The sequence below is a fragment of the Vreelandella halophila genome, from assembly GCF_019903425.1.
GTDB lineage: Bacteria > Pseudomonadota > Gammaproteobacteria > Pseudomonadales > Oleiphilaceae > Halospina > Halospina halophila.
Window position 1 is genome coordinate 329,118 of record NZ_JACHUZ010000011.1, and the last position, 56,277, is coordinate 385,394.

56 protein-coding genes and 1 tRNA gene (2 of these 57 running past the window's edge) are annotated in these 56,277 nt (G+C 60.2%); 41 read left to right on the forward strand and 16 right to left on the reverse strand.

Annotated features, from left to right (window positions below; translation table 11 throughout):
- Positions 1 to 391 carry the 5' end (the start) of a methyltransferase domain-containing protein gene (locus tag H4I92_RS01800; protein ID WP_077528936.1) on the reverse strand. The gene continues 656 nt to the left of window position 1, outside the view, so only the first 391 of its 1,047 coding nucleotides appear in the window; its start codon is at positions 389 to 391; its stop codon lies beyond the left edge, outside the window.
- A 119-nt stretch (positions 392 to 510) separates the two neighbouring features.
- Here H4I92_RS01800 and H4I92_RS01805 point away from each other — a divergent pair, with 119 nt between their 5' ends.
- A complete protein-coding gene (locus tag H4I92_RS01805; RefSeq protein WP_077529085.1) occupies positions 511 to 1,104 on the forward strand; it encodes a class I SAM-dependent methyltransferase in 594 nt (197 codons plus the stop codon).
- Here H4I92_RS01805 and fdxA read toward each other — a convergent pair.
- Together fdxA and mutS are read right to left on the reverse strand one after the other, a co-directional pair.
- Entirely contained in the window at positions 1,101 to 1,433 is a 333-nt protein-coding gene (gene fdxA / locus H4I92_RS01810) for a ferredoxin FdxA (protein ID WP_077528937.1), read from the reverse strand. The two genes, H4I92_RS01805 and fdxA, sit on opposite strands and share 4 nt — an antisense overlap.
- 68 nt (positions 1,434 to 1,501) lie before the next feature.
- On the reverse strand, positions 1,502 to 4,096 hold the full coding sequence (gene mutS / locus H4I92_RS01815) for a DNA mismatch repair protein MutS (RefSeq protein ID WP_077528938.1): 2,595 nt from the start codon (positions 4,094 to 4,096) through the stop codon (positions 1,502 to 1,504).
- A 78-nt stretch (positions 4,097 to 4,174) separates the two neighbouring features.
- Here mutS and H4I92_RS01820 point away from each other — a divergent pair, with 78 nt between their 5' ends.
- The 4 genes from H4I92_RS01820 to H4I92_RS01835 all read left to right on the forward strand — a co-directional run bounded on the left by H4I92_RS01820 (position 4,175) and on the right by H4I92_RS01835 (position 6,854).
- A complete protein-coding gene (locus H4I92_RS01820) occupies positions 4,175 to 4,681 on the forward strand; it encodes a CinA family protein (RefSeq protein WP_077528939.1) in 507 nt (168 codons plus the stop codon).
- Between the two features lie 104 nt (positions 4,682 to 4,785).
- The gene (gene recA, locus H4I92_RS01825; protein WP_077528940.1) at positions 4,786 to 5,856 is read left to right on the forward strand and encodes a recombinase RecA; all 1,071 of its coding nucleotides are present in this window, start codon (positions 4,786 to 4,788) and stop codon (positions 5,854 to 5,856) included.
- A gap of 3 nt (positions 5,857 to 5,859) precedes the next feature.
- The gene (locus H4I92_RS01830; RefSeq protein ID WP_077528941.1) at positions 5,860 to 6,120 is read left to right on the forward strand and encodes a YheU family protein; all 261 of its coding nucleotides are present in this window, start codon (positions 5,860 to 5,862) and stop codon (positions 6,118 to 6,120) included.
- A complete protein-coding gene (locus tag H4I92_RS01835; protein WP_077528942.1) occupies positions 6,117 to 6,854 on the forward strand; it encodes a hypothetical protein in 738 nt (245 codons plus the stop codon). Before H4I92_RS01830 ends, H4I92_RS01835 begins: the two co-directional genes overlap by 4 nt.
- A 9-nt stretch (positions 6,855 to 6,863) precedes the next feature.
- Here H4I92_RS01835 and H4I92_RS01840 read toward each other — a convergent pair whose 3' ends face one another.
- Positions 6,864 to 7,382, reverse strand: a complete 519-nt coding sequence (locus H4I92_RS01840) for a PilZ domain-containing protein (protein ID WP_218668105.1) — start codon at positions 7,380 to 7,382, stop codon at positions 6,864 to 6,866.
- A gap of 233 nt (positions 7,383 to 7,615) precedes the next feature.
- On the opposite strand from H4I92_RS01840, the gene H4I92_RS01845 reads away from it, so the two are divergent.
- A complete protein-coding gene (locus H4I92_RS01845; RefSeq protein WP_077528943.1) occupies positions 7,616 to 9,994 on the forward strand; it encodes a Lon protease family protein in 2,379 nt (792 codons plus the stop codon).
- Here H4I92_RS01845 and H4I92_RS01850 read toward each other — a convergent pair.
- Positions 9,960 to 10,538 (reverse strand): alpha-ketoglutarate-dependent dioxygenase AlkB family protein, encoded by a 579-nt coding sequence (locus H4I92_RS01850; RefSeq protein WP_245800828.1) that lies wholly within the window; start codon positions 10,536 to 10,538, stop codon positions 9,960 to 9,962. The genes H4I92_RS01845 and H4I92_RS01850 overlap by 35 nt on opposite strands.
- Before the next feature lie 84 nt (positions 10,539 to 10,622).
- Here H4I92_RS01850 and H4I92_RS01855 point away from each other — a divergent pair, with 84 nt between their 5' ends.
- Genes H4I92_RS01855 through H4I92_RS01865 form a run of 3 tightly spaced genes read left to right on the forward strand, consistent with a single transcriptional unit; the run spans position 10,623 to position 13,666 of the window.
- Entirely contained in the window at positions 10,623 to 11,468 is an 846-nt protein-coding gene (locus tag H4I92_RS01855) for a M23 family metallopeptidase (protein WP_245800829.1), read from the forward strand.
- Between the two features lie 12 nt (positions 11,469 to 11,480).
- Entirely contained in the window at positions 11,481 to 12,104 is a 624-nt protein-coding gene (gene fixJ / locus H4I92_RS01860) for a response regulator FixJ (RefSeq protein WP_077528945.1), read from the forward strand.
- Positions 12,101 to 13,666 carry an ATP-binding response regulator gene (locus H4I92_RS01865; protein WP_077528946.1) on the forward strand — a complete coding sequence of 522 codons (1,566 nt, stop codon included), beginning with the start codon at positions 12,101 to 12,103 and terminating at the stop codon, positions 13,664 to 13,666. The genes fixJ and H4I92_RS01865 overlap by 4 nt, the downstream gene beginning before the upstream one ends.
- Positions 13,667 to 13,671: 5 nt before the next feature.
- Here H4I92_RS01865 and H4I92_RS16775 read toward each other — a convergent pair whose 3' ends face one another.
- Entirely contained in the window at positions 13,672 to 14,550 is an 879-nt protein-coding gene (locus H4I92_RS16775) for a MaoC family dehydratase (RefSeq protein ID WP_077528947.1), read from the reverse strand.
- A gap of 174 nt (positions 14,551 to 14,724) precedes the next feature.
- On the opposite strand from H4I92_RS16775, the gene H4I92_RS01875 reads away from it, so the two are divergent.
- Positions 14,725 to 15,756 (forward strand): AraC family transcriptional regulator, encoded by a 1,032-nt coding sequence (locus H4I92_RS01875; RefSeq protein WP_077528948.1) that lies wholly within the window; start codon positions 14,725 to 14,727, stop codon positions 15,754 to 15,756.
- 26 nt (positions 15,757 to 15,782) lie between these two features.
- Positions 15,783 to 15,932 carry a hypothetical protein gene (locus H4I92_RS01880; RefSeq protein WP_179105590.1) on the forward strand — a complete coding sequence of 50 codons (150 nt, stop codon included), beginning with the start codon at positions 15,783 to 15,785 and terminating at the stop codon, positions 15,930 to 15,932.
- Position 15,933: 1 nt separating this feature from the next.
- On the opposite strand, the gene H4I92_RS01885 is transcribed toward H4I92_RS01880, so the two are convergent.
- On the reverse strand, positions 15,934 to 16,977 hold the full coding sequence (locus H4I92_RS01885; RefSeq protein ID WP_179105591.1) for an AraC family transcriptional regulator: 1,044 nt from the start codon (positions 16,975 to 16,977) through the stop codon (positions 15,934 to 15,936).
- Positions 16,978 to 17,072: 95 nt separating this feature from the next.
- Here H4I92_RS01885 and H4I92_RS01890 point away from each other — a divergent pair, with 95 nt between their 5' ends.
- The 19 genes from H4I92_RS01890 to H4I92_RS01980 all read left to right on the forward strand — a co-directional run bounded on the left by H4I92_RS01890 (position 17,073) and on the right by H4I92_RS01980 (position 37,912).
- Positions 17,073 to 19,118: an NADPH-dependent 2,4-dienoyl-CoA reductase gene (locus tag H4I92_RS01890; RefSeq protein ID WP_077528950.1), complete on the forward strand. Its 2,046-nt coding sequence runs from the start codon at positions 17,073 to 17,075 to the stop codon at positions 19,116 to 19,118.
- An 81-nt stretch (positions 19,119 to 19,199) separates the two neighbouring features.
- On the forward strand, positions 19,200 to 20,084 hold the full coding sequence (locus H4I92_RS01895; RefSeq protein ID WP_077528951.1) for an NAD(+) kinase: 885 nt from the start codon (positions 19,200 to 19,202) through the stop codon (positions 20,082 to 20,084).
- 11 nt (positions 20,085 to 20,095) lie between these two features.
- Positions 20,096 to 21,064, forward strand: coding sequence for a metallophosphoesterase (locus H4I92_RS01900; protein ID WP_077528952.1), 969 nt, complete (start codon positions 20,096 to 20,098; stop codon positions 21,062 to 21,064).
- Positions 21,061 to 21,936, forward strand: a complete 876-nt coding sequence (locus tag H4I92_RS01905) for a rhomboid family intramembrane serine protease (RefSeq protein ID WP_077528953.1) — start codon at positions 21,061 to 21,063, stop codon at positions 21,934 to 21,936. Before H4I92_RS01900 ends, H4I92_RS01905 begins: the two co-directional genes overlap by 4 nt.
- The gene (locus H4I92_RS01910) at positions 21,933 to 22,181 is read left to right on the forward strand and encodes a DUF1315 family protein (protein ID WP_077528954.1); all 249 of its coding nucleotides are present in this window, start codon (positions 21,933 to 21,935) and stop codon (positions 22,179 to 22,181) included. Before H4I92_RS01905 ends, H4I92_RS01910 begins: the two co-directional genes overlap by 4 nt.
- Positions 22,182 to 22,227: 46 nt before the next feature.
- Positions 22,228 to 24,852, forward strand: a complete 2,625-nt coding sequence (gene pepN, locus H4I92_RS01915; protein ID WP_077528955.1) for an aminopeptidase N — start codon at positions 22,228 to 22,230, stop codon at positions 24,850 to 24,852.
- Positions 24,853 to 24,968: 116 nt separating this feature from the next.
- Complete coding sequence (locus H4I92_RS01920; RefSeq protein WP_218668107.1) at positions 24,969 to 26,375, forward strand: DUF1329 domain-containing protein; 1,407 nt, start codon at positions 24,969 to 24,971, stop codon at positions 26,373 to 26,375.
- A gap of 168 nt (positions 26,376 to 26,543) precedes the next feature.
- Positions 26,544 to 27,644, forward strand: a complete 1,101-nt coding sequence (locus H4I92_RS01925) for a WD40/YVTN/BNR-like repeat-containing protein (protein WP_179105592.1) — start codon at positions 26,544 to 26,546, stop codon at positions 27,642 to 27,644.
- A gap of 39 nt (positions 27,645 to 27,683) precedes the next feature.
- A complete protein-coding gene (locus H4I92_RS01930) occupies positions 27,684 to 30,068 on the forward strand; it encodes an efflux RND transporter permease subunit (RefSeq protein ID WP_077528958.1) in 2,385 nt (794 codons plus the stop codon).
- 146 nt (positions 30,069 to 30,214) lie between these two features.
- Entirely contained in the window at positions 30,215 to 32,146 is a 1,932-nt protein-coding gene (thrS, locus tag H4I92_RS01935) for a threonine--tRNA ligase (protein WP_077528959.1), read from the forward strand.
- A 2-nt stretch (positions 32,147 to 32,148) separates the two neighbouring features.
- On the forward strand, positions 32,149 to 32,691 hold the full coding sequence (infC, locus tag H4I92_RS01940; RefSeq protein ID WP_077528960.1) for a translation initiation factor IF-3: 543 nt from the start codon (positions 32,149 to 32,151) through the stop codon (positions 32,689 to 32,691).
- Between the two features lie 58 nt (positions 32,692 to 32,749).
- Positions 32,750 to 32,941, forward strand: coding sequence for a 50S ribosomal protein L35 (rpmI, locus tag H4I92_RS01945; protein WP_077528961.1), 192 nt, complete (start codon positions 32,750 to 32,752; stop codon positions 32,939 to 32,941).
- Between the two features lie 34 nt (positions 32,942 to 32,975).
- Positions 32,976 to 33,335 (forward strand): 50S ribosomal protein L20, encoded by a 360-nt coding sequence (rplT, locus tag H4I92_RS01950; RefSeq protein WP_077528962.1) that lies wholly within the window; start codon positions 32,976 to 32,978, stop codon positions 33,333 to 33,335.
- Positions 33,336 to 33,431: 96 nt separating this feature from the next.
- Complete coding sequence (pheS, locus tag H4I92_RS01955; RefSeq protein WP_077528963.1) at positions 33,432 to 34,430, forward strand: phenylalanine--tRNA ligase subunit alpha; 999 nt, start codon at positions 33,432 to 33,434, stop codon at positions 34,428 to 34,430.
- A gap of 31 nt (positions 34,431 to 34,461) precedes the next feature.
- Positions 34,462 to 36,834: a phenylalanine--tRNA ligase subunit beta gene (pheT, locus tag H4I92_RS01960; protein ID WP_077528964.1), complete on the forward strand. Its 2,373-nt coding sequence runs from the start codon at positions 34,462 to 34,464 to the stop codon at positions 36,832 to 36,834.
- 3 nt (positions 36,835 to 36,837) lie between these two features.
- Positions 36,838 to 37,143: an integration host factor subunit alpha gene (gene ihfA / locus H4I92_RS01965; protein ID WP_077528965.1), complete on the forward strand. Its 306-nt coding sequence runs from the start codon at positions 36,838 to 36,840 to the stop codon at positions 37,141 to 37,143.
- A complete protein-coding gene (locus H4I92_RS01970; protein WP_077528966.1) occupies positions 37,121 to 37,477 on the forward strand; it encodes a MerR family transcriptional regulator in 357 nt (118 codons plus the stop codon). Before ihfA ends, H4I92_RS01970 begins: the two co-directional genes overlap by 23 nt.
- Positions 37,478 to 37,555: 78 nt before the next feature.
- Positions 37,556 to 37,771 carry a hypothetical protein gene (locus H4I92_RS01975; protein ID WP_077528967.1) on the forward strand — a complete coding sequence of 72 codons (216 nt, stop codon included), beginning with the start codon at positions 37,556 to 37,558 and terminating at the stop codon, positions 37,769 to 37,771.
- Positions 37,772 to 37,835: 64 nt separating this feature from the next.
- A tRNA-Pro gene (locus H4I92_RS01980) sits at positions 37,836 to 37,912 on the forward strand.
- A 251-nt stretch (positions 37,913 to 38,163) separates the two neighbouring features.
- Here H4I92_RS01980 and H4I92_RS01985 read toward each other — a convergent pair.
- Both H4I92_RS01985 and H4I92_RS01990 read right to left on the reverse strand, forming a co-directional pair.
- Positions 38,164 to 38,889 (reverse strand): SDR family NAD(P)-dependent oxidoreductase, encoded by a 726-nt coding sequence (locus tag H4I92_RS01985; RefSeq protein WP_218668108.1) that lies wholly within the window; start codon positions 38,887 to 38,889, stop codon positions 38,164 to 38,166.
- Positions 38,890 to 38,929: 40 nt separating this feature from the next.
- Positions 38,930 to 39,397: a nuclear transport factor 2 family protein gene (locus H4I92_RS01990; protein ID WP_077528968.1), complete on the reverse strand. Its 468-nt coding sequence runs from the start codon at positions 39,395 to 39,397 to the stop codon at positions 38,930 to 38,932.
- Between the two features lie 313 nt (positions 39,398 to 39,710).
- Here H4I92_RS01990 and H4I92_RS01995 point away from each other — a divergent pair, with 313 nt between their 5' ends.
- Positions 39,711 to 40,091, forward strand: coding sequence for a winged helix-turn-helix transcriptional regulator (locus H4I92_RS01995; RefSeq protein ID WP_077528969.1), 381 nt, complete (start codon positions 39,711 to 39,713; stop codon positions 40,089 to 40,091).
- Positions 40,092 to 40,100: 9 nt separating this feature from the next.
- On the opposite strand, the gene H4I92_RS02000 is transcribed toward H4I92_RS01995, so the two are convergent.
- A complete protein-coding gene (locus H4I92_RS02000) occupies positions 40,101 to 41,024 on the reverse strand; it encodes a LysR family transcriptional regulator (protein ID WP_077528970.1) in 924 nt (307 codons plus the stop codon).
- Between the two features lie 123 nt (positions 41,025 to 41,147).
- On the opposite strand from H4I92_RS02000, the gene H4I92_RS02005 reads away from it, so the two are divergent.
- From H4I92_RS02005 to H4I92_RS02025, 5 genes are all read left to right on the forward strand, one after another.
- Positions 41,148 to 42,161 carry a glutathione S-transferase family protein gene (locus H4I92_RS02005; protein WP_077528971.1) on the forward strand — a complete coding sequence of 338 codons (1,014 nt, stop codon included), beginning with the start codon at positions 41,148 to 41,150 and terminating at the stop codon, positions 42,159 to 42,161.
- The gene (locus H4I92_RS02010; protein ID WP_077528972.1) at positions 42,158 to 42,964 is read left to right on the forward strand and encodes an aldo/keto reductase; all 807 of its coding nucleotides are present in this window, start codon (positions 42,158 to 42,160) and stop codon (positions 42,962 to 42,964) included. Before H4I92_RS02005 ends, H4I92_RS02010 begins: the two co-directional genes overlap by 4 nt.
- A gap of 38 nt (positions 42,965 to 43,002) precedes the next feature.
- On the forward strand, positions 43,003 to 43,797 hold the full coding sequence (locus H4I92_RS02015; RefSeq protein WP_077528973.1) for an SDR family NAD(P)-dependent oxidoreductase: 795 nt from the start codon (positions 43,003 to 43,005) through the stop codon (positions 43,795 to 43,797).
- 83 nt (positions 43,798 to 43,880) lie between these two features.
- Entirely contained in the window at positions 43,881 to 44,402 is a 522-nt protein-coding gene (locus H4I92_RS02020) for a cytochrome b (protein ID WP_179105593.1), read from the forward strand.
- A 103-nt stretch (positions 44,403 to 44,505) separates the two neighbouring features.
- Positions 44,506 to 44,754, forward strand: coding sequence for a hypothetical protein (locus tag H4I92_RS02025; RefSeq protein WP_143512571.1), 249 nt, complete (start codon positions 44,506 to 44,508; stop codon positions 44,752 to 44,754).
- Positions 44,755 to 45,243: 489 nt separating this feature from the next.
- On the opposite strand, the gene paaZ is transcribed toward H4I92_RS02025, so the two are convergent.
- The 6 genes from paaZ to paaA form a co-directional block, all read right to left on the reverse strand.
- The gene (gene paaZ / locus H4I92_RS02030) at positions 45,244 to 47,289 is read right to left on the reverse strand and encodes a phenylacetic acid degradation bifunctional protein PaaZ (protein ID WP_077528975.1); all 2,046 of its coding nucleotides are present in this window, start codon (positions 47,287 to 47,289) and stop codon (positions 45,244 to 45,246) included.
- Positions 47,290 to 47,378: 89 nt separating this feature from the next.
- Positions 47,379 to 48,458 (reverse strand): 1,2-phenylacetyl-CoA epoxidase subunit PaaE, encoded by a 1,080-nt coding sequence (paaE, locus tag H4I92_RS02035; protein ID WP_077528976.1) that lies wholly within the window; start codon positions 48,456 to 48,458, stop codon positions 47,379 to 47,381.
- Between the two features lie 13 nt (positions 48,459 to 48,471).
- On the reverse strand, positions 48,472 to 49,041 hold the full coding sequence (gene paaD, locus H4I92_RS02040) for a 1,2-phenylacetyl-CoA epoxidase subunit PaaD (RefSeq protein ID WP_077528977.1): 570 nt from the start codon (positions 49,039 to 49,041) through the stop codon (positions 48,472 to 48,474).
- Positions 49,025 to 49,735, reverse strand: coding sequence for a 1,2-phenylacetyl-CoA epoxidase subunit PaaC (gene paaC / locus H4I92_RS02045; protein ID WP_245800830.1), 711 nt, complete (start codon positions 49,733 to 49,735; stop codon positions 49,025 to 49,027). The genes paaD and paaC overlap by 17 nt, the downstream gene beginning before the upstream one ends.
- A gap of 65 nt (positions 49,736 to 49,800) precedes the next feature.
- A complete protein-coding gene (gene paaB / locus H4I92_RS02050; protein WP_077528979.1) occupies positions 49,801 to 50,082 on the reverse strand; it encodes a 1,2-phenylacetyl-CoA epoxidase subunit PaaB in 282 nt (93 codons plus the stop codon).
- A 17-nt stretch (positions 50,083 to 50,099) separates the two neighbouring features.
- Positions 50,100 to 51,086, reverse strand: a complete 987-nt coding sequence (gene paaA, locus H4I92_RS02055) for a 1,2-phenylacetyl-CoA epoxidase subunit PaaA (RefSeq protein ID WP_077528980.1) — start codon at positions 51,084 to 51,086, stop codon at positions 50,100 to 50,102.
- A gap of 676 nt (positions 51,087 to 51,762) precedes the next feature.
- Between paaA and H4I92_RS02060 the strand changes: the two genes are divergently transcribed.
- From H4I92_RS02060 to H4I92_RS17215, 5 genes are all read left to right on the forward strand, one after another.
- Complete coding sequence (locus H4I92_RS02060; protein ID WP_077528981.1) at positions 51,763 to 52,908, forward strand: ABC transporter substrate-binding protein; 1,146 nt, start codon at positions 51,763 to 51,765, stop codon at positions 52,906 to 52,908.
- A gap of 72 nt (positions 52,909 to 52,980) precedes the next feature.
- Complete coding sequence (locus H4I92_RS02065; protein ID WP_077528982.1) at positions 52,981 to 53,856, forward strand: branched-chain amino acid ABC transporter permease; 876 nt, start codon at positions 52,981 to 52,983, stop codon at positions 53,854 to 53,856.
- Positions 53,856 to 54,878: a branched-chain amino acid ABC transporter permease gene (locus H4I92_RS02070; protein WP_077528983.1), complete on the forward strand. Its 1,023-nt coding sequence runs from the start codon at positions 53,856 to 53,858 to the stop codon at positions 54,876 to 54,878. Before H4I92_RS02065 ends, H4I92_RS02070 begins: the two co-directional genes overlap by 1 nt.
- Complete coding sequence (locus H4I92_RS02075; RefSeq protein WP_077528984.1) at positions 54,862 to 55,620, forward strand: ABC transporter ATP-binding protein; 759 nt, start codon at positions 54,862 to 54,864, stop codon at positions 55,618 to 55,620. Before H4I92_RS02070 ends, H4I92_RS02075 begins: the two co-directional genes overlap by 17 nt.
- Positions 55,621 to 55,637: 17 nt before the next feature.
- Positions 55,638 to 56,277, forward strand: partial view of an ATP-binding cassette domain-containing protein gene (locus H4I92_RS17215; RefSeq protein WP_077528985.1) — the beginning only. The gene runs 725 nt beyond the window's last position; only the first 640 of its 1,365 coding nucleotides appear in the window; it begins with the start codon at positions 55,638 to 55,640; its stop codon lies beyond the right edge, outside the window.

Genomic DNA, 56,277 nt, shown 5'->3' on the forward strand with positions numbered 1-56,277 from the left:
CGTCCAGCTGCTCAATGTAGCCTTCCAGGAACCGCACATTGGAACGGGCATGACCGAAGGTCTCCCGGTGATATTCCTGGTGACGCCGTGCGATGGCCAGCTGCTCAGGGGTCATGTCCACGCCCACGACTTCGCCCTGTTCGCCGACCAGTTTCGACAGCACGTAGCAGTCCCGGCCGCTGCCGCTGCCGAGATCCAGGATGCGGGCGCCTTCCAGAAGCTGGGGCGCGACCAGGCCACAGCCGTAGTAGTGGGAGAGCACCTCGTCGTGCAGGCTGGCGAGGATGGGCTTGAGCCATTCCGGCGGGGCCTGGTCGCAGCAGGCGTTGGTCTGCAGGTCCTGTGTACCCTGGAGCTGGCGGCCGTAGTAATCCTGAACGTCTTCTCTCATAATTCGCGTCGCTGTTCCGTTCTCTGACTGATCATCCGAGGGACCCATTGTCGGCGCCCATGTTACACAACACTGCCCCTGATTGCCCGGTGTGCGAAAGTGATACGACGGTGGGGTTCATGATGATCGCTGAACGTGACTACTGGCGTTGCCGGCGGTGTGAGGCGACCTTCCTGGAGCCCTCCCAGAGGCCGGATCCGGAGACCGAGAAGACCGAATACGACCAGCATGACAATGATGTCTCGGATCCCGGTTACCGGCGGTTCCTGGCACGCCTGGCGGATGAGCTGGTGCCGCGTCTGGGGCCGGGAGACCGGGTGCTGGATTTCGGTTGTGGTCCCGGCCCCGCGCTGGTGGCCATGCTCAGGGAGGCGGGTCTTGCCGCGTGGGGGTATGACCCCTTCTATGCTCCCGATGACGGGCTGCTTGAAGGCCCCTACGAGGCCATTACCTGTACCGAGGTGGTTGAGCACCTGCACGACCCGGCGGGAACTTTCCGGCTGCTGGACCAGTTGCTGGCACCCGGGGGGTGGCTGGGCGTGATGACCTGCTTCCAGACGGACGACGACCGCTTCGCCAACTGGCATTACCGGCGGGACCCGACCCATGTGGTGTTTTACCGGGAAGCCACGCTGCAGTGGGTGGCGGCGCGGTTCGGCTGGCAGTGTGAGGTGCCGCGCAAGGATGTGGCCCTGATGCGGAAACCACGCTAGGCGCCGTCGCGCTCCAGGTGCTGCTTCTTGCCTTTGACGCCGTCCCATTCCTCGGCGTCCGCCGGTGGGTCCTTCTTCTCGGTGATGTTCGGCCATTTGGCGGCCAGATCAGCGTTGATCTCGAGGAATTCAGCCTGGTCGTCCGGCAGTTCATCCTCGGAGTAGATGGCCTCTGCCGGGCATTCCGGCTCACAGAGCGCACAGTCAATGCACTCGTCCGGATCGATGGCGAGGAAATTAGGGCCCTCATAGAAGCAGTCCACGGGGCAGACTTCCACGCAGTCAGTGTACTTGCACTTGATGCAGTTTTCAGTAACGACAAACGTCATGGTTACGTCCTGGCGATGGTTCAGGCGGCTATTCTAGGGTCAGGCGGCGGGGCCTGCAATGACCGGGCTCAATCGCCGCCAAGGCGTTCACGCAGACGGGCGCGCAGCTCATACAGGGTGTTGAGGGCGTCTCGCGGGGTCATGCCGTCTGTGTCCATCCCAAGGATATCACGTTCCTCCGGCGAGGGTTCCAGGCTGGCGAACATGTCCGCCTGCATGGCCGAGGCGGGTGCCGGTTCGGCACGTGTTGCGCCGGCGCTGCCCTCGAGTTCGTTGAGCTTGCGGCGGGCGTTGTCGATGACATCCGCCGGTACTCCCGCAAGGCGCGCCACCTGCAGACCGTAACTGCGGCTGGCGGCGCCTTCATGGACGCTGTGCAGGAAGACGATGCTGTCCTCGTGCTCGGTGGCCGTCAGGTGCACGTTGCGGGCGTTGCCGGTCTGTTCCGGGAGGCTGGTGAGCTCGAAGTAGTGGGTGGCGAACAGGGTGTAGCTGGCAACCTCCCGGGCCAGGCGCTCCGCCGCCGCCCAGGCCAGGGAGAGACCGTCAAAGGTACTGGTGCCGCGGCCCACCTCGTCCATCAGCACCAGGCTCTCGGGCGTGGCGTTGTGGAGGATGTTGGCGGTTTCGGTCATTTCCACCATGAAGGTCGAGCGGCCGCTGGCGATGTCGTCCGAGGCGCCCATGCGGGTGAAGATGCGGTCCACCGGGCCCAGGGTGGCGCTTTCGGCGGGCACATGGCTGCCGCAGTAGGCCAGCAGGGTAATCAGCGCGGTCTGGCGCATGTAGGTGGATTTACCGCCCATGTTGGGGCCTGTGATCACCAGCATGCGGTTGCTGTCGTCCAGGTGCAGGTCGTTGGGCACAAAGGGGGCATCCTGGAGGTATTCCACCACCGGGTGGCGGCCCTGGCTGATGGCGATGCCGGGCTCGTCACTGAATGCCGGGGCATTGAAACGCAGGCTCTGGGCGCGTTCGGCGAAGTTGGCCAGTACATCCAGCTCGCAGAGGGCACGCGCGGTTTCCTGAAGGCCGGAAAGATCCTCGCCCAGATGCTTCACGAGCTCGTCATAGAGGTACTTTTCCCGGGCCAGGGCGCGGCTTTTCGCGCTCAGGGCCCGGTCCTCGAACTCCTTGAGTTCCGGGGTGATGAACCGCTCCGCGTTCTTCAGAGTCTGGCGGCGGATGTATTCGGTGGGCGCATTGTGGGACTGGGCGCGGCTGATCTCGATGTAGTAGCCGTGCACCCGGTTGTAGCCGACCTTGAGTGTGCTGATGCCGGTGCGCTCCCGCTCACGTTCCTCAACCTGCATCAGGTAGTCGCCGGCGTTCTCGCTGAGGCTGGTCAGTTCGTCCAGTTCCTCGTCATAGCCGGAACGCAGCACGCCACCGTCGCGCACGACGACCGGCGGGTTGTCCACAATGGCCCGCTCCAGAGTCTCGGCCAGTTCCGGATAGGTGCCGATGCGTTCGGCGATTGCGCGCAGGTGGGGCAGCTCCAGGCCGGCCATGTCCTGCTGCAGTTCGGGCAGGGTGATGAGGGCATCGCGCAGCCGCGCCAGGTCCCGGGGGCGGGCGGAGCCCAGGCCGACCCGGGAGAGGATCCGCTCGATATCACCGATACCGCGCAGGCGCTCGTGGATGGCCTCGTGCTGGTGATCGGCGAGCAGGGCGCTGACGCTGTCCCGGCGCTGGCGCACGGTCTCGGCATCCCGCAGGGGGCGATTGAGCCAGCGCCGCAGCAGGCGCCCGCCCATGGCGGTGGCGGTGCGGTCCATGACCGAGGCCAGTGTGTTCTGCTGGCCCCCGGCGAGGTTGGTGTCGATCTCCAGGTTGCGGCGGCTGGCGGCGTCCATGGAGACGCTCTCCTCGCGCCGTTCACGGCTGAGCCGGCGGATGTGCGGCAGGTTGTTGCGCTGGGTGTCGCGCGCGTACTGCAGCAGGCAGCCCGCTGCCTGTATGGCCAGTGTCAGGTCTTCGCAGCCAAAGCCGCGCAGGTCACGCACCTGAAGCTGGCGCGTGAGCAGCCGGTGGGCGGACTCCATCTCGAACAGCCAGGGACCCTGGCGACGGATACCGCTGAAGCCTTCCAGCAGTTCCGGGCTGGGGAAGTCTTCGCTGATCAGGATCTCCGCGGGCTGCAGACGCTCCAGCTCGGCATTCAGGGCCTCTTCCGAATCCAGTTCCTCAACCACGAACTGACCGGAGGAAATCTCCAGGGTGGCCATGCCGAAGGCGCCCCTGTGGGCGTGGATGGCCATGAGCAGGTTGTCGCGGCGTTCCTCGAGCAGGGCCTCGTCGCTCAGGGTCCCCGGGGTAACAATGCGCACGACCTCGCGGTCCACAGGCCCCTTGGCGGTTTCCGGGTCGCCGGTCTGCTCGCAGATGGCGATGGCGTGGCCACCACGGACCAGGCGCGCGATGTAGTTCTCCGCGGAATGATAGGGTACACCCGCCATGGGGATCGGCTGGCCCGCGGACTGGCCACGGGCAGTCAGCGTGATGTCCAGCATTTCCGCGGCGCGGCGGGCATCTTCATAGAACAGTTCGTAGAAATCGCCCATGCGGTAGAACAGCAGCTCGTTCGGGTGCTGGGCCTTGAGCTGCAGATACTGGCGCATCATCGGCGTATGACTGCTGAGATCGGGTTCCGCTGCGGACATGATCTGTTCTTGTGCCTGCTGATCTGGTGGAATGCACGATTCTAGTCCGATGAACCCGCGAACGAAACGGAGAGCCGTATGGTAGAACCATCCGATACCAGCCTGGCGCAGGATGCTGCCTCGCTGGGCGAGTGCCTGCGTGGCCAGGGGCGGGTGATCGCGACCGCCGAATCCTGCACGGGCGGCTGGATCGCCAAGTGCCTGACCGACACGTCGGGCAGTTCCGACTATTTCGAGACCGGACTGGTCACCTACAGCAACACGGCCAAGGAAAACATGCTGGGGGTGCCGGCCGGGATCCTGGCGGGCCATGGCGCGGTTTCCTCTGCCGTGGTCTCCGCCATGGTCTCGGGCACACTTGAGAAAACCGGCGCGGACGTTGCGGTGGCGGTCAGCGGCATTGCCGGGCCCGGCGGGGGCAGTGCTGAGAAGCCTGTAGGAACCGTCTGGTTCGGCTGGGGCGTGGCCGGGAGTACACCGGTAACGGCCTGCAAGCAGTTTGAGGGCGACCGGGAGGAGGTCCGGCGCGCCGCCGTCCATTTCGCTCTGACCCGCGTGAAGGAATGGCTTCAGGGGGACCGTTGAATCACTGATCAGGTCTGTGCATAATACTGTCCATACATACAGTTCGGGTAATCCTGAACACGTCGTGACAACGGCAGGCAGCAACCGACCAGAAGGCAGAAACAATGGATGAGAACCGCAAGAAGGCACTGAACTCCGCGCTTTCGCAGATTGAACGCCAGTTCGGCAAGGGCGCGGTCATGAAGATGGGTGACCAGCCAAGGGAGGCGATGCCGGCGGTGTCCACCGGATCCCTGGGTCTGGATGTGGCCCTGGGTATCGGCGGGCTGCCCCTGGGGCGCGTGGTTGAGATCTTCGGCCCGGAATCCTCGGGTAAGACCACACTCACGCTCCAGGTGATCGCGGAGGCCCAGCGCGAAGGCAAGACCTGCGCCTTTGTGGATGCGGAACACGCCCTGGACCCGGTGTACGCCGAGAAGCTGGGAGTGGATATCAACGAGCTGCTGGTATCACAGCCGGACACCGGCGAACAGGCGCTCGAGATCTGCGATATGCTGGTGCGTTCCGGTGCTGTTGATGCCGTCGTTGTGGATTCCGTGGCCGCGCTCACGCCCAAGGCTGAGATTGAAGGTGAGATGGGCGATTCCCATGTGGGTCTGCAGGCAAGGCTGATGTCCCAGGCACTGCGTAAGCTCACGGCCAGTGTGAAAACCTCGGGCACCATGCTGGTGTTCATCAACCAGATCCGCATGAAGATTGGCGTGATGTTCGGTAGCCCCGAGACCACCACTGGGGGTAACGCGCTCAAGTTCTACTCCTCGGTACGGCTTGATATCCGGCGCACCGGTTCGGTCAAGGAAGGCGAGGAAGTGGTGGGCAACGAGACCCGGGTCAAGGTGGTCAAGAACAAGGTGGCGCCGCCCTTCCGACAGGCTGAGTTCCAGATCATGTACGGCACCGGTATCAACCGCATGGCCGAGATCATCGATATGGGCGTCAAGGAAGGCCTGGTGGAGAAATCCGGTGCCTGGTACAGCTATAAGGGTGACAAGATCGGTCAGGGCAAGGCGAATGCCAGCAAGTTCCTGAGTGATAACCCCGGAATCGCCAATGAGATCGAGACGCAGATCCGCGAGCGGTTGATGCCCAAGCCGAATGAATCAGCCGGCAAGGAAAAGGAAGAGGCCAGTGGCAATGATGCCCTGAGCGAGGACACCAGTGAGGATCTGCTCTGAGACATGGTGATCCCGTCGGATCAGCTTTCCGCTGACGCGCTTGAGGCACTGATCGAGGAATATTGCCTCCGGGAAACCGGGAGTATGGAGGTTGAGGATCCTCTGGCCACCTGCCGCGAGCAGGTGGCCAGTGCGGTTGCCCGCGGACGCCTGGTGGTTCTCTACACGCCCTATAACCCCAACCAGGTGGCGGCACTGGTGCCGGCTGATCAACTGGACGACAATGAGGGTCCAGTGGAACAGCAGGGAGAATCGGCACCGTGAGCAAGTGGTCCACACTCGGCATTGAACAGACCCATGATCCAGAAGCCATTGAAGCCGCTTTCGAGCATCAGCTGAGATTCGTGGATCCCGATTCCACGCCGGAGCGCTACCAGACGCTGGTGCAGGCGTACGAGGCTGCCATGCAGGAGGCGGGAGCAGAACCGCAGGCCCGGGATTTCGGGGTTGATGCCGGAAATGAGGGGGTGGCATCAGAATCAGAAAGTGAGGCTGAGCCTGTACAGATGCCTGAGCTCCCGAGTCAGGAGGCCGAGATTCAGGCGGGCCGGGTGATGACGGAGCTGGAAACCGTGTTCTCCAACCCCGGCTGGCGGGACGATCTGCGCCGCTGGCGGGCCCAGCTTGAAGGCGAGCGGGCTCACAAGCCTGGTGTTACTGAAGTACTGCGCTTCAGTCTGTTTGACTTCCTTTCCCGTCAGGCCAGACCGGGTGAGCCGCCGGTAACCGAGGAGGTTCTGGCCTATCTGGATGAGCGCCTTGGCTGGCACCAGCATCGCGGCCAGCTGGAGCAGGCCTTCCCGCAGGATCGGGTCAGTCTACTGCTCGGCGGCGGTCCTCACAGCGCCGAATCCCCCCTGGATATGGAGGGACCCTTCCCCGAGGCTGGAGAGTCGGAGGGTACGGGTAATCCAATGCCGAACGGTTTCGGGATGGCACTGATCGGATGGGTCATTGCCATGATCATTCTGACCATGCTTTTCAGTGGCATGCGCTGACGTGCTGGCTCAGCGCCGGTAACGGGCCATCTGGCGGCGGCAGAACGCCTCGATCTGGGACAGGGCATTGTCGATGGCGCGGGAGTAATGGCCGCGCATTGAGCAGTAGGTGAACTGGATGCCCAGTCGGTAATGGCCATCCTCTTCCTGGACACAGCTTCTGACCCGACCGTTCACGTTAGACTGTGTGATGTACTCGCCGCGGAAATCCATCCGCAGGTAAGTACCCTCCCGGAGGGCCTCCTCGGTCAGAATGGCAACACCATAGCGGTTGATGTCCAGGCATTCCACGGGCCGGCTCTGACGTTCCCAGTGCAGCAGGCGCCGTGCCCGTACGCGTACACTGAGGCCGGGGGCGGCAAACCTGGGCTGGATCCGCTGCTCGCTGCCATCGGACTGACCGGCCCAGGAGGTAGTCAGTGATGGTTCACTGCGACCCTGTTTGCGGCGCCTGTGCTCCCTGCGCAGCGCAAAGGGCATGTCCGCGAGATGCATTGTGATCCCGGAGGAGTCACGCTGAGTACTCATTGGCGGTTGCTGCCTCTTGAATCGGATCGAGTTTTTTACTTCTTGGTAACATTGGATTGTCGCTCAATCGGTGACCGAGTCAAACCGGGGTCCGGGTGGCCTGTGACGCAGGTCACATTAAAGGGACCGGATGGCAGACCGGAAGGCACTCAGCATGGGGTACTTTGTGAATCCTGTTGAGGCCTGTAAAGTGCGATCTCTGACCGTTCCCCACAGATGACGGATTGACTGAGTTGAAGCCACTTCCCCAGAAACAGCTGTACAGGACCTGTGTCCTGAAGGACCTGCCGTTCCGCAACACGGATGCCCTGGAGCCACTGAATGAGATCGTCGGCCAGGACCGTGCCCGGGAGGCGGTACGATTCGCCCTTGCCATGCCCCACAATGGCTACAACGTCTACGCGCTGGGCCGCTCCGGACTGGGTAAGCGCACCATGATGCTGCGTTACCTGGCACACCGGGATGAAGCCCATGCACCGGCCAGCGACTGGTGCTACGTGGCGAATTATGACGATCCGCGTAATCCCAGAGTCCTGAAGCTGCCGGCTGGCGTCGGTGAACGTCTGCGCCATGACGTGGACCGTCTGGTGTCGCGTCTGGTCAAGGTCATTCCCCAGGCCTTTGACAGCGACACCTTCCAGAGCCGCTATGAGGATCTCAAGCAGAGCTATGCGGCGCGTCAGGAAGAGGCGCTCAATGCTCTGGCACGCGAGGCGCGGGAGCAGGGCGTGGACCTGTCCATGAGCACGCCGGGTGGCTATCGGCTGACGGCCCTCAACGGCAGTGAACCGCATACCAATGAGTCCTTCAGCGCCCTTTCCGAGGACGAGAAGCGCGCGTTCGAGGAAACCATCCGTGAGCTTGAGAAAAAGCTTCGGCGTGTGATGCGCCAGATCGCGGAATGGGAGGAGGAGCACGCCGAGCAGCAGCAGAAGCTGAATGAGGAAACGGTCGAGCACGTCGGGGCCCACCTGATTGATGAGCTGTCCGAGCGCTACAGTGACTATGAAGGCGTACCCGAGCATTTCCGGGCCATGAAGAAAGACATCGCGAACAATCTCGACATTTTCCTGGAGGACAGCGAAGACAAGGCCGCCTTTGCCTATGCCTCCATGGAACAGCGCCTGCCCCGGCGCTATCGCATCAACCTGCTCGTATCACGCCAGGATGAGTCCGTGCCGGTGGTGGTGGAGGACAATCCGACCTACCACAACCTGTTCGGGTTCATAGAGACCGTCACCTACAAGGGCACCGTCTACACGGATTTTTCGCTGATCCGCCCAGGCAGCCTGCACCGGGCCAATGGCGGCTACCTGCTCATGGACGCCACCAAGGTGCTGGAGCAGGGCTTCGTTTGGGATGCGCTCAAGCGCGCCATCCGTTCCCGGGAAATCAGCATCCATTCCCTGGAGCGCGAGCTTACCCTCTCCGGCACCATCTCACTGGAACCGGAAGCGGTGCCGCTGGACGTCAAGCTGGTGCTTTTCGGGGATCGTGAAACCTGGCTGTTGCTCCAGGAGTATGATCCCGAATTCGCGGAGCTGTTCCGGGTGACGGCGGATTTCGAGAATGAGATGCCGCGCACCACCGAGAGCCAGATGCTCTACGCCAAGTTCATCGCCAGTCTGTGCCAGGACAAGGGGCTTCTGCCGTGCAGTAAACAGGCAGTGGCACGGGTGATTGAATACAGTTCCCGGCTGTCGGAGCACCAGAACCGGCTGTCGCTGCACGCGGTGGACATCGCCAATGTGCTGCGTGAGGCGGATTTCCATGCCCGGAGCGGTGGCAAGGACGGCATTGATCCCGAGCATGTGGACACGGCGCTGGTCAGCGCGGACTACCGCAGCGGCCGCATCCGGGATGAGTTCCTGCAGGGCTTTGCTGACGGATCCATGCTGCTGTCGTTCAGCGGCCGTGCCGTAGGGCAGGTTAACGGACTTTCCGTACTCTCCACCGGAGGCTACGAATTCGGGTTGCCCAACCGGATCAGCGCAACCTGTCAGTACGGCGACGGGGATGTGATCCATATCGAACGGGATGTGAAGCTCAGTGGCTCCATCCATTCCAAGGGCGTGATGATCCTTTCCGCATGGCTGTCATCGCACTTTGCCCGGGAACAGCCCATGCCGCTGACCGCGACCCTCACCTTCGAGCAGTCCTACGCCGAGATCGACGGTGACAGCGCCTCACTCGGCGAACTCTGTGCCATCGTGTCGGCCCTGGCGGAGCAGCCGGTGCGCCAGGATATGGCGGTTACGGGGTCGGTCAACCAGCATGGGGACGTGCAGCCTGTCGGGGGGCTCAACGAGAAAGTCGAAGGCTTCCTGGATGCCTGTGTGGCCCGGGGCGATGCGCATGACAAGGCCGTGATCCTGCCGGCGTCGAACGTGCAGAACCTGATGCTGGCCACGCGCGTGCGGGATGCCGTCAAATCCAGCGGCTTCCGGGTGTACGCGGTGTCACGGGTTGAGGAAGTGCTGGAGCTGATGCTGGGGCTCCCGGTTGGCCAGCCGGATTCCAATGGCCATTATCCGGCTGACAGCCTCTATGGCCGCATTGAGCAGCGGCTTGCCGACCTCAGGCGTCGACAAGACGACGAAAAGTCAGATTGACCCGCGGCGACACCGGTTTCCGGGTCTTTGGCAGGGCGTGCTGCCAGTGGGACTGCACGCCTGCCGGCATCACCAGGAGGCTGTTGTGGGGCAGATCGATGCCCAGGGTACGGCCGTGATCCACCCGGTGACGGAAGCGGAAGCGCCGGGTCCCGCCCAGGCTGAGTGAGGCGATTACAGGGGTGGGCCCGAGCTCGGGTTCGTCGTCACTATGCCAGCCCATGCTGTCACTGCCGTCGCGATAACGGTTGGCGAGGACACTGTTGAAATGCTCACCGGCGATGTCACTGACCTGCCGCGCGAGCGGCCTGAGCCAGTCCGGCCACTGGGCCGGTTCCATCGTCTGGCCCGAGTAGCGGTAGGTCAGGCCGTCCTCGGCGATCCAGCACTGTTCCCTGGGGATCAGGTGCTCGCGGCCGAAAAGGGTGATCCGGTCCTGCTTCCAGGGAATGCGCTCAAGCAGCAGCGCCAGCAGTTCATCCGCCTCTTCGGGCGCCAGAAAGGGGTGATGGAAGGGCAGCTGGAAGGGGGGCAGTTCGTACACCGGCACGGCTCCGCGGTTGCAGTTGTTCATCAGGTTCGCTAACAATAACGGGCGTCTGTCCGCTCTCAAACCCGGAGGTTCCGCGTGTCGCGCCTTCTTTGGCTGTTCTGCCTTGTCTTTCTCCCCCTTTCCGGCATGGCACTCGAGCTGGAAGGGCCCAGATCCCGGGGGACCCTGCTCAGGGGCAGCGTGGAGCCTGGCAGCGAGGTCCGTCTCAACGGTGATGCCGTGGCGACCACGGACGCCGGCCGCTTTGCCATCGGTTTCGGGCGTGATGCGGAATTGAGCCATGAACTGGTGGTGATCGGGCCCGATGGTGAGCGCAGCAGTCGCACCATCGAACTGGAAAAGCGGGACTACGACATCCAGCGGGTTGAGGGCGTTCCCCAGGAGACCGTGACGCCCGACGAGGATGCCCTGGAGCGGATCCGGGCGGAAGCGCGGCGGGTTAGCGCGGCCCGCAGGGACCAGTCGCGGCGCGACGACTTTACCGGCTCCTGGATCTGGCCTGTGGCGGGAACCGTCACCGGTGTGTATGGCAGTCAGCGCTTCTACAACGGCGAGCCCCGTCAGCCCCATTACGGTATTGATATAGCCGCGGAAACAGGGCGGCCCGTGGCGGCGCCGGCAGGCGGGCGTGTGGTTCTGGTGGAGCCGGATCTGTATTTCTCGGGGGGGACCCTGATCCTGGATCATGGTTACGGGGTTTCCTCCACCTTCCTGCATCTCAGCGAGATCCATGTGAATGAGGGTGATGAGGTTGCCCAGGGCGAGACCCTGGGAGAAGTGGGTGCCTCCGGCCGTGCCACCGGTCCGCACCTGGACTGGCGCATGAACTGGCAGCAGGAACGGGTGGATCCGATGACGGTGGCGCCGCCACTGGTTGATGGTGCCACCACCATGCCCGGTGCGGGCGACAGTAATCAGTAAAGGAGTATGCCAATGGCGGAGACCCAGCAGACGGTCTACATCGTAGAAGATGACGAGGCGGTCCGGGATTCCCTGTCCATGCTGCTGCGCTCGGAAGGGCTGGCGGTTGAGGGATACGAGCGCGCCACCCGTTTTCTGGAGGACTGGCACGCCGGTATGCAGGGCTGCATCGTGCTGGACATCCGCATGCCCGAGATGGATGGCATGGAGCTCCAGGAGGCGCTTATTGAGCGTGGCTCCCATCTGCCGATCATCTTCGTAACCGGCCATGGTGATGTGCCCCTGGCCGTTGAAGCGATGCGCAAGGGCGCCGTTGACTTCATCGAGAAGCCCTACCGTGAGGATCAACTTCTGGAGAAGATCCGCGGCGCCCTGGCCACGGATGCGGAACAGCACCAGGGCCGCGAGGAAAAGCGGATGATCGAGGAGCAGCTGGCCCAGCTCACGCCCCGTGAGCGCGAGATCATGGACCGTATGGTCGCCGGCCAGGCCAACAAGGTGATTGCGATCGAACTCGATATCAGCCAGCGCACCGTGGAGATCCACCGCTCCCGTGTGATGCACAAGATGGGGACCCACTCACTGGCCCAGCTGGTGCGCATGGTGATGAGCGTGCGGGACGGGGACCCGGAATGAGCACGGTCAGCGAGACGCCCACCGATCCGGAGCAGGCGTGTGTCCTGCTGGTGGACGACAATCCCCAGAACCTCAAGGTGCTGTACGAAACCCTGAGGGACAAGGGCTACCAGCTGCTGATCGCCAATGACGGCGAGAAGGCCCTGCAGCTGGCTCGCCGGCACCATCCGGAGGTCATCCTGCTGGATATCATGATGCCGGGCATGGATGGCTTCGAGGTGTGCCAGCACCTGCGCGCGGACACCGATACGGCCCTGAGCGCCATCATCTTCCTGTCCGCCCTCAATGACATTGACGCCAAGGTCCGGGGCTTCAACATGGGCGGTGCCGACTACATCGCCAAACCCTTCCAGGCCCAGGAGGTCATGGCACGGGTGGATACCCAGATCCGGGTCATCCAGCTCGAACGCGTCATGCAGGCGCGCAATCGCCAGCTTGAAAGCGAACAGGCCAGTCTGCTCAACGCCATCTTCGAGGGCATCTACGGGCTCGACCCCGAGGGAGTGATCACCTTTGCCAATCCGGCGGCGGCCGAGATCGCAGGGGCGGAGCAGGAGGCGCTGGTGGGGCGGCGTATAGGGGATCTGCATTTTTCGCACGACTCCGGTGAGGACCCCTCCCATGCCGGGCGCGTGCTGTGCCGGGACGGCGCGGCGGTACTGCGCCGGGGCGTGACCATGACCCGCGCTGACGGCACCACTTTCCAGGCGGAATACCGGGCGGCGCCACGGTTTGAGAACAATGAGCTGACCGGCAGCGTGCTGGTATTCCGGGACATCACCGAGGAACTGGCCCAGGAGCGGGCACTGGAGGAGACCCGGGACCTGGTTGCGGAACAGCGCGAGCAGCTGGCCCATGCCTCGCGCCTGTCCGTGATGGGCGAGATGGCCGCTGGCGTGGCTCACGAGGTGAACCAGCCGCTGACTGCCATCGCCAATTACGTCAGCCTGGTCTCGCGCATGATGGAAAAGGATACCCTGGATCAGGACGCGCTGTCGGAGGTGCTGGACAAGATCACGGCCCAGTCCCATCGCGCCAGTGAGGTTATCCGCCGCATCCGCCAGTTCGTGCACCAGCCCGCCACCGGCAAGGAGACCGTGGATGTGGCCCGGCTGTTGGCGGAGAGTCGCGAGTTCGCCGAGGTGGATTCACGCAACAATGCGGTTGAGGTCAGCCTGTCGATTCCGCAGCACCTGCCTTACGCGGTTGCTGATCCCGTGCAGGTGCAGCAGGTGGTGCTTAACCTGATCCGCAACGCGCTTGAAGCCTCGCGCAACTGTGGCAGTGAAGAGCCGGTTGAAGTCAGCGCGGAAGCACTGGAAGACAGGGTGTGTGTGCGCGTGGCGGACCGCGGCTGCGGGCTGCCGGAAGACGCGGAGGAGCGCCTCTTCCAGCCCTTCTATTCCAACAAGGATGAGGGTATGGGGATCGGGCTGTCGCTGTGCCGGAGCCTGATCACCGGCCAGAACGGTGAGATCGGGTTCGAGCGCCGTGAGGGCGGGGGCACCGTCTTCTGGTTCTCCCTGCCGCTGGCGGACGGCGCCGTGCCCGAGCCCGACTGACCCCCTCAGCCCCGGCTGAGGCTTCCTTCCAGATGGGGCGCGGAGGCGTCCCTGTTCAGAAGGCGGAACGGTGTTTCGCTGCGGTTGCGCTCCCAGGTGAGGATACCGGTTCCGGGAATGAAGAACGGCTTCTTGAACTGGGTGTCCACCGTAACCGCCTCCAGTGGCCCATCCGCCTTTTCCATCAGTGCCAGGCAGTGCGCCTTGCTCCACATGCCGTGGGCAATATTGCGCGGGAAGCCGAACGCCTTAGCCGAAAGCGGGTGCAGGTGGATCGGGTTCATATCCCCGGAGACCCGACCGTAACGGTAACCGATATTGCCGGGAGCCTGGACCGTTGCCTGCCCGGAAAGCATCTGAGGCGCTTCGGGAGTCTGTTTTTTGCCGCTTTTTCCGCCGCTCTCGGTAGGCTGGCGGTAGAGCAGGGTGCTGTATTCCTTCCAGATGACATGCCCGGAAGAACTGGCTTCTGTCAGGATGTCGAACTCGAGGCCGCGATCGGTGTCCGTGGCGTTGGCGATCCGCGCCTGGAGCTCGAGGGTCTCTCCCTGGCGTATCGCCCGCTGTTGTTCGATGCGGTTGCCGATGTGCACCAGCCCCATCAGGGGCAGGGGGAAGGCGGCATCGGTCATCAGCCGGATGTGCAGCGGAAAGGCCAGAATGTGCGGCCAGGTGATCGGGCACAGGCTGCTGGTCATGAAGCCACAGACCTCGCGGTAACGGCGCAGCTCAGCGGTGTCGGTGCGCACCCCCTCAATGTCGGCACTGAGCTCGGGTATGTCGGCTGCGCAGTGGCGGCCACCCTTGCTGCTGGCCAACAGGGCTTTGCCGTACATGGGCAGCAGCGCGGGGCCGCTGAAACGGTAATGGGCTGTCTGGTTCATAAGCGTCCGGTTTGTGTCTAGACTGAGAGTTGAGTCACAGGTGGATGTCATTTGGGCCAACCGCCCTGTATGATGCCACGAAGAATGCACACGGGCTGTGACAGCGTCAATTGCGCAATGTCCGGCGCTGCACGGCACTCAGGTCAAAACAACAACAGGCCGGGAAACGACAGTATGCAGGAACAGAGGGATTCAGGGGTCCTGTTTCGTCTGGTTTACCAGGCGATGCAGCGGGCCGGAGTCGATACCGACACCATATTCCGTCGCCTGGGGGTGGACGAGAATTACCTCCAGCGGGAAAACCTGAGGACGCCGCACGCGGCCCAGGTACTGTTCTGGCAGGTGGTGGAGGATGTCACCGGGGATCCGGATATTGGCCTGCACCTGGGTCTGCATGTGCCCACCTACAAGGGGCAGGTTCTGGAATACCTGTTCCTGTCCAGCCCCACTTTCGGTGATGGGCTGAGACGGGCCAAGAACTACCAGCGTCTGCTCACCGACGCCGCGGACCTGGAGCTCCACGAGGGCGGGGGCGAGGACTGCTACCTGGTGCTCAACGCCGCCGCCGAGGAGATCCGACGCATCGGGCATTTCTCGGAGTGCTTTGTCCAGGGGGTGCTGACGTTCTTTGATTCGGTCACCGACGGGGAGTTCCGGCCCACCGCCGTTCATTTCGAGCACGAGCGCACCCAGGGCCAGGAGAGGGTGGCCGAGATCCTGGGCTGCCCGGTGAGCTTCGGACAGGGCCAGACGCGGCTGTACTTCCCGCCGAGCCTGCTTGAGCACCCCTCGCCACACCACGAGCCGGGGCTTCTGGCACTGCATGAGCGTTTTGCCAGCGAGCAGGTCGCCGAGCTTGAGAAGCAGGATATTGTCGGGGATGTTGAGCGGCTTGTAGCCGAACAGCTGGACTCGGGAGAGGTCACCCTGGACGCGGTGGCCAGCCGTCTCAACATGAAACCACGCACCCTGCGTACACGCCTGACCGAGGCCAACACGTCCTTCAACCAGGTGGTTTCCCAGTTCCGTTATCGGCTGGCGTGCCGGCTTCTCGCCGCCACGGACGAGTCCATTGACGAGATTGTCTATCTCACCGGCTTCTCCGAGCCCAGTACCTTCTACCGTGCGTTCAAGCGCTGGTCCGGCATGACCCCGATTGAGTACCGGCGCCGCTCCGCGGAGCACGATGAGGAAATGGCCAGCTGAGCCTCTCTTTTGCGGGAGCTGTCACAATGTCGTCACCTCCCGCCGGCATACTGACCGGGAAACTGAACAGTGACCGGGAGGCGGCCATGCGCGAATACGAGGAGGAACTGCTGGAACTCAGCCTGCAGGACGAGGAAGGGGAGGATGCCGAATGCGACGACGGCATCGACCTCTGACTCAGCGGGCCATTCCGTACCGGCGCCGGTACCGCCCTGGGCTGCACCCGTACCACCGCCGGAATGCCCCGTGGAAGGCGCTCGGGTTCGCGAACCCGACCAGTGATGCGATGTCCGAGAACGACAGCGGCGTGCCGCGCACATAGTCCTCGGCCAGCTCTCGTCGGGTACGGTCGAGCAGGGAGCGGTAGGTCATGCCTTCCTGTTCCAGAGCCCGCCTCAGCCCCCATTCCGTGGTACCCAGCGCCAGCGCCACAGCGTGCATGCTGGGCGGCGTTGAGCCCATACGCCGGGCGATGGCCTCGCGGACCCTTTCGATGGTGCTCTGCCCCCAGATCAGTCTCTGGCGTTCCGTGTCGCAGTGCTGACACAGCTCCTGATGGAGGGCCTGCTGGGCCAGCCGGTTGCGCTGTGCGGCGGTGTCCGGGGGCAGCTCAATACGGTTCTGCGGTGCGTCAAACTGCACCGGGCACTGGAACCATTGGGTATGGGGCAGGCTGTCGGTCGGCCCGGCGTATTCAATGGTGACCGCTGAGGGAACCATGTCCGGCCCACCGAGTTCCCGCAGCAGCGCGACCCATCCGGCCAGGATTGAATCCACCACAAAGCAGTTGTAGCGGTTATAGGGACTGATGGAGTAGAACACCGCATGGAGCCCGCCATCAGCGGTGCGGGTGGTGTGTGACTGGCCACGGCTGTTCGTGCTCATCAGCCGTTCATAGCGCACCAGGGTCTCCAGGGCCTCCCCCAGTGAGGGCGCACTGGCGGCCGCCATGCCGGCCAGCCCCAGATCCGTCATGCGGGTATGGCGCCCGAAATCGAGCCCCAGGGCCGTGTCCCCGGTCATCTGGATGGCGGCATGGCCCATGCGCATGAATCGGGGAATACTGATGCGTGCGCCAGGCGTATTCAAAAGCCGGCGGGAAACCCGGTAACGCGCCAGCCATGGCCCCGGGTCGTGGCCGCGACTTCGCAGGGTGCGGGCCATGACAGCAACATGGTTGACGCTGATATCGCCCAGCCGATTGGGGCGGCTACTGACCATAAAACCAATCCGGAAATAATTCAAACCAAGGTGACCGTATTGTAGCACCCAAGCCAGGCGGGTAACTTGTTGGCATTCAGAACAAGGAGATCGCCATGACCCGGAATCCATCCGACAGCAACGCTTACCCCCATCTCATGCAGCCACTGGACCTGGGCTTCACCCAGCTCCGCAACCGTGCCCTGATGGGCTCCATGCATACCGGTCTGGAGGAGGCGCCCAATGGCTTCGAGCGCCTGGGGGCGTTCTACGCGGAACGGGCGCGCAGTGTGGGGCTCATCGTCACCGGCGGTATCGGACCGAACCCGGAAGGGGCGGTCATGAAGGGCGCTGCCAAGATGGATACCGAGGAGGAAGCCCGGGAGCACCGCATTGTGACGGATCACGTACACCAGGCCGGAGGCAAGATCTGCATGCAGATCCTGCACACCGGTCGCTATGCCTACTCTCCGGATCTAGTGGCGCCGTCCGCCATCCAGGCGCCGATCAATCCCTTCACGCCGCGCGCGCTGGAAACCGACGAGGTTGAGAAACAGATCGACGACTACGCCAACTGTGCCCGCCTCGCCCGTGAGGCTGGCTACGACGGCGTCGAGATCATGGGTTCCGAGGGTTACTTCATCAACCAGTTCATCGCCCGGCGCACCAACCACCGCACGGACAAGTGGGGCGGCTCCTTCGAGAACCGCATCCGGCTGCCGCTGGAGATCATCCGCCGGGTGCGTGAGGCCGTGGGCGAGGACTTCATCATCATCTATCGGCTCTCCATGATCGATCTGGTGGACGAGGGCAGCACTTGGGAAGAGGTGGTGCAGCTGGCGAAGGAAGTGGAAAAGGCCGGCGCCAACATCATCAACTCCGGCATCGGCTGGCACGAATCGCGCGTCCCGACCATCGCCACCATGGTGCCGCGCGGGGCCTTCAGCAAGGTCACGGCGCGGCTCAAGGGCGAGGTGAGCATCCCGCTGGTGACCACCAACCGGATCAACATGCCGGATCTGGCCGAGAAAGTGATCGCCGAGGGGGATGCGGACATGGTCTCCATGGCGCGGCCCTTCCTGGCGGACGCGGACCTGATCGCCAAGGCGGCGGACAACCGGGCGGATGAAATCAACACTTGCATCGCCTGTAACCAGGCCTGCCTGGACCATACCTTCCAGGGCAAGCTCACGTCCTGCCTGGTGAACCCGCGCGCCTGCCATGAGACGGAGCTGGTCTATGAGCCGGCCACTCAGGCAAGGCGCATCGCGGTCGTCGGCGCCGGTCCCGCGGGCCTGGCGGCTGCCACTGTGGCGGCCGAGCGTGGTCATCAGGTGGACCTGTTTGATTCCGCCGGAGAGATCGGCGGGCAGTTCAACATGGCCAAGAAGATCCCGGGCAAGGAAGAGTTCCACGAGACGCTGCGCTACTACCGGCGCATGATTGAGAAGTACGGGGTGAACCTGCACCTGAACACCAGGGCGACGAAGGAAACGCTGGCCGGGCAGGGCTACGACGAGATCCTGATGGCGACGGGCGTCTACCCGCGCACGCCGGAGATTCCGGGGATCGATCATCCCTCCGTGCTGGGCTACATCGATGTGCTGAAGAAGGAGGCACAGGTAGGTCGCCGTGTGGCGGTCATGGGTGCCGGCGGTATCGGTTTCGATGTGTCCGAGTTCCTCACCCATGAGGGCCCTTCGCCCTCGCTGGACCCGGACCACTTCATGAAGGAGTGGGGCGTTGATGTCAGCGTCGAGACCCCGGGTGGCGTGGAAGGCCTGCAGCCGAACCCGCCCCAGCCGCCGCGCGAGGTCGCATTGCTCCAGCGCAAGACCTCCAAGCCCGGTAAGGGCCTGGGCAAGACCACGGGCTGGATCCACCGGAGCTCGCTGAAAATGCGCAATGTGCGCATGATCCCGGGCGTTGAGTATCACCATATCGATGACGAGGGGCTGCATGTGAGCATCAATGGCGAACCCCAGGTGCTGGCGGTGGACAACATCATCGTCTGTACCGGGCAGGAGCCGCTGCGCGAGCTGCAGGCGGATCTTGAGAACGCCGGCGAGACGGTGACCCTGATCGGCGGCGCGGATGTGGCCGCCGAGCTTGACGCCAAGCGCGCCATTGATCAGGGCAGCCGAGTGGCAGCGGCGCTTTGAATCGGTGATTCCCGTGGTCGGCCGTGATCCGGTAGACTGTGGATCTGTTACCCACGGGCTACCGGCGGATTAAGGCGGTTCATGGAGACCTTCAAGAACATCGGCGTGATCGGACGTATGGGCAGTGTCAAGGTTGTCGAGACACTGCGTCGGCTCAAGGCCTACCTCATCGAGAACGATTACCAGGTGGTGCTTGAGGCCGACACCGCCTCTATGCTGCCCGGGCACGGCCTGCAGGTGGCCAGCAAGAAGCTGATTGGCGAGATCTGCGATCTTGCCATCGTGGTGGGTGGTGACGGCAGCCTTCTGGGCGCCGTGCGGGATCTGGCCAAGTCGAGCATTCCCATCCTCGGGGTCAACCGCGGGCGGCTTGGCTTTCTCACCGATATCTCCCCGGATGAGCTCGAAACCCGGCTGAACGCCGTCCTGGAAGGGGATTATATCCAGGAGCGGCGCTTCATGCTCGACACCGAGATCAAGCGCAACGGCGAGCCCACCGGTTTCGGCACGGCACTCAATGATGTGGTGCTGCATCCGGGGCGCTCCACCCGCATGATCGGTTTCGACCTCTACATCGAGGGGCAGTTCGTCTACAGCCAGCGCTCCGACGGTCTGATCGTCTCAACGCCCACGGGATCCACGGCCTACGCGCTGTCCGGAGGCGGGCCCATCATGCATCCGAAGCTGGATGCCATCGTCCTGGTGCCGATGTTTCCGCATACCCTGAGCAGTCGGCCGATCGTCGTGGACGGCAACAGCGAGATCAAGCTGATCATCGACGAGGCGAACGAGTCCTGGCCCCAGGTCAGCTGCGATGGCCAGAAGGAGCTCTCCTGCGGGCCCGGTGATGCCATCTCCATCGCCAAGCGTCCCTTCCGCCTGAACCTGATCCACCCCAGCGATCACAACTTCTACGCGACCTGCCGCGAGAAGCTGGGCTGGGCCAGCACCATTGCGGCAAGCTGAATGGGGCACTCATGAAGCGCTCGCAGGGCTACGACATCATCGGCGATATCCATGGCTGTGCGCTGACGCTGGAGCGGCTGCTGGAGCAGATGGGTTACCGCAAACGGCAGGGTGTTTACGAGCACCCTTCGCGCATGGCCGTCTTCCTGGGGGACATCATTGATCGGGGCCCACGTATCCGCGAGGCCCTGCACCTGGTGCGGGACATGGTGGATCGTGGCTCCGCGCTGATCGTGATGGGCAACCATGAATACAATGCGCTGGGCTACTGCACCCTGGCGCGCCCCGGCAGCGGGCGCCGGCATGTGCGGGAGCACAACGAGCGGCATAACCGCCTGATCCGGGCGACGCTTGAGCAGTTCGAGCACTACGACAACGAGTGGCACGATTTCCTGGACTGGTTCTATGAGCTGCCGCTGTTCCTGGAACGGGATGGCTTCCGGGTGGTCCACGCCTGCTGGGACGAGCACCTGATCCGCCAGTTCGAACAGATGCACCCCGATGGCTGCATCAACGAGGACTTTCTGCACGCCTCCATGGCGCCGCATTCCTTTGCCGGCCGGGTGATGGACCGGCTGCTGAGGGGGACGGCCATGAAGCTGCCGGATGATCGGATCATGACTGGCCGTGATGGCTTCCAGCGTCAGTTTTTCCGGACCAAGTTCTGGGCCGGAGAGGCGGAAACCTATGGCGATATCGTGTTCCAGCCGGACCCACTGCCCAGGGATGTGGCGGAGAAGCCACTGGACCCGGAGGATTCGGAGCGACTGCTCAGCTACGACGAGGCTGAGCCCCCGGTTTTCGTCGGCCACTACTGGCTTGAGGGGGTTCCCGAACCCATCACTCCCAATGTGGCCTGCCTTGACTACAGCGCGGTCAAGTACGGGCGCATGGTGGCCTATCGCCTGGATGACGAGGCGTACCTGGACCCGGATCATTTCGTCTGGGTGGAAGTGAACCGTTCGGAGCAGGACACATGATCCGGATTGCGGCCATCCCGGAACGGGTCGATCTGCAGCCGTTCAGCCGCTGGCTGGATTCCCAGGGCGTGACCCACGTGATTGAGCACGACGAGGGTCACCAGGTGCTGTTCATCGAGGGGGAGCAGCTCCGCCAGCCGGTCACGGAAGCACTGTCGCGCTACCTGGACGATCCCCGGCATACCGGAGCCCCGGAAGGGTTCAGCCAGCCACGCCAGCGTCGGGTGGTGGCGGGTCACTGGCAGGCGGGCCCCAAGGATGCCCCGTTCACTTTTGCCCTGATCGTGGCCGCCGCCCTGATCGCCTGGATGACCGCATTCGGTGGCCGGGAACAGCTGATGGTACTGCTGACCATTGTTAACCCCTATGAATGGCCAGTAGGCAGTTTTGACCAGCGAATCCAGGCCCTCGCCGGGACCCTTGGTAACCTGCAGCTCTGGCGTCTTCTGACCCCGGACCTTCTGCATTTCAGCCTGATGCACCTGATCTTCAATGGGGTGATGCTCTGGTTCCTCGGCAGCCAGATTGAGGCGCTGGATGGCCGGCGCCATATGGTGGCGCTGGTACTGGTGACCTCCCTGGGCGGCAATATTCCCCAGTTCCTTATGTCAGGGCCGCTGTTCGGTGGCCTTTCCGGTGTCGTTTACGGCGTATTGGGTTACGTCTGGCTGCGTAACCAGTGGCGACCCCAGTTCCAGTTCCCTCCGGCATTGATGACAGTGGCCGTCGTGTGGCTGCTGATCGGTTTTACACCGCTGACCGAGGCCCTGCTGGGAGCCAGCATGGCGAATGCGGCCCATCTGGGCGGGCTGCTCAGTGGCCTGGGCTATGGCCTGGTGCGGTCGGCGAATGATATGAGGAGAAGACGATGACCTATGAAGAGTTGATCCGACAGCTCGACCCGCGCATCTATCAACGCCTGCGCGAATCCCTGCAACTGGGGAAGTGGCCTGACGGCACGCCCCTTAGCGAGGAACAGAAGCGCATCTGCATGGAAGCCATCATCTGGTACGAGAACGAGCACGGCATTCCCGAGGAGGAGCGGACCGGCACCATCGAGCGGCCGGATTCCGGCAAGGGCGATGGCGGTGTGCAGGTTCACGATACCCGCCACTGATTCCGCGCTGCAGCGACAGAACCCACCTACAACAAGAGTGTCCGTCATGAGAGCAGAGCAACCCCAGGCCGTTCACCTGGCGGATTACCAGGTGCCCGCCTTTCTCATTGATCACGTCGATCTGCGTATCGAACTGTTCGAGGAGTGTGCCCTGGTTCATTCGCGCCTGACCGTCCGCCGCAACCCGGAGGGTGAGTCGGAAGCGCGGGATCTGGTCCTGCACGGCGAAGAGCTTGGGCTGGAATCGCTGATGCTCGACGGCCGTCCGGTCGAGAACCATCGCGTTGATGAGGGCTCCCTGACCGTGCCCAGTGTGCCGGACCATTTCCATCTGGATGTGACCACGCGCATCCATCCCCGGGACAATACGCGGCTGGAAGGCCTCTATCAGTCCTCCGGGATGTTCTGTACCCAGTGTGAGGCGGAAGGCTTCCGCCGCATCACTTGGTTCCTGGACCGGCCGGACGTGATGGCCTGCTACCGCACCCGCATCGAGGCGGACCAGAAGGCGTATCCGGTGCTGCTCGCCAACGGCAATCCGGTTGACTGGGGGGAGCTGGAAGACGGCAGGCACCAGGTCACCTGGGAGGACCCGTATCCCAAGCCCAGCTACCTGTTCGCCATGGTGGCCGGGGATCTGGTGGAAAAGCGCGACGAGTTCGTGACCGGGTCCGGGCGCACCATTGATCTTCGCATGTACGTGGAGGCTCGCAACGAGGCCAAGTGCGAGCATGCCCTGGCGTCGCTGAAAAAGGCCATGGCCTGGGACGAGGCGATCTATGGCCGCGAGTACGACCTGGACATCTTCATGGTCGTGGCGGTGGACGATTTCAACATGGGGGCCATGGAGAACAAGGGCCTCAACATCTTCAATTCCTCCTGCGTGCTCGCCAGCCCGGAAACCGCCACCGATGCCGCCTATGACCGCATCGAGAGCATTGTTGCCCATGAGTACTTCCACAACTGGTCGGGCAACCGGGTAACGTGCCGGGACTGGTTCCAGCTCAGTCTCAAGGAGGGCTTCACCGTCTTCCGGGACAACCAGTTCTCCGCGGACATGGGCTCACCCACGGTGCAGCGCATCGATCACGTGAACATGCTGCGCACCGCCCAGTTCGCCGAGGACGCCGGCCCCATGGCCCATCCGGTGCGGCCGGACTCCTACATCGAGATCGCCAACTTCTACACCCTGACAGTCTACGAGAAAGGCGCGGAAGTGGTGCGGATGATCCACACCCTGCTGGGGCCGGACATGTTCCGCGAGGGCAGTGACCTCTACTTTGCTCGCCATGACGGCCAGGCAGTGACCACGGATGATTTCGTGAGAGCCATGGAGGACGCCAGCAGCCGTGACCTGACCCAGTTCCGGCGCTGGTATGAGCAGGCGGGGACGCCGGAGCTGCGCGTTACGGATACGTTCGATGCTGAATCCGGAACCTATACACTGACAATCCGTCAGTCATGTCCTGAAACACCCGGGCAGAGCCGGAAGGAGCCGTTCCATATCCCGGTGCGCATGGGGCTGATCGGCAGTAACGGCGAGGCCCTGTCGCTGGATGCTGAGGCAAATACGGAAACCGTGCTCGAGCTGACCGGGAATGAGCACAGCTTCCAGTTCAGCGGGCTGAGCGAGCGCCCCGTGCCCTCACTGTTGCGGGGGTTCTCGGCACCGGTGAAGCTCGACTACCCCTGGACCCGGGATCAGCTCATGTTCCTGATGAGCCGGGATCCGGACGGATTCAACCGCTGGGATGCCGGGCAAAAGCTGGCGGTGGATGTGATCCTGTCGATCCAGCAGGGGCGCGACACGGAAGTGGACCCGCGGCTGATCGAGGCGTACCGGACACTGCTGACAACGCCGGGGCTGGATCGCGCCATGGTGGCCCGGATGCTGGCGCTTCCCTCAACGGCCTGGCTGATTGAGCTGAGCCATGAGGCGGATGTGGCTGCGATTGATGGCGCCCGCCATCAGGTGGAGCAGACCGTTGCCAGGGCATTGCGGGACGAACTCCTGCAGGTGCGGGCTGACCATCATCCGGGAGAAACCTACGCATTTGAACCCGGGCAGGTGGCTGCCCGGTCCGTGAGCAACAGCGCGCTGGCGCTGCTTACCAGCATCGGTGAGGAACAGGGCCGGGAGCAGGCGGTTGCCCAGTTTGAGCAGGCCGCCAATATGACGGACCGCCTGGCGGCTCTCAAGGCTCTGGTTGACTCGCCCTTCAGCCGGGAGCGTGAGGACGTTCTTGCACGCTTCCACGCGGACTGGCAGCACGATCCCCAGGTGGTGGAGCAGTGGTTTGCGGCCCAGTCAGGAAGCCCCTGGATTGGAAGTGTGAACCGCGTCACAGAACTGCTGGAGCATCCCGCCTTCGATTGGAAAAACCCCAACAAGGTTCGTATGGTTATCGGCGTTTTCGCGGGCCGCAATCTGACGCATTTCCACAGCCCGGATGGCAGTGGGCACCGCTTCCTGGGTGAGCAGATCCGCAGGCTGGACGCCTTCAACCCACAGATCTCGGCACAGCTGGCTCAGCCGCTGACGCGGTGGCGCCAATACGCACCGCACCTGCGTGATTCCATGGCGGGTGTTCTGCGGGAGCTGCGGGATCTGCCGGATCTATCGCGGGATCTCTATGAGGTGGTTGCCAAGAGCCTGGGGGATGCGGGCTGAGGCGCTTCTGAATGGACAAAACGGTGCCATCGTCTACGCTTTCGAAGAGTCGTGTCTGCATCCTGTGCCGCTGCTGCGGCCGGGAGTACAACAACAACAGGACCCCAATGATGCGAATGAAAGCACCACGCCTTAACGTTATCCTGATTGCCGCTGTTACCGGTGGGCTGGTGCTGGGCTCTGGCAGCCTGGCCGCGGAAGTGTCCCAGGCCGAGGCGCAGCGGCTGGGCGGTGAGGAGATTACCCGTTTCGGTGCACTGCGCGCCGGTAGCGATGATGGTGTGATCCCCGCCTATGACGGCGGACTGGACGGACCTCCCGACAACGTTGACTACGGTGAATCCGGTGACTTCCACCCGAATCCGTTCCCTGGTGACCAGATCCGTCACACCGTCACGGCAGAGAACATGGAGCAGTACGAGGAGTACCTGACCAAGGGTACCAAGGCCCTGCTCGAAACCTACCCCGACACCTACGAGATCAATGTCTACCCCTCACGCCGGACCATGGCCTGGCCGGAGTGGATTCTGGACAACATCGAGGACAACGCGACAGACGCTGAGCTTGTGGGGGACGGCAACGGCATTGATGGCGCCTACGGTGGTATTCCGTTCCCGATTCTCCACGGCAGCAATGAGGAGCAGGCCCAGCAGGCCATGTGGAACCACCTCACCAGCTGGCGTGGCATCATGGTCGAGCGCCGTTCCGGTGAAGTGGCGGTTGAGACCGATGGCGATTACAGCATGACCATGTCCGAGCAGGAGCTGTTCTACAACTTCTACAACCCGGAAGGCGATGAGAGCACACTGGACAATACGCTGTTCTACTATCTGTCGCGGACCACATCCCCCGCCCGCCTGGCCGGAGGGGCTGTTCTTATCCATGAGACCCTGAACCAGGTCAAGGAACCGCGCCGGGCATGGGGCTACAATGCAGGGCAGCGGCGGGTTCGCCGGGCCCCGAACCTGGCCTATGACTCGCCCATCGCGGCGGCGGACAACCTCCGCACCGCGGACGAAACCGATCTGTTCAATGGGGCGCTTAACAAGTACAACTGGGAATACCGGGGTGTCCAACAGTTTTACATTCCGTATAACAATTATGACATCGCGCAGCGTGGACTTGAGTACGATAGGATCCTTGATACCAAGCACCTGAATCCGGACCTGCAGCGCTGGGAGCGCCACCGGGTTCATGTGGTTGAGGCCAACCTCAAGGAGCATGAGCGACACATCTTCTCGCGCCGGGTCTTCTACATCGATGCGGACAGCTGGAAAGTGGTGAGTGTCGACCAATATGACGATCGGGGCGAGCTCTGGCGTGTAAGCCAGGCCATGGAAAAGAGCTATTATGAGGTACCGACGGTTTGGACGGCTCTGGATGTGTTCCATGATCTCCAGTCTAAGCGATACCACGTGCAGGGACTTGATACCGAAGAGGGGGAGACCCTGGTGTTCACGGATCGCGTCCCGAACACGCGCTATTTCTCACCCCAGGCGCTGCGGCGCAGGGGACGTCGCTGACCCGGCATTTACAGACCCGGCACAGTCCGGGTCTGTTGGTGTCAGGGCTCCTGTTAAATCAGTTCAATCAGAAAGGCAGTCTGAATGTTCTCTCGAACCAGGAAACATATTGTCGGCATAGGTGTAACAGTCGCCTTTGCCGTGGCCGGTGCGGGATCAGCGCACGCCGTGCGCGACGTCCTTGAGGTACCCGCTCTGGATACCGACCTCGCGGCCGAATCCCTGCTTCTGGATGTGGAGCACCTTGAGGGGCGGCTGGTGGCTGTGGGTGAACGTGGCCATATCGTCTACTCCGATGATGGCGGCGACAGCTGGACCCAGGCCGAGGTGCCTGTCTCCACGACGCTGACGGGCGTTGATTTTCCGGAAGGCAACGCCGATGAGGGCTGGGCCGTTGGCCACAGTGGCGTAATCCTGCATTCCAGTGATGGTGGCGAGACCTGGGAGCACCAGCTCGACGGCCGCGAGGGCATCCCGAAGCTGGTGAGCCTGTATGAGAAGCGGATCGAAGCCAAGGAAGCGGAGATCGAAGAAGCTGAGGACGAGGATCGGATATCGGATCTGGAGTGGGAGCTCGATGATCTGGTCTACACCCGGGATATTCTCCAGGAGGATCTGGAGCGTTTCGGGCCCTGGCAGCCGATGCTCGACGTCTGGTTCCGGGATGCTGATTACGGGATTGCCGTCGGAGCCTACAACCTCATCTACCGCACGGAGGATGGCGGTGAGACCTGGCAGGCCGTCTCGGACCGTATTGATAACCCGAACCGTTTCCATCTCAACGAGATCACACAGGTTGATGGAGGCGATCTCTACATTGCCGGCGAGTCGGGCTTTGTGTATCGCTCGACCGATGACGGGCGGAACTGGGAGACCATTGAGCCTGGCTATCCCGGGTCCTTTTTCGGAGTGGTCGGCACTGGTGACGGTGGTGTGCTCGCCTATGGCCTGAGAGGCAATGTCTATCGCTCAGAGAACGGGGACGAGTGGAACTCCGTGGACTCGGCCACGGACCGTACCCTCAATGCGGGTGATGTGAATGCTGATGGCGAGGTGGTCATCGTCGCCAATGATGGAGCCGTGATCTACAGCAGCGATGGCGGCCAGAGCTTTTCAGAGCATGTTCGCCCCGCCCGCCATTCCTACGTGGGCGTAACCCTGGTTCCGGATAATGGCCTGGTGCTGGTGGGTGAAAAGGGAGCGGTCCTTACGGACCGCCGTGGCAAGGGTCAGGAAGAGGACCCGCTGACGGCGCCTGAACCCAACTGAACCGCAGTCCCCCAGCAAACGGTTTTGAGGATTTACTGAATGTCTAACTGGAATTCCGAAGGCGAGCGCCGCGCTCCCTCCGCGGGCGCGGAGCCCATGATCGAGCGGCTGATCTTCAATAACAGGCCGATCATCCTGATTGTCTTTCTCGCGCTGACGCTGTTCCTTGGCTACAACGCGGTGAAGATTCAGCCCGATGCCAGCTTCGAGCGGCTCATTCCGCTGGAACACCCTTACATCGTCAATATGATGGAACACCGCGAGGATCTGTCGAATCTCGGCAACTTCGTGCGGATCGCCGTTGAGAATGAAGACGGCACCATCTTTGAGAAGGAGTACATGGAGACGCTGGAGAAGATCACGGACGAGGTCTTCTATCTCAATGGCGTCAATCGTTCCGGCCTCAAATCACTCTGGACGCCGAATGTCCGGTGGCAGGAGGTGACAGAGGAGGGGTTCCAGGGCGGGACCGTAATCCCCGACGATTACGACGGCTCCCAGGAGTCGCTGAACCAGCTGCGCGACAATGTGTTGCGCTCCAGTGCCATCGGGTCGCTGGTAGCGGACGATTTTGAATCCTCGATCATCTATGCCCCGCTGCTTGAGCAGAATCCGGAAACCGGTGAAGCCATTGATTACCGGGCATTCTCCCGTCAGCTGGAGGAAAAGATCCGCCAGCAGTTCGAGGAAGAGAATCCCAGTGTGGATATCCACATTGTCGGCTTTGCCAAACTGGTCGGCGACCTGATCGAGGGCATCGAGTCCGTTGCCCTGTTCGCGCTGATCACCATTGTGTTGACCACGGTGTTCCTGTTCTGGTATTCGCGCTGCATCGCCGGGACGGCAGTGCCGGTGCTCGTCTCGATCGTTGCGGTTTTCTGGCAGATGGGCATCCTGCGCCTGCTCGGCTATGGCCTGGATCCCTACTCGGTTCTGGTGCCATTCCTGGTGTTTGCGATCGGGATCAGTCACGGGGTGCAGGTGGTCAATGCCATGGCGCTGGAGGCGGCCAAGGGCTTTGACCCGCTGACCAGCGCCCGCCTGGCGTTCCGGTCCCTCTACATTCCCGGTATTGTGGCTCTGGTGAGTGACGCCTTCGGCTTCCTGACGCTGCTGTTCATCGAGATCGACGTAATCCGGGATCTGGCCGTGGCAGCCGGCATCGGGGTGGCGGTGATCATCATCACCAACCTGGTCCTGCATCCGGTGATCATGTCCTACATCGGGATCACCAAAGGGGGCGTCAAGCATGTTCAGAACCACGAGGGTGGGGCGGACCGCAAGTGGCGCGTCATGTCCTATTTCGCCCATCCGGGCGTGGCGCCTATTTCACTGCTGATCGCGGTGGTCGGCTTCGGCGTTGCCATGTACTACAAGCAGGATCTCAAGGTCGGTGACCTGGATCAGGGGGCACCCGAGCTGCGGCCTGACAGCCAGTACAATCAGGACAACCGCTTCATCGTGGACAATTACAGTCAATCCGCGGACGTACTGGTTGTCATGGTCGAGACCCCACCCGAGACCTGTACCCAGTATCCGGTGCTGCGTTCCCTGGACCGGCTCCAGTGGCGGCTGGCGAACACCGAGGGGGTCGACTCGACCGGCTCGCTGGCGGATGTTTCCAAGATCGTCACCCGGGCGCTCAACGAGGGCAACTGGAACTGGTACGAGATCTCCCGGAACCAGACCATCATCAACGCCTCCATCCGGCAGGCCCCGAGTGGCATGATCAACACCGACTGCAGCCTGACGCCTCTGGTGGCCTATCTCGACGATCACAAGGCGGAGACCCTGCGCCGCGTGACCAACGAGGTGGAAGACTTCGCGGATGAATACAATAACGAAAATCATCGCTTTCTCCTGGGGGCGGGCAACGCCGGTGTTGAGGCCGCCACCAACGAGGTGATCGCCAGTGCCAAGAACAAGATGCTGCTGGCCGTCTATGGCGTGGTCTCGCTGCTATGTCTGATCAGCTTCCGCTCTGTGCGGGCGGTACTCTGTGTCATCCTTCCGCTGGGCCTGACCTCGATCATCGCCGAGGCGCTCATGGCCCAGGCCGGCATCGGCATCAAGGTCGCCACGCTGCCGGTGATCGCGCTGGGCGTGGGCATTGGCGTGGACTATGGCATCTACATGTTCAGCAAACTGGAGCGCTTCCTTAAGGAAGGCTATCCGCTGCAGGAGGCCTACTTCGAGACGCTGCGCAGCACCGGCAAGGCCGTGGCATTCACTGGCATCACACTGGCGCTGGGCGTGTTCACCTGGATGCTGTCGCCGATCAAGTTTCAGGCGGACATGGGCCTGCTGCTGACCTTCATGTTCCTGTGGAACATGGTCGGTGCCATCTGGCTGATGCCGGCGCTGGCGCGGTTCCTGCTCAAGCCTGAAAAGATTGCTGCCAAGGCCGGCAATCGCCCGCAATAGAACGGCTCTGCGCAGGGAACAGCCGCACGTGCCGCCGGATTCGTGGTGAATCCGGATGGTCGTGCGGCTTTTCCGTTGTTAGAATCCCGTCTTCCCCGACATTCACGTGATCTTTCGTGGGGATCACCACTGACAGGAGCCTGTTTATGCCCGTGATTACCCTGCCCGATGGCAGTCAGCGCACTTTCGAGCATCCCGTCACCGTAGAGGAAGTAGCCCGCAGCATCGGCACCGGCCTGGCCAAGGCCGCCGTAGTCGGCAAGGTTGACGGTCGACTGGTGGATACCGGCTATACCATCGAGGATGACGCGGAAGTGGCGATTGTGACCGACCGGGACCAAGAGGGCATTGAGGTGATCCGCCACTCCACGGCTCACCTGATGGCGCAGGCGGTCAAGGAACTCTTCCCGGACGCCCAGGTAACCATCGGCCCCGTGGTGGAAAACGGCTTCTACTACGACTTCAAGTACGACCGCCCCTTCACGCCGGACGATCTCGAGCAGATCGAAAAGCGCATGGAAGAGCTGGCGAAGGAGAACTATCCCATTGAGCGCTCGGTCATGGACCGGGAAAGCGCGAAGCAGCTCTTTGACCGTATGGGTGAGGAGTACAAGGTCCGGATCATCGACGATATTCCGGGCGAGGAGCAGCTCTCCTTCTACAAGCAGGGCGAATTCATCGACCTCTGCCGCGGCCCACACGTGCCCAGCACGGGCCGTCTCGGAGCGTTCAAGCTGACCCGGGTTGCAGGCGCCTACTGGCGGGGTGATACCGACAACGAACAGCTGCAGCGGATCTACGGCACCGCTTGGCCGGATAAGAAGCAGCTCAAGGCCTACCTGAAACGGGTGGAGGAAGCCGAGAAGCGTGACCACCGGAAGGTCGGCAAGAAGCTGTCACTCTTTCACATGCAGGAAGAGGCGCCCGGCATGGTCTTCTGGCACCCCAAGGGGTGGACGGTCTACCAGCAGATTGAGCAGTACCTGCGTGTCAAGCTGCGCAAGCACGGTTACGATGAGATCCGCACACCGCAGGTGGTCTCGCGGACGCTCTGGGAACGGTCCGGTCACTGGGAGAAATTCCAGGATGACATGTTCACTACTGAGTCCGAGAAGTACGACTACGCGATCAAGCCCATGAACTGCCCCTGCCATGTGCAGGTGTTCAATCAGGGCCTGAAGAGCTACAAGGACCTGCCGCTGCGGCTGTCCGAGTTCGGGTCCTGTCACCGCAATGAGGCATCCGGCGCGCTCCATGGCCTGATGCGGGTGCGTGGTTTCACCCAGGATGACGCCCACATCTTCTGCGAAGAATCCCAGATCCAGAGTGAGGTGGCGGCGTTCATGGACCTGCTGCACGAGGTCTATAAGGACTTCGGTTTTCAGGAGATCCAATACAAGCTCTCCACACGCCCGGAAAAGCGGGTCGGCTCGGACGAAATCTGGGACAAGTCCGAGAAGGCGCTGGAGGAAGCGCTCAACAACGAGGGCGTGGAGTGGGAGCTGCTCCCCGGCGAGGGCGCCTTCTACGGGCCCAAGATCGAGTTCTCACTGAAGGACTGCCTGGAGCGGGTCTGGCAATGCGGCACCATCCAGGTGGACTTCGCGATGCCGGGTCGCTTGGGCGCTGAGTACGTGCCCAGGGACCAGGAGCAGGGGCGCCAGACGCCGGTGATGCTGCATCGGGCCATCCTGGGCTCGTTCGAGCGCTTCATCGGGATCCTGATCGAGGAATACGAGGGGGCCTTCCCACTCTGGCTGGCCCCGCTGCAGGTGGCGGTGCTCAATATCACGGACAATCAGGCCGATTATGCCCGGAATGTGGCACAAACACTTGAGGAGTCGGGCTTTCGTGCCCATGCTGACTTGAGAAACGAGAAGATCGGCTTTAAAATTCGCGAGCACACGATTGACAAGGTACCCTACCTGGTCGTGGTTGGCGATCAGGAAGTCGAGAAAGGCGAGGTGGCTGTCCGGACCCGCACTGGCGAGGATCTGGGTACCATGACTCTGGAGGAGCTCCAGGGCCGTCTGGAGACGGAATCCAAACGCAAGGGCAGAGTCGAAACGGAGACCTAACTATCAAAAAGTCGAACCCGCGTGGTGGCCGCAACCAGCGTCCACCGATCAACGAGAACATCGATGCATCCGAAGTTCGCCTGATCGATTCAGAAGGCAATCAAGTGGGTATCGTGCCTCTTGAAGAGGCGCTCGAAAAAGCTGCGGAGGTAGAGCTGGATCTGGTCCAGATGGCTTCCGACGCGGACCCCGTGGTCTGCAGGATCATGGATTATGGCAAGAAGCTGTTCGAGGAGAAGAAAGCCCGGGCAGCGGCCAAGAAGAAGCAGAAACAGATCCAGATCAAGGAAGTCAAATTCCGGCCTGGAACTGAAGAAGGGGATTATCAGGTCAAACTGCGCAACCTGATACGTTTCCTTGAGCAAGGGGATAAAGGCAAGGTCACCATCCGCTTCCGCGGACGTGAGATGGCGCACCAGGAAATCGGCATGCAGCTGATGCAGCGTGTTGAATCCGACATCGAGGAGCTGGCTCAGGTTGAGCAGCGGCCCAAGATGGAAGGTCGTCAGATGACCATGGTGGTTGCCCCCCGGAAGAAGAAATGACGGCCTCTCTGCGAGCCGTCATCCATCATTATCTGATACCGAATGCGGAGTAGTTGAAATGCCCAAGATGAAAACCAACAGCGGGGCGGCCAAGCGCTTCAAGAAGACGGCCAACGGCTTCAAGCGCAAGCAGTCGCATACCAGTCATATCCTGACCAAGAAGAGTCCCAAGCGGAAGCGTCAGCTTCGTGGCACGACTCAGGTGCACAAGAGCGACGAGGTTCATATCCGTCGCATGCTCCGTAAGTAAACCGTTCAAGGTCAGTAGATAGAAGGATTGGATTATGCCTCGCGTTAAACGTGGTGTGGTGGCGCGTCGTCGTCACAAGAAGGTCATGAAGCAGGCGAAGGGCTACTACGGTGCCCGGAGCCGTGTGTATCGTGTTGCGAAACAGGCGGTCATCAAGGCGAAGCAGTATGCCTATCGCGACCGCAAGCAGCGCAAGCGTCAGTTCCGTGCGCTGTGGATCGCTCGTATCAATGCCGGCGCGCGCGCCAACGGGCTGTCCTACAGCCGCCTGATCGCGGGCCTCAAGAAGGCCAACGTCGAGATTGATCGCAAGGTCCTGGCAGATCTGGCGATGAATGAGAAGCAGGCGTTTTCGGCAGTGGTGGAAAAGGCAAAGACCGCTCTCGCGGCCTGAGCTCTTCATCGTCCGCTGAAAACCGGCCCGTCTGGGCCCAACCTGGATCAGTAGGGGAAGAGCACGCTCTTCCCCTATTTTTTTGGAGTCCGTTCCATGGAGAACCTGGAATCCCTGCTCGAGCAGGGGCTGAACGCGGTTGAGGCGAGTACGGATCTGAAGCAGCTTGAACAGGTCCGCGTTGACTACCTGGGCAAGAAAGGCCATCTCACGGCCCTGCTCAAGACGCTTGGGCAGCTCAGTGCCGAGGAACGCCCGGTGGCGGGCCAGCGCATCAACGATGCCAAGGAGCAGGTCCAGAACGCGATCGCTGGGAAGAAAGAGTGGCTCGAAGCGGAGGCCATGGAGGCCCGGCTTGCCTCCGAATCCATCGACGTGACCCTGCCGGGGCGCGGGCGTGATGCGGGTGGATTGCACCCGGTGACACGCACGCTGCGCCGTATCGAGGCGATTTTTGGTGGTGCCGGCTATGAGGTGGCGGAAGGGCCCGAGATCGAGGACGACCACCACAACTTCGAGGCCCTCAACATTCCGGAGCACCACCCGGCCAGGGCCATGCACGACACCTTCTACTTCAATCCGGGCACCGTGCTGAGAACCCATACCTCGCCGGTACAGATCCGCACCATGGAAAACGGCGAGCCGCCGTTCCGAATGATCTGCCCGGGGCGTGTCTATCGCTGCGACTCGGATCTCACCCATACGCCCATGTTCCATCAGGTGGAAGGGCTTCTGGTGGACCGCTACGCAAGTTTCGCGGATCTCAAGAGCACCATTGAGGCCTTCCTGCGAGCATTCTTTGAAGAGGACCTGGCGGTGCGCTTCCGGCCCTCCTATTTCCCCTTCACGGAACCCTCCGCCGAGGTGGATATCGAATGGGGCCGGGAATCCGACGGCAGCACCAAGTGGCTGGAGGTCATGGGCTGCGGTGTGGTCCATCCCAGGGTGTTCGAGAACTGTGGCGTGGACCCGGAACAGTGGTCCGGCTTTGCCTTTGGCCTGGGCGTGGAGCGCCTGGCCATGCTGCGCTATGGCGTGACCGATCTGCGCCAGTTCTTTGAGAATGATCTGCGCTTCCTGCGCCAGTTCCGTTGAAGCCCGATTGGAATAAACAGGATTCAGACCGATGAAGTTCAGCGAACAGTGGTTGCGGGAATGGGTCAATCCCCGCATGAGCAGCAACGAACTGGTTGAGGCCATCACCATGGCCGGCCTTGAAGTGGACGAGGTTGAGCCGGTTTCCGGTGCCTTTGAGGGTGTCGTTGTCGGGGAAGTGACGGCGGTTGAGCCCCATCCGGAGGCGGACAAGCTGAGCCTCTGCCGGGTCTGGGATGGCCGGGAAACCCTGGATGTGGTCTGCGGGGCGCCCAACGTCCGGGTTGGCCTCAGGGCACCGCTGGCACGGCCCGGTGCCAGCCTGCCCGGAGGTATGGAAATCCGACGCACCGAGGTGCGGGGTCAGACGTCCAACGGCATGCTCTGCGCCGAATCGGAGCTGGAGCTGTCCGAAGCCAGCGAGGGCCTGATGGAGCTGGCCTCTGAAGCGGAAGCCGGTGCGGATCTGCGGCAATGGCTGCAGTTGGATGATCAGAGTCTCGATGTGGATCTTACGCCGAACCGCAGTGACTGCCTCTCGATTCGCGGCGTGGCACGGGATCTCGGGGCACTGACCGAAGAGCCCTTCGAGGATCTGGTACTGGACCCGGTTCCCGCAGTGCATTCCGAGATCCCCTCCATCCGGGTGGACGCCGCCGCAGCCTGCCCGCGTTATGTCGGGCGCATCATCCGTAACGTGAATGTTGCCGTGGAAACGCCGGTCTGGATGCAGGAACGCCTGCGGCGTTCGGGGATCCGCAGCATCGACCCGGTGGTGGACGTTACTAATTATGTGATGCTTGAGCTGGGCCAGCCCATGCACGCTTTCGACCGCGCTCATGTACAGGGTGGCATCGTCGTGCGCATGGCCTCGGAAGGGGAGAAGCTGACCCTTCTGGATGGTCAGGAACTCACCCTGGGCACGGACAACCTGGTCATCGCGGATCACAGCAAACCCGTGGCGCTGGCCGGAATCATGGGCGGTGAAGGGTCCGGTGTCTCGGAACACACCCGGGATATCGTTCTCGAAAGCGCCTTCTTCGATCCGGTCAGGCTGGCGGGTAAGGCGCGCGCCCATGGGCTGCACACGGATTCCTCGCACCGCTTTGAGCGCGGCGTGGACTGGCGCCTGCAGCGGGCCGCCACCGAAAGGGCCACAGCGCTGCTGCTTTCCATTGTTGGTGGTGAGCCGGGTGAAGTCATTGAGGTGGTGAGCGAGCAGCACCTGCCTGCCCAGCAGACGGTCCACCTGCGGGAAGAACGGGTCAATACGGTGCTCGGCATGACCATCGACCGCACCACAACCGAGGAAATCCTGGCCCGGCTGGGGCTGCGGGTGGTGCACCTTTACCGCGATGGCTGGGAGGTGGAAGTCCCCAGCTTCCGTTTCGATATTGCCCTGGAAGTGGATCTGATCGAGGAAATCGGGCGCATCTACGGCTATAACCGCATGCCAGTCACCGAGCCCGAGGGGCGTTTGCGTCTGAGCGCTGAGCCGGAATCCCGCCGCCCAATGGACCGGGTGCGGGATCATCTGGTCGCCCTGGGGTACCAGGAGGCCATCACCTACAGCTTCATCTCGCCGGAGCAGCAGAAACAGGTGACCCCGGAGGCGGAAGGCATTGAGCTGGCCAACCCCATATCCGCGGACATGGCGGTCATGCGTTCCAGCCTCTGGCCCGGGCTCCTGGAGACGCTGGCGTACAACCAGAAACGCCAGCAGCACCGGGTACGGCTGTTTGAGACCGGGCTGCGGTTCGAGCGCAAGGATCAGTCCATTGAACAGGAGGGCATGCTGAGCGCATTGCTCAGTGGGCCGGTGGCCAGTGAGAACTGGGTCAACGGCAACCGGGAAGTGGACTTCTATGATGCCAAGGGTGACCTGGAATCCCTGGGGGCAATGCTGGGGCAGAGCTTCAGTTTTGCCCGGGAACGCCATCCGGCGCTGCATCCGGGCCAGTCGGCGCGGGTCTACAGCGGCGGTCAGCCGGTGGGCTGGATTGGCACCCTGCACCCCGGAATCCAGAAATCACTGGATCTGAATGGCAACGTCTGTCTTTATGAACTAAGCTTGGAAGCAGTTCTCAACGGGCATGTCCCTCATTTCAAAGCTTTTTCAAAATTCCCTGAAGTTCGCCGTGATTTGGCTATGCTTGTGGATGAGGAAACGGAATGGGCGGCCGTTGAGAATGTGGCCCGGGAAGCAGCCGGTGAGCTTCTGACCGGGCTCAGGGTGTTCGACGTTTATCAGGGCGAACACGTGAAGGAGGGCTTCAGAAGCCTGGCGTTGAGCCTGTTCTGGCAGCACCCGGAGCGCACCCTGGGTGACGCGGAAGTCCAGGAACTGCTGGATGGCGTGACCAACGCACTGAGCACAAGGCTGGGAGCGCAGTTGAGGAGTTAGCGAATGGCAGCACTGACCAAGGCGGACATGGCGGAACGGCTCTATGAGGAGCTGGGTCTGAACAAGCGTGAAGCCAAGGAGATGGTGGAGGCGTTCTTCGGTGAGATCAGCGAGGCGCTGGGCCACAATGAGCAGGTCAAGCTCAGCGGCTTCGGCAACTTTGATCTCAGGGACAAGCGCCAGCGCCCGGGGCGTAACCCCAAGACAGGAGAAGAGATCCCGATCAGCGCGCGGCGCGTCGTGACCTTCCGGCCCGGACAGAAGCTCAAGCAGAAAGTAGAAGCGTATGCTGGAACCCAGCCACAATAACGAACTGCCGGCCATTCCGGGCAAGCGCTACTTCACCATCGGTGAGGTGGCGGATCTGTGCTACGTGAAACCGCATGTGCTGCGGTACTGGGAGCAGGAGTTTCCGCAGCTCAATCCGGTCAAGCGGCGGGGCAACCGGCGCTACTACCAGCGTGCGGACGTCCTTCTCATTCGCCAGATCCGAAGTCTGCTGTACGACCAGGGCTTCACCATTGGCGGTGCCAAGCAGAAACTGAGCAGTGAAGATACCAAGGAAGAGGATACCCAGTACAAGCAACTGATCCGCCAGATGATCACCGAGCTGGAAGACGTACTGAACGTTCTCAATACCTGAACCACTTTTCTGACTTGAATCAGCCCTCCGTTGCCTCTATTATGATTCATAATAAATGAATCTTATAGTGGCTTATCCATGGAACGTCTTCTTCTCATCGCCAACAGCGCTCTGGCATTCTTTCTTTTAGCCATTGGTGTCTGTGTTCTCGTTGCCTATCCTTTCGCTGACCACGTCAGCATGGTGGGCCAGATCGCCGCCCACGTATCCATGCTCATCTTCGCGCTGGGTGTGAAGGTCTCCTATATCGCGCGGCTTGTGGCACTGAAGGAATTGGGCAGAGCCCTGAACTGACCCCTTTCATTTAACTGCGCCATCCGTTATTATTTGCGCCGCTGTTCAAGCAGCACCCTTCGGTCGGGGCGTGGCGCAGCTTGGTAGCGCGCTGCTCTGGGGGAGCAGAGGCCGCAGGTTCAAATCCTGCCGCCCCGACCAATTCCTTTCGAGTTATTTCAGTGTTTTAACGCTGCCTCCTGTAGATTCCAGAACATTTTCAGCACACTCAGGCCCTACGGCCTTGGTAATCTCGCGCTGATCTCCAGGGCCCCTTGTTCCGGCGTACGCGCGCGTTCATCGACTTTATGTAGGAATGGAATCCCGAGGAATGGTAGGTGCAGTGGTGCCTTCGGCCCGAAGGGAGTTCATTGCCATGAGACCAATGGTTCATCAGCACTGACTCAGCGGCCTTACCAGGTCAGCGTCTGGCCCTCAAAATCCAGGAAACGCTGCTCAACCTGTCCCAATGCGTCTTCCATTACGTTCACCATCCCAGTCGCACTCTGCTCGATCGTAATCGGCGCCTCGCCCCCACCCATGTCGGTTTGTACCCAACCCGGATGTAAATTGAGCACACCGACGCCGGCAGGGATTGCCTCATTGATGGCAAAGCCGCGTGAGAGGCTGTTGAGCGCCGCCTTACTGGCCCGATAGAGCTCACGATCCCCCAGATTGTTGAGTGAAACGCTGCCCATCCTTGAACTCACAAAGCTGATCACCCCATTGGGTGCCATGGCCGGCAGTAGGGCGCGGGCCAGCCGTAGCGGTGCCATGGCATTGAGGTCAAACAGCTCACCGGTCTCTTCCCGGTTGGCCTGTTCGGCGCGCTGATGATCGGGCCCCATGATGCCGGCCGAGATCACCAGAAGATTCAGCGCCCTTGAGCTGAGCGATCCGGCGAGTTCACCAGGTCGGGACGACTGACTGAGATCGAGATCGACGATCTTAAGCGCCGCGTCATGTTTCTTCTGCAGTTCTGAAAGCGCCTGCGGCGTGCGGGCTGTGTCGCGCACCGTGGCGGTCACCTGCCAACCATGCGTGAGCAGCACGCGCACAAGGCCCAAGCCTATTCCGCGGGAGGCGCCGACCACCAAGGCCTGGGGCATGGCGTGTTCCACGGATGCACTACCGGTCATGTCATCTTCCTTATACTATCTGGTGTAACGGCTGTCTGTTCTAAAACATGGTGTTATCGTTGGCGGCGTCTTCCGGCACTGGCTGTATCACGTCCCAGTGCTCGACGATCATGCCGTCTTCGACGCGGAAGATATCCACCACGGCCTCGCCGCGGTCCTCCTCACCATTGGTCGAGTGGACGTGAAGCCAGACCAGGTCACCATCTGCAGCGCTGCGCACGATCTCGCTCTGGTAGTCCGGGTTTTTCTGAAAGTAGCCCGCGAAGTAATCCACAAAGGGCGCCTTGCCATCAGGCACTTCCGGGTTGTGCTGAATGTAGTCCTGCGCCAGCACGCTTGAGCTCTGCTCGGTCTCGTGTTCGTTGAAAAACTGGTTGTAGAAATTCACCACCAGCGTGCGATTGGCCTCTTCCTGTTGAACGTCCCGTTCCGGCTGCGCTAAGGATAAGGTGGGTACGGTAAGCATCAGGGCAGTAGACACAACAGCAAGGGTTTTAGCGATCGACATGAACTTTTTCCTTTCGTGAGATTAATCAGTAGTCAACCGTGAAGCGCTGACGTACATGAGTGGAATTTTTCAACTCATCTACCAGTGCGTGGCGTAGTCTTCAAAAGAGATACGGGAGTCTGCATCACCCGACGCCCCGATCAGCGCAACATTTGCCATCAGACACTCCTATAAGTTCAGTTTTGGTACTTGGTCTAATATGCAGACCTTCAGGTAAACTTAAAGGAGATGCCGTGACGGCACAAGAAGTCACCTTTACCTTACCGGGTCACAACAATGTGACCATGCGTGTCCATTCATTCCTGGAGAAACAATGACAACATTCCCTGGTGACGAAGAGATGTTCGAACAGCCTTGCCCGATTCGCGACGTACTCGACCGGATTGGTGACCAGTGGAGTCTGCTGATTCTCGAGGCGCTGGAACCTGGTCCCCAGCGCTTTAATGCTCTGATGCGTGAGATTGGCGATATCTCGAAGCAAATGCTTTCCCGCACGCTCAAGCAGCTGGAGCAGGATGGATTCATAACCCGTACGCTCTATCCAGAGGTCCCTCCACGGGTGGAATACGCCTTAACCCCATTGGGGCGCTCCTTTCTTGAACCGATGCAACAGCTCGTGGCCTGGGCGGACACCCATCACCACATGATTGTGGCTGCTCGCGCTCGGTATCAGGCGATACAGGAGCAAACCTGAAGTGTCCTTCTACACTGCATTGAGCTCTTTACGGATGAACTCTCGAAAGACACGCACGCGTGCCGGTGCATTCTGGCCACTCAGGCTGATTGCATAGAGTTTTCCTTCCGATAGTCTCCAATCCGCCAGTACCGGTACCAGAGCTCCGGAGGTAATGTGTGTGTCGGCCACCAAGTCGGGAATAGGGCCAATCCCAGCACCTGCCATTGCCAAGCGCAATACACTGGCGTAGTCACTGGTACGAATGCTTGGCCGGATCACCACTTCCTGTGTGCGACCTCTGCGATCAGTCAGTAACAGCTGCGCGGCTCCCGTGAATTCATGCGAGATGACAAGATGATGATCGGCAAGCGCAGCAGGGGTTTCCGGTGACAGTCCGTTCGCCTCAAGGTAGAGCGGGGAGGCGTAAAGCCCCACACGAAGCTGGGCCACCGATGAAGCGCGATAGACCATGTCCGGCAGGTTACCGTCTTGGGCTCTTAAGGCTAGGTCGATACGATTGGCTGCGAGATCGAGCGGGTTGTCCGTTATCAGAAGTTCAACGGTAATCTGTGGATAAAGTGTCCGGAATTTCGCGACGATCGATGGCATCAACTCCATTCCGATGTCCACCGGGGCGGTTACATGCAAATGGCCCCGTGGCACATCTTGAGATTCCTGTGCACCTTCTGCGGCATCGTCCAGCCACGCCAGTGCTTCTCTCGCCTTACTATAAAAGGCTGTACCTTCTTCGGTTGGCGAGACTGCCCGCGGGGCTCGTGCCAACAAGGTCACGCCAAGCCGATGTTCCAGCCGTGACAGCCGACGACTGATACCTCCCTTGGTCTCGCCCAGTTGTCTTGCTGCGGCCGAGACCGTTCCGAACTCGGCAACCGCGCAAAACGCGCGAATGTCTTCCAGTGCCCCGCCGATAGTTTCTATTCCGTCAACCATGGGTTTCATTCCTGCTGTCTTACGCATATATAGCAACTAATTCACACTATTCGCATCATCTAGTCAAAGTGCTTGGGTGATCGTCGGTGCGTCCGACCGCCATCTAGTTTTTGGGAGAGTGTTATGCCAGGTCTTATCAACGGACAATGGGTTAAGGGCGAGATTGCCAGCAACGAGATCAGAGGCGGTACCTTTGAGCGAGAACCTACCCGGTTTCGGCGTTGGATAGTGCCTCACGGTGAATCAGGGGCGAAGAGCGATGCCGCATCGCCCGCCGAGCCGGGGCGATATCAACTGTTCGTTGCTTATTGTTGCCCATGGGCTTCCCGCACGTTGATCTTTCGCAAGCTCAAGGGATTGGAAAACCTGATTCCACTCTCCGTTGCTGAGGCGGCGATGGGGGAGGAGGGCTGGTACTACGCAGAATCGCAGGATGCCGGATCGCATCTGAGCGAGGTTCGACACCACCATCAGCTTTACACCATGACGGAACCCCGTTACACCGGCAAGGTATCGGTCCCGGTGCTGTGGGACCGGGCTCAGGGGCGGATCGTCAATAACGAGTCGGCGGATATCATCCGGATATTCAATAGCGCATTCGACCATCTCACCGGGAATAACCTCGACTTCTACCCCGAACCGCTGCGCGCGACGATCGATGCCTGGAACGAGTTCGTCTACGAGAAGCTCAACAATGGCGTCTATCGAGCCGGTTTTGCCAAGAATCAGGCATCCTATGATGGTGCTGTTACCGAGGTGTTCCAAGCACTTGATCGCCTCGAAGACCACTTGGCCACGCATCGCTACCTGGCAGGCACCTTCCTGACCGAAGCCGACTGGCGTCTCTTCGTCACGTTGGTGCGTTTCGATACGGCTTACCATGGCGCCTTCAAATGCAATATCCGCCGCCTGGAAGACTATCCGCATCTGTCGAGCTATCTGCGTGAGCTCTATCAGTGGCCGGGTGTACGCGAGACGGTCAATCTTGAGCATATCAAGATCGGTTACTACACCAATGCCGCTCTCAACCCGACGCTTATCGTGCCGCAGGGTCCTGAGCTGGAGCTTGAGCGAGCGCATGAGCGGGATCATTTACCTGGAGAAGGCGTATGGATACGCACGGAAGCGGCTGTATGAGTCGCTCACTTCCCCCGATTGGCTTCGGTCTTGACGAGTTAGACGACCAGCAGGTCGCCCGGTTGATTCCCGCCGCCTGGCAGGCGGGTTTTCGTGCCTTCGACACGGCCCAGCTTTACGGCAACGAGGCCGCGCTCGGCCGTGCCCTGCGCGACATTGGCATGGATCGCGATGCGGTGTTCGTCGCTACCAAGGTGATGAATAGTCATTTCTCGGAAGCGCGTTTCCTGCCTTCGGTTCAGGAAAGCCTCGAAAGGCTTGAGCTGGATAGAGTCGATCTGCTGCTCGTGCACTGGCCCGGCCACAGCATGCCGATCGAGCGCCAGATCGAGCTATTGAATGAAGTCCACGCACGCGGTTGGACGCGCCATATCGGCGTCAGCAACTATAACGCCACCCAGCTTGCCCGCGCGGTCGAGATAAGCGAGGCGCCGATTGCCACGAACCAGGTCGAGATCCACCCCTATCTCGACCAGTCGACGTTGCGAAAGCATGCACATGAACTTGGTGTGCCACTGACCGGGTTCTTCGTCATGGCGATGGGCGCGGCGCCGCGTGAGCCGGTGCTGGCCCGTATTGGTGCGGCGCATGGCAAAAATGCGGCACAAGTGGTTCTGAGGTGGGCGCATCAAAAGGGCGACGTGCCCTTGACCCGCACCACCAAGCTGACGCGCATTGAGGAAAATATCGCCATTTTCGATTTTGCCCTGTCGTCCGACGAGATGGCCATGATCGATGATCTCGTGCGTACGGATGGCCGCATCCTCAGTCCGGACAATCTTGCCCCGACGTGGGACCAGTAATAACAGCCTCATGTGAAGACCAAACAGGGAGACAATTCATGCAGATCGACTTGAACGGAAAGCGCGGCATTGTCACCGGATCGACCACCGGGATCGGCTTTGCCATTGCCGAGGGGCTGGCGAGGGCTGGAGCCGAGGTGGTGATCACGGGACGCAAGCAGGATACCGTAGATAGGGCAGTCGAGAGCATCGGCAGGGCAGTCCCCGGGGCGCGCCTATCGGGCCTTGCCGCCGATCTTGCCACTGTCGAGGGTGCGCAGGCACTGATTGCCGCCATACCCGATGTGGATATTCTGATTAACAATCTGGGCATCTACGGTGGCTGCTCTTTTTTCGACATTGACGACGCCGCTTGGGAGGAAATCCTTCAGGTGAATGTCATGAGCGGCTTGCGCCTAGTGCGGCACTATGCCAAAGGGATGCAAGAACGTGGCTGGGGTCGCATCCAGTTCATTTCCAGCGAGTCGGCACTCAATATCCCCACAGAGATGGTGCACTACGGTGTTAGCAAGGCTGCTATGCAGGGCCTCTCCCGCGGGCTGGCCAAGGTGCTGGCGGGCGGCGGTGTGACCGTCAACACCATCCTGCCCGGTCCGACTAGCACGGAAGGGGCCATGGCGATGCTGGCGAAGCTTGCTGAAGAGCGTGGTGTCTCGGTTGATGAGATGGAGACGCTGTTTCTTAACGAGAATCGTCCCTCGACACTACTCAAGCGCTTCGCGACGCCGGATGAGGTGGCTAATCTCTGCGTCTACACAGCCTCGTCCCAAGCCAGTGCCACTACCGGGGCGGCGCTTCGCGTCGAAGGCGGCATCGTCGAGAGCTTTTGCTGATCGGGATGCCGGCGCCAAGCAGGCAAAACGCCTGCCTGCTTGGCGCTGCTCCATTACTGTTTAACTACGTCTAGGGGATTCTAATGATTAACGATTCCAAAGAGCGCTATGGCAGCGTCAGCAAGTTCCTGCATTGGTTGATGGCGGTGTTGGTCATTTGGCAACTGCTCAAGTTCGGTGATCGGATCTCCGAGGGAGAACACTGGATCGGTCAGACACTGGTCCCCTGGCATATCTCTATTGGCACCCTGTTGCTCGGCTTGATTGTGCTGCGGCTTCTTTGGGTGATGAGTCAGCGCCGGCATCGTCCACGACAGCGCCCGGCTACCGCCAAGCTGGTGAAAGCCGGACATGGCTTGCTTTTCGCAGGCATGTTGTTGCTGCCCCTGACCGGTATATTGGCCATGTTGGGAGGAGGGTACGGATTGACCGCGTTCGGGATTGAGATATTCGCAGAGGGGCGAGAAATCGCATGGGCTTCAAGCCTCGGTGATCTCCATTCGCCGCTCGCCTGGGCCTTCGGGGTGCTGGTCCTTGGGCATACCGGCATCGCCTTGTTCCATCACTTCGCCCAGCGTGACGATACACTCACGCGAATGTTGTAGAGCCAGCCCGGATTTTCATGAAGAGAAAGGAAGAGCCGCCGGGTGCGGTGCAAACGCTTTGTATGGGGTAGGAATTGCGCTCTCTAGCGATATGAGCGCCGCAATGGACAAGGCTCGTCTAAAGGCGGATTTCGAACTGGCTCAGCAGATTCCGCAGCAGTTTAGTGGGTTGAGTAAAGACTACACGGCCGATAATGGGACTGATGCCACAGTTGATTCGCGGTTCGAGCAGGCCGTCGAACGCCTAGTCTCGTCCGTCAGGATGGGTGGTCAGGAATTGGTGGAACAGGATGTTCGCGTTGTCGATGGCGATTTCCAGGCGGAGGTCCCAAATGAGCTCACCACCAATTAGACGGGGTGAGCAGTGGTCACTGGCATCGCCCGACTCCACTTTCCAGCTTGCCAGATGTGGTTGACCGGACGGAATCGATACCAGCCGGTACAGCGCTCAGCTGCGAGAGATTGCTCAAGCTGAGGAATTGGTTAGCCGGCAGTTGCGGCGCAATTTTATTTCTCGGCTGTTTGTTGAGCCACAACTGAGCGTTGATCCCAACAAAGCACGATTCCGTGTTCGTGCCCTCTGGCAAACCGCAGCGCCGAGTTTCTTTGATCTGGACTACTATAAGCAGGGGCTACCACCGCGTGATCCAAGGCGTGATTACAATGCGATGGATTATATGGGCCGGGTAGGGGAAAAGATACTGAGAGGGAAGGGTAGCTGTGAGGGATAGTGGCAGCGTTGCTGAAGTCAGCAACTGCCACTCCCCGTAAAACGCGGGCAACCTTTTTGGCTGATTGTCTCTCCAAGGATTCAGAGCAGAGACAATCAGGGGGCCAGACGTTACTCGTTTGCTTTGGCAACGAGTGTCAGGATGTCATAACTGGCCACCAACTCGTCATTCTGATTGGTAACCTGAACATCCCAGACCACCACGCCTTGAGGGTGCCCATCCGGAGATTTCCGGCCCTGGTCGATCTTCCGCTTACACGTCAGCCGTGCCCGGATGGTGTCGCCAGGAGCAACGGGCTCGATAAAGCGCAGTGTATCCAGACCGTAGTTCGCCAACACGGGACCTTCTCCAGGAGAAACGAAAAGACCGGCGGCTGCTGAGAGTACAAAGTAGCCATGTGCAATGCGCTTACCGAACTGGGATTCCCTGGCTGCGATCTCGTCGAAGTGCATGTAGAAATGATCACCGGACAGGCAGCCAAAGTTGACGATGTCCGCTTCGGTTACGGTCCGACGATGGGTTAGAAGCGATTCGTTGATCTGCAGATCTTCGAAATGGCGACGGAAGGGATGCACCTCCGTTTCGATCACATCCGCACCGTTAACATACTCGCGTGTCACTGCGGCCAGCATGTTGGGCGAGCCCTGGATGGCCGTTCTTTGCAGGTAGTGATGAACTGCCCGGATGCCTCCAAGCTCTTCCCCGCCGCCGGCGCGACCGGGGCCACCATGTTTGAGCATGGGCAGCGGTGAACCGTGCGTTGTGGATTCCTTGGCTGCTTCGGCATCCAGCAGGTGCAACCGACCGTGAAAAGCTGCAAACCGGGGGGCAAGCTCGCCGGCAATGGCCGGATCCCGGGTTGTAATCGTCGTAACCAGAGAGCCTCGACCTTTTGCACAAAGCGCAACGGCGTCTTCCAGCGTTTCGTAGGGAATCACGGTGGCGACGGGGCCGAAGGCTTCAATATCGTGAGCGCCGCAACCATTGCTTGGATTACGGCACAACAGCAGGTGCGGCTCAATGAACGCGCCTTTGTCAGTACCTTCCCCGGTCGGCTGAAAGTTGTTATCCCCGCCGGTGACCAGTTCGCTGGTTTTCAGCAGTTCCTGGATGTTGGTTTTTACATCGTCGAGTTGGTCCAGGGAGGCGAGGGCACCCATTCGAACCCCTTCAACTGAGGGGTCACCAACGGTAACCTTGGAGAGCCGTTCTTTGAGTTTCTCGCAGACCGCCTCGACCTGATTCTCAGGCACCAGAACACGACGGATCGCGGTACATTTCTGACCTGCCTTGGACGTCATCTCACGGGTCACTTCCTTGGCAAAGATATCGAACTCTTCATGTTCGGGGGTGACGTCCGGTGCAAGGATGGCGCTGTTCAATGAATCCGCTTCAGCGTTGAACGGAATTGAACGGTTGATGATGTTCGGGTGATTCTTGAGCTTGCGCGCGGTCGCAGCGGAGCCAGTGAAGGTCACGATGTCCTGCTCTTCAAGGTGATCAAACAGATCGCCGGTACTGCCTATAATCAGCTGCAGGCTGCCTTCGGGCAGGGCGCCGGATTCGTGCATCAGCCGGACCGCAAGTTCAGTCACGTAGCTGGTGGAGGTGGCCGGCTTCACAATGGAGGGCATGCCGGCAAGGAACGTGGGTGCGAATTTCTCCAGCATGCCCCACACCGGGAAATTGTAAGCATTGATATGGACGGCTACGCCGCCGCGGGGCACGAGGATATGGGTGCCGGCAAAGTGATTGTTCTTGCCCAGGGGCGTCACCGGGCCTTCGTGGACTACGTTGCCGGAAGGAAGTTCGCGACGGCCCATGCTGGCGTATGAAAACAGGGTGCCGAAACCACCATCGATATCGATCCCGTTATCAGCCTTGGTCGAGCCCGTGTGCATGGATAGGGAGTAAAGATCCTTTTTATGCTCCTGGAGATACAGGGCCATGGCTTTCAGAGCCAGGGCGCGTTCCTGGAAATCCATGTCCATCAGATTTTTGCCGCCAACATTGCGGCCGAAATCAACGGCCTTCTTGAAGTCCAGGGCATCGTCATGGGTATGCGCGACGGTTTCGCCATTGATGGCGCTGGGCAGGGTTTTGGCGGCGCTCTCGCCAACCCAGTTGCCCGCAATAAAACTTTTCAGGACTGACATAGGGAACTCCGTTAACTCTTGAAACTGCGGCAAGACTCACGATTTGGGCGGGCGCTTGCCGCTTGACTGGAATCTTTCTTGAGGGGGACTTACAGTTCGTCGTAGTCCAGTACCACCTTGTCGCTGACCGGGTGGCACTGGCAGGAAAGCACATAGCCGGCTTCGAGCTCGTAATCCTCCAGCGCAAAGTTCTGATCCATCTCAACCTCACCTTCGATGACCTTGGCTCTGCAGGTGGAGCAAACGCCGGCTTTGCAGGAGAAGGGCAAGTCGGCACCTTCCTCGTTGCCGGCATCCAGGATGCTTTGGCTGTTGCGCACCAACGGGAAGGTGAGTGAACGCCCGTCAGCGATGACAGTCACGCTGCTCGCTGACCCCAGATCGGCATCGGAGGGCGACTTTTCCTTTTTGGCCTGAGCGGCTCCTCCAGCTGCCATGAACAGCTCGAAATGGATCCTGCTGTTGTCCATGCCATGCTCCTTCAGGGAGTCACGCACGGCCTCAGTCATCATCTGAGGCCCACAGATGAATGCGGCAGTGAGGTTTTCGACATTGATCCAGTGGTCAAACAAAGCAGCGCATTTGCCCTGGTCAATCCGTCCGTTGTACAGATCAATGTCCTGTTCTTCACGGGTGAAGATATAGACCAGATTGAAGCGGGCCATGTAGTCGTTTTTCAGATCCTGCAGCTCATCCCGGAACATGGTGCTGTTGCTGGATTGATTGCCGTAGAACAGCGTTACCTTGCTATGAGGCTCGGTTTCCAGCGTGGTTTTCACAATGGACAGAATCGGGGTGATACCACTACCGGCGGCGACCGCAAGATAATCGCCTTCCCGCTGGGGGTCGAGGTCGATCGAAAAGTGACCCTCCGGTGGCATTACTTCGAGCGTTTCACCAGGCTCAATCTGTTCATTGGCATAAGTCGAGAAAATGCCATCGGGTACGTGTTTGACCGCGATCCGCAGTTCCTGATCGTCGACACTGCGACAGATCGAGTAGGAGCGACGGACTTCCTCACCGTCCAGCCAGGTTCTGACAATGAGGTGTTGACCTTGTCGGTAGCGGAATGTGTCCGCAAGCTCCTCCGGCACGTCAAAGGCAAGCGTTACGGCATTTTTTGTTTCTGGCCTGACTTCTTTCACGGTCAGAGGGTAGAATTTTTTCATTGTCGTATCAGCTCTAGATGCATTTGAAATAGTCGAAGGGCTCTAGGCATTCCTTGCAACGATAAAGGGCTTTGCAGGCTGTTGATCCGAATTCGCTGACCCGCTCCGTGTCATTGCTGCCACAGTGCGGGCATGCAATAACGGCGCTTTCTCCGAGTAAGCTCATCTTGCCGGAGCTCGTTTCAGGCGGTGCGATTCCGAATGCCCTGAGCTTTTCTTTACCTTCGGTTGTAATCCAGTCGGTGGTCCACGCAGGGGTCAGCACCTGGTTGATGGTCGGATTGCGTACACCCGCATCATGCAGCGCCTCAACAATCAGTTCTTCAATCAGCTCGGTGGCCGGGCACCCAGAATAGGTGGGGGTCACGTCGACGGTCAGCTCTTTGCCGTCCCAATGCACGGCTCGGATAATGCCGAGCTCCACCACACTGATGGCAGGAACTTCCGGGTCCTTGACCTCCTGGAGCAGTGCCCAGATGTCGTCCTTAGTAAGGAGATCGGGCCGGGCGTTGGTAGGCGCCCGGTCGCTGGCAATCAGACCATCAAGGGCTGACAGGCTGGCTGAATCACCATGTTGTGGCATCGGGATAGGCCCTCTGCAGAAACTGCATTTCCGCAAGAATGAAACCGAGGTGCTCAGTGTGTTCACCATGTTTGCCTCCCATATACATCCAGGCGTCTTCGGCGCCCGGGGCGAGGGTGGCTTGGGTGAGAACCTCGTTGACCATGCCGCGCCAGTCTTGGGCCAGAGGCTCAGGGTCTGGGCTGATGCCTGCTTCGGCCATTGCATGGTCCGTGTCATCCGGAGTGATCAGCTCACCGGTGAAGCGCCACAGAATATCCACAGCATCCTGCATGCGGCGGTGGCTTTCCTCCGTCCCATCACCTAGGCGTTTGATCCACTCTGATGAACGGCGCAAGTGATAGGTGGCCTCTTTCAAAGCCTTGCTGGCGATTCCGGCAATTCGCTCATCGCTGGATCGAGTCAGGCTGTTGAGTGTGAAGTAGTGCCACACATCAAAGAAAAACTGGCGCCCCATGGTTACCGCGAAATCCTCATTGGGCTGCTCCGTGAGTAGCAGATTGCGGTAATCGTGGGCATCACGACGAAACACCAGCTTGTCGGGATCCCGTCCATCATCGATCAGCTCCGCCGCATATTCATACCAGTTGCGGGCCTGGCCAATGAGATCGAGAGCGGTGTTCATCAGCGCCATCTCTTCCTCAAGCGCTGGCGCTTTTCCGCACAGTTCGCAAAGGCGTTGGCCAAGGATCATGTCGGAGTCTGCCAGGCGCAGCAGGTATTCCTGTAATGCTTGTGTTTGTGTCATGGCATTGCTCCTTACATGTGTCCGACTTCATCGGGCAGCTGGTAGAAGGAGGCGTGCCTGTAAACCTTGTCATCAGACGGGTCAAACAGCACTTCCTTCTCATCTGATGCGGAGGCTGTGATGGAATTGGAGGGCACAACCCAGATGCTCACGCCTTCGTTGCGGCGCGTGTACAGATCCCGGGCGTTTTCCATTGCCATCTCTGCGTCAGCGGCATGCACGCTGCCCACATGTTTGTGGTTCAGGCCGTGCTTTGAGCGCACAAATACTTCGAAAAGGCTCCATTCAGCCATATTCTATTCCTCCACGATCAAGCGGCTTGGGCGCGCTGTTTTTGGGCGTAGGCAGCGGCGGCTTCACGAACCCAGGCCCCGCCGTCGATTGCGTCTTTACGCGTTTTGATGCGCTCACGGTTGCACGGCCCATTACCCTTGAGAACTTCGTAGAACTCCTGCCAATCGATTTCTCCAAAATCGTAGTGGCCGGTTTCCTCATTCCATTTCAGTTCCGGATCGGGTGCGGTGCAGCCGAGCAGCTCCAGCTGCGGCACTGTCTGATCAATGAACATCTGGCGCAGTTCGTCGTTACTCTTGCGCTTGATCTTCCATGCCATCGACTGCTGGGAGTTCGGGGACTCGTCATCCGTCGGCCCGAACATCATCAGAGTCGGCCACCACAGGCGATTGATGGCATCCTGCACCATTGCCTTCTGCTCATCCGTGCCTTCACGCATCATATCCAGAAGGATCTGGTAACCCTGACGCTGGTGAAAGCTTTCTTCCTTGCAGATTCGAACCATCGCGCGTGAGTAGGGGCCATAGGAAGTGCGCTGAAGCACAACCTGGTTGATAATGGCAGCGCCATCCACCAGCCAGCCTACTGCTCCCATATCGGCCCAGTTCAGCGTGGGGTAATTGAAGATGCTGGAATATTTGGCCTTACCCTGGTGCAGTTTCTCGATTTCCTCATCGCGGTCTGCCCCGAGGGTTTCCATGGCGCTGTACAGGTACAGCCCGTGACCGGCCTCATCCTGAATCTTGGCCGCCAATTGAAGTTTGCGCTTCAGGGTTGGGGCGCGGGTGAGCCAATTACCCTCAGGGAGCATGCCCACTACTTCAGAGTGTGCGTGCTGCGAGATCTGGCGAATCAGCGTTTTGCGATAACCCTCGGGCATCCAGTTTTTGGGCTCAATCTTGGTTTCCGCGTCAATTTTTTCCTGAAACTCACGCTCTTCTGGCGACATCTCGTCCTTGGACTGGACGTGTTTGGCGCCGGTTTCAACGAGTTGGGCGTACATAAGCTACCTCCGGATCGGGCGCATGGCCCTGTTGTTCCTGACAGCGTTACCCCAGCAATTATGCTGATGGGCGTTAATACCCATAATAAATGACACCAAAAAAAAATCAAGAAATCTTTATGTGTGTCATGACGTCCGTCAATACTCGCTTAGTCGATGTTTAACTGACTGAATTTAAACACTTAACGATTTGATTCACGAAAAAATTTATCGATAGCGCTTTAAGGGTAGCGAATCCAAATCGAGGCCAGGCAGGCATGCCGCGCCCCTTTCAAAGATGCCGCCGCCTGACCAGACATATTCCCGTTGGAGGCTGTCGTCATAAGGTTATTGGGCATGGAGGTGCCGGAAAGTGCGTCATTGCGCGGACAAGCGCTTGTGGCAGGTAGATGGCAGCTGTGATTAAGCGCAGGCCGGACGCCGACTGTGGCTACTCGCCGCCGGGGCCACATCCAGGCGGTGTTATGCAGGTGGCCCGAATTGTGGGCGGGTTTCGGTCCTGCACGGAGTCATTGAGTTCGGTTGACATGCATCATATGACACACTAACGTCGATTGATATTCGTTAGAAGTGTCATATTATTCAGGCGCTGAAACGGATACCAAGCTTCCTTCAATCAATGGTGAAAGGGGCGCTATAAAAAAGGCGCGCCTTACAACGTGGGAGAACAAAAACAATGGTACGTCGTATAGGAAAATATGCCGCAGCAGTGGCTACAGGGCTGATGATGCTGAGTGCTCAGGCATCAGAGCCGATCAAGATTGGCTCATTTGTGTCAGCAACTGGACCCGCCTCATTCCTTGGTGACCCCGAACTCAAGACGCTTGAGATGTATGTCGAGAAAATCAACGACGAGGGTGGTGTACTCGGTCGTGATCTCGAACTGGTCCATTACGACGACGGTGGTAGTGCCTCTTCGGCCAGGAACTTTGCCAGCCGTCTGATCCGCTCCGATCAGGTCGATATTATCGTCGGCGGCAGCACCACAGGGACAACCATGGCTGCTGTACCGCTGATTCAGCAGGCCCGGATTCCTTTCATCTCCATGGCCGGCGCAGTCAAGATAACAACGCCGGTTAAAAAATGGGTCTTCAAGACGCCACAGTCTGATCGCATGGCGGCAGAGCGCATTCTCAGGGACATGAAAGACCGTGGCATTACCAAGATTGGTCTCATCTCCGGTACAGGTGGTTTCGGTAGCTCTGGTCGTGCCCAGACCCTGGAGGCTGCTGAGCAGATGGGCGTTGAGGTTCTTGCTGATGTCACCTATGGCGGATCTGATACAGATATGACTGCCCAACTTACCGATATTCGTAACACAGAAGGTGTCGAGGCCGTTCTTAATTTCGGGTTTGGTCAGGGTCCTGCCATTGTGACCCGCAACTACGCTGATCTGGGAATGGAACTGCCGTTCTATCAGTCTCACGGTGTAGCCTCCGACAGCTTCCTCGACCTGGCCGGTTCTTCTGCCGAAGGTCTCCGCCTGCCTGCCTCCCCACTGCTGGTGCCGGACTCCCTGCCGGAGGGTGATCCCCAGAAAGAAGTGGTCCAGGACTATAAGGCCGAATATGAGGCTCACTACGATTCCAAGGTTTCCACCTTCGGTGCCTATGCCTATGACGGTTTGAATCTGGCGGTTCGCGCCATCGAGAAAGCGGGATCCACTGACCCCGAAGCGGTTCGAAAAGCCCTGGAAAACATTGAGGGCTACGTGGGGGTGACGGGTGAATTCAATATGTCGCCGGATGACCACAATGGCCTTAATGTGGACTCCTTTCGAATCCTCGAGGTTCAGAACGGCAAATGGACGCTGATTAACTGACCCTTCTTTCACCGGTCTGACGAGCGCTCGCGAGGGCGTATCGTCAGACGATGGCCGACCGGAAACACCACTATGTTTTCTGAATTCCTACAGTATCTGTTCACGGGGACAACGATTGGCGCAACGTATGCGCTGATTGCCCTCGGCTTTACCCTGATTTACAACGCCAGCCATGTCATCAACTTTGCCCAGGGTGAGTTCGTGATGATTGGCGGCATGACGACGGTGGCGCTGACGGGCATGGGAATGCCTATGATCGTTGCAGTCGTACTGGCCGTGATTCTGGCCAGTGTGCTCGGGCTTGCACTCCAGCGCCTCGCCATTGCTCCCGCCAAGCAGGCGGATGTCGTAACCCTGATTATCATCACCATTGGCGCGTCGATTTTCATTCGAGGCATTGCCCAGGTGGTCTGGGGCAAGGAGTACCACTCGATGCCCAACTTCAGCGCTACGCAGTCGCTGGAGGTGTTCGGTGCGGTACTCAATAGCCAGAGTCTTTGGGTATTTGGAATCGGTGCGGTTCTGGTGGTGGCGTTGGTGCTGTTCTTCACTAAGACACTGAGTGGCAAAGCCATTCTTGCGACCTCAATGAACAAAGAGGCGGCAAGACTGGTCGGCATCCGCACTCAGGTGGTGCTGATGCTTGCGTTCATGGTATCCGCGTTTCTGGGGTCGGTGGCTGGCATCGTTGTGGCACCGATTACCTTCACCTCCTATGACATCGGCATCATCCTCGGCTTGAAAGGGTTTGTCGCTGCGGCGATCGGTGGTCTTGGCAGTGGTGTGGGCGCGATTGTCGGAGGGCTGGCCCTTGGAATCGTTGAGGCCATGGCAGCAGGGTACATCTCCTCCGATTACAAAGACGCTGTGGCATTTTCCATGATCCTGCTTGTGCTGTTCTTCATGCCGCGCGGGTTGTTTGGCGCAAAAGTCGTGGAGCGTGTCTGATGCTGAACCAGATAATGCAATCTCGCCTCAGAGGAGTCATGCTCCTCGGTCTTATTCTGATCTTTCTTCCTGCCTTTTTTGCCAACCCATTTCACTATGAACTGGCTATTCAGGTGGGCATCGTTGCGGCCACTGTGGTTGGCCTGAATCTTCTGGTGGGTTTCGCCGGCCAGATCAGTCTCGGTCACGCGGGCTTTTTCGGTCTTGGGGCCTATTTTTCAGGGATTGCCACAGGCACCTATGGGTGGTCATCAATACCGGCATTGGTCGCCGGAGCCATCGCAGTGGGGGTTGTGGCCTGGATTGTGGGCCGCCCTATCCTGCGCCTGAAAGGGCACTATCTTTCGATGGCGACGCTCGCGGTCGGCTTTATCATTGCCATCATCCTCGAAAATGAGCGTGCCCTAACCGGAGGTCCCGATGGCATGTCGGTTCCGCCACTGGAGGTATTTGGCTGGCAGCTGAGTACGTTTGGCCGTTACTCGCTGTTCGGTCTGGAGATATCCGGCGTTCAGGCTTGGTATATGGTGGCTGGTGTTCTGCTTGTGATCGCGACCTGGTTCGCCCTTAACATCATAGAGTCGCCGATTGGGCGGGCTTTGCGTTCTCTGAAAGGTTCCGAAGTTGCTGCCGGGGTCGTGGGCGTCAATACGACAAAATACAAAAGTCTTGTGTTCGTGGTTTCCGCTGTCTATGCCAGCATCATGGGGGGCATTTACGCTCACTTTCAGGGCTTTATTACTCCGGATCTGGCGAGCTTCGACTTCTCCATTGTCCTGATCACCATGGTTGTTATTGGCGGTATGGGGTCCACCTTCGGTGTCATCCTGGGGGCGGTGGTTATTGAGCTTCTGCCTCAGGCCCTGGCGGATTTTCAGGAGCTTGAAATGGCCATGTTTGGTCTGATTCTCATGGTCACCATGATCTTCATGCCCAAGGGTCTACTCCCGACCCTGAATTCTGTGGTTCCCAATATAACGCGCAAGAAAGCGGCAGAGGTGAGGCATGACAGCACTGGTTGAGGTAAAGGGACTGGATAAAGTCTTCGGCGGTGTTCACGCAGTGGAGGATGTCAACTTTTCGGTAGAAGCCGGTAAGGTGTATTCGGTGATCGGCCCCAATGGAGCCGGTAAAACCACCTTGCTTAACCTGATTACAGGTCTCTATACGCCGACTAAGGGTGAGATCCGGCTTGGTGACGAGAGTACCGCCCGGTTGACGTCGAATCAGCTTGCCGAGCGTGGCATGTGTCGGACCTTTCAGCATATGCAGGTCTGTATGAATATGACGGCCATAGAGAATGTGATGTTGGGTCTGCATCTGCGCTTCAACAGCGGTCTATTGGCGACCCTGTTTCGGTTGCCTTCGATGCGCCGTAATGAGGCACTGGCCCGCGAACGTGCTGCGCAGTTGATGGACTACGTCGGGTGCGGTGATTACTTGGCCTCCGAAGCATCCGCTATGTCATATGGTGCCCTGAAGCGTCTGGAACTCGCGCGTGCACTTGCAGTCGATCCAAAGGTGATTCTCCTTGATGAGCCAGCTGCAGGGCTGAATGCTACCGAGACTGCGGCACTGGAGGAGCTAATCCGGAAAATTGCCGAGCAGGGTGTGACGGTGATTCTGGTTGAGCACGATATGAAGCTTGTGATGGGCATATCCGACCAGCTGTTGGTGCTTAACTACGGTCGGGTGCTGGCCGAGGGCACTCCAGAGCAAATCAGTCAAAACCCGGACGTCATTGCAGCCTACCTCGGTGGTTGAACAAAAAGGTATTCGATATGAGCGAACATAAAACTGAGCCGGGCGCCAGCTATCCACCCAGTGAGCAGGCAATACGAGCCATTGTTCAGGAGCATCAGTCCCTGTGGCGGATCCTGGATCTTCTGGATCAGCTTCTCAGCGATATGAATGTGAACGAACAACGCCCGGATGAGCGGTTATTGAGCACCATCTTCGATTACATCCAGTACTTCTCCGCTCGGGTGCATACGACACCTACGGACATCGAGCTCTACCGGCGGCTGGGTGAGAAATCACCCGAGACTGTACCGCTGCTTGATAAGTTGGCTGAGGGGTATGTCATTGGGCATGAGAAATTGCAGGAACTGCGCAGTTGTCTGGCCAGCTGTATTGAGCGATGGCCTGAAGGGCGTGAGCAGTTCAGTCATGCGCTGGCGCGTTTTACGGAGGCCTTGCGGAAACACATCCGCAAAGAAGAAGGCGTGGTGATTCCGAAAGCCAGGAAATTCCTTGACGAGGAAGACTGGCGACAGATCATTGAATCACGGGATGTGGACGATGACCCGCTGTTTGGCGAGCGGGTCCGGGATGAGTTCCGTGAGCTGCGCCATCAGATCATCAGCCTAACCCCGGAAAGCCTGGGGGGGCTGGGTCTCAAGCACTCAAGCCAGATGACGG

Bases quoted from the DNA above. Each gene is read 5' to 3' on its own strand.
- H4I92_RS02015 (WP_077528973.1), top strand. From the start codon at position 43,003: ATGCAGATCGACTTGAACGGAAAGCGCGGCATTGTCACCGGATCGACC.
- paaE (WP_077528976.1), bottom strand. From the start codon at position 48,458: ATGAAAAAATTCTACCCTCTGACCGTGAAAGAAGTCAGGCCAGAAACA.
- H4I92_RS01885 (WP_179105591.1), bottom strand. From the start codon at position 16,977: ATGGTCAGTAGCCGCCCCAATCGGCTGGGCGATATCAGCGTCAACCAT.
- fixJ (WP_077528945.1), top strand. From the start codon at position 11,481: ATGGCGGAGACCCAGCAGACGGTCTACATCGTAGAAGATGACGAGGCG.
- H4I92_RS01820 (WP_077528939.1), top strand. From the start codon at position 4,175: ATGGTAGAACCATCCGATACCAGCCTGGCGCAGGATGCTGCCTCGCTG.
- rplT (WP_077528962.1), top strand. From the start codon at position 32,976: ATGCCTCGCGTTAAACGTGGTGTGGTGGCGCGTCGTCGTCACAAGAAG.
- H4I92_RS01875 (WP_077528948.1), top strand. From the start codon at position 14,725: ATGCAGGAACAGAGGGATTCAGGGGTCCTGTTTCGTCTGGTTTACCAG.
- H4I92_RS02000 (WP_077528970.1), bottom strand. From the start codon at position 41,024: ATGGTTGACGGAATAGAAACTATCGGCGGGGCACTGGAAGACATTCGC.
- H4I92_RS01880 (WP_179105590.1), top strand. From the start codon at position 15,783: ATGTCGTCACCTCCCGCCGGCATACTGACCGGGAAACTGAACAGTGAC.
- H4I92_RS01830 (WP_077528941.1), top strand. From the start codon at position 5,860: ATGGTGATCCCGTCGGATCAGCTTTCCGCTGACGCGCTTGAGGCACTG.
- fdxA (WP_077528937.1), bottom strand. From the start codon at position 1,433: ATGACGTTTGTCGTTACTGAAAACTGCATCAAGTGCAAGTACACTGAC.
- paaA (WP_077528980.1), bottom strand. From the start codon at position 51,086: ATGTACGCCCAACTCGTTGAAACCGGCGCCAAACACGTCCAGTCCAAG.
- H4I92_RS01900 (WP_077528952.1), top strand. From the start codon at position 20,096: ATGAAGCGCTCGCAGGGCTACGACATCATCGGCGATATCCATGGCTGT.
- H4I92_RS02065 (WP_077528982.1), top strand. From the start codon at position 52,981: ATGTTTTCTGAATTCCTACAGTATCTGTTCACGGGGACAACGATTGGC.
- pheT (WP_077528964.1), top strand. From the start codon at position 34,462: ATGAAGTTCAGCGAACAGTGGTTGCGGGAATGGGTCAATCCCCGCATG.
- recA (WP_077528940.1), top strand. From the start codon at position 4,786: ATGGATGAGAACCGCAAGAAGGCACTGAACTCCGCGCTTTCGCAGATT.
- paaC (WP_245800830.1), bottom strand. From the start codon at position 49,735: ATGATCCTTGGCCAACGCCTTTGCGAACTGTGCGGAAAAGCGCCAGCG.
- H4I92_RS01840 (WP_218668105.1), bottom strand. From the start codon at position 7,382: ATGAGTACTCAGCGTGACTCCTCCGGGATCACAATGCATCTCGCGGAC.
- H4I92_RS16775 (WP_077528947.1), bottom strand. From the start codon at position 14,550: ATGAACCAGACAGCCCATTACCGTTTCAGCGGCCCCGCGCTGCTGCCC.
- H4I92_RS02010 (WP_077528972.1), top strand. From the start codon at position 42,158: ATGAGTCGCTCACTTCCCCCGATTGGCTTCGGTCTTGACGAGTTAGAC.
- pheS (WP_077528963.1), top strand. From the start codon at position 33,432: ATGGAGAACCTGGAATCCCTGCTCGAGCAGGGGCTGAACGCGGTTGAG.
- H4I92_RS02075 (WP_077528984.1), top strand. From the start codon at position 54,862: ATGACAGCACTGGTTGAGGTAAAGGGACTGGATAAAGTCTTCGGCGGT.
- H4I92_RS01975 (WP_077528967.1), top strand. From the start codon at position 37,556: ATGGAACGTCTTCTTCTCATCGCCAACAGCGCTCTGGCATTCTTTCTT.
- H4I92_RS01985 (WP_218668108.1), bottom strand. From the start codon at position 38,889: ATGACCGGTAGTGCATCCGTGGAACACGCCATGCCCCAGGCCTTGGTG.
- H4I92_RS01905 (WP_077528953.1), top strand. From the start codon at position 21,061: ATGATCCGGATTGCGGCCATCCCGGAACGGGTCGATCTGCAGCCGTTC.
- H4I92_RS01895 (WP_077528951.1), top strand. From the start codon at position 19,200: ATGGAGACCTTCAAGAACATCGGCGTGATCGGACGTATGGGCAGTGTC.
- H4I92_RS01970 (WP_077528966.1), top strand. From the start codon at position 37,121: ATGCTGGAACCCAGCCACAATAACGAACTGCCGGCCATTCCGGGCAAG.
- H4I92_RS01920 (WP_218668107.1), top strand. From the start codon at position 24,969: ATGAAAGCACCACGCCTTAACGTTATCCTGATTGCCGCTGTTACCGGT.
- ihfA (WP_077528965.1), top strand. From the start codon at position 36,838: ATGGCAGCACTGACCAAGGCGGACATGGCGGAACGGCTCTATGAGGAG.
- H4I92_RS01805 (WP_077529085.1), top strand. From the start codon at position 511: ATGATGATCGCTGAACGTGACTACTGGCGTTGCCGGCGGTGTGAGGCG.
- mutS (WP_077528938.1), bottom strand. From the start codon at position 4,096: ATGTCCGCAGCGGAACCCGATCTCAGCAGTCATACGCCGATGATGCGC.
- paaB (WP_077528979.1), bottom strand. From the start codon at position 50,082: ATGGCTGAATGGAGCCTTTTCGAAGTATTTGTGCGCTCAAAGCACGGC.
- H4I92_RS01910 (WP_077528954.1), top strand. From the start codon at position 21,933: ATGACCTATGAAGAGTTGATCCGACAGCTCGACCCGCGCATCTATCAA.
- H4I92_RS02005 (WP_077528971.1), top strand. From the start codon at position 41,148: ATGCCAGGTCTTATCAACGGACAATGGGTTAAGGGCGAGATTGCCAGC.
- H4I92_RS01890 (WP_077528950.1), top strand. From the start codon at position 17,073: ATGACCCGGAATCCATCCGACAGCAACGCTTACCCCCATCTCATGCAG.
- H4I92_RS01865 (WP_077528946.1), top strand. From the start codon at position 12,101: ATGAGCACGGTCAGCGAGACGCCCACCGATCCGGAGCAGGCGTGTGTC.
- pepN (WP_077528955.1), top strand. From the start codon at position 22,228: ATGAGAGCAGAGCAACCCCAGGCCGTTCACCTGGCGGATTACCAGGTG.
- H4I92_RS01930 (WP_077528958.1), top strand. From the start codon at position 27,684: ATGTCTAACTGGAATTCCGAAGGCGAGCGCCGCGCTCCCTCCGCGGGC.
- H4I92_RS01995 (WP_077528969.1), top strand. From the start codon at position 39,711: ATGACAACATTCCCTGGTGACGAAGAGATGTTCGAACAGCCTTGCCCG.
- rpmI (WP_077528961.1), top strand. From the start codon at position 32,750: ATGCCCAAGATGAAAACCAACAGCGGGGCGGCCAAGCGCTTCAAGAAG.
- H4I92_RS02070 (WP_077528983.1), top strand. From the start codon at position 53,856: ATGCTGAACCAGATAATGCAATCTCGCCTCAGAGGAGTCATGCTCCTC.
- paaZ (WP_077528975.1), bottom strand. From the start codon at position 47,289: ATGTCAGTCCTGAAAAGTTTTATTGCGGGCAACTGGGTTGGCGAGAGC.
- H4I92_RS02020 (WP_179105593.1), top strand. From the start codon at position 43,881: ATGATTAACGATTCCAAAGAGCGCTATGGCAGCGTCAGCAAGTTCCTG.
- H4I92_RS01990 (WP_077528968.1), bottom strand. From the start codon at position 39,397: ATGTCGATCGCTAAAACCCTTGCTGTTGTGTCTACTGCCCTGATGCTT.
- H4I92_RS02060 (WP_077528981.1), top strand. From the start codon at position 51,763: ATGGTACGTCGTATAGGAAAATATGCCGCAGCAGTGGCTACAGGGCTG.
- paaD (WP_077528977.1), bottom strand. From the start codon at position 49,041: ATGCCACAACATGGTGATTCAGCCAGCCTGTCAGCCCTTGATGGTCTG.
- thrS (WP_077528959.1), top strand. From the start codon at position 30,215: ATGCCCGTGATTACCCTGCCCGATGGCAGTCAGCGCACTTTCGAGCAT.
- H4I92_RS02025 (WP_143512571.1), top strand. From the start codon at position 44,506: ATGGACAAGGCTCGTCTAAAGGCGGATTTCGAACTGGCTCAGCAGATT.